The 57,671-nt window shown below is 74.2% G+C and carries 43 protein-coding genes and 1 riboswitch (2 of these 44 running past the window's edge); of the genes, 18 read left to right on the forward strand and 25 right to left on the reverse strand.

The genetic code is table 11. From position 1 onward, the window contains the following. From ACGFI2_RS05790 to ACGFI2_RS05860, 15 genes are all read right to left on the reverse strand, one after another. Positions 1-1,534 carry the 5' portion of a heavy metal translocating P-type ATPase gene (locus ACGFI2_RS05790; RefSeq protein ID WP_393511220.1) on the reverse strand. It extends 593 nt beyond the left edge of the window, so the window shows 1,534 of its 2,127 coding nt (coding positions 1-1,534); the start codon lies at positions 1,532-1,534; its stop codon lies off the left edge, out of view. A gap of 32 nt (positions 1,535-1,566) precedes the next feature. Continuing rightward, on the reverse strand, positions 1,567-1,929 hold the full coding sequence (locus ACGFI2_RS05795; RefSeq protein ID WP_393511223.1) for a DUF1622 domain-containing protein: 363 nt from the start codon (positions 1,927-1,929) through the stop codon (positions 1,567-1,569). A gap of 70 nt (positions 1,930-1,999) precedes the next feature. After that, a complete protein-coding gene (locus ACGFI2_RS05800) occupies positions 2,000-2,665 on the reverse strand; it encodes a TcmI family type II polyketide cyclase (protein WP_393511226.1) in 666 nt (221 codons plus the stop codon). Between the two features lie 27 nt (positions 2,666-2,692). Continuing rightward, positions 2,693-3,919 carry a cytochrome P450 gene (locus tag ACGFI2_RS05805; protein ID WP_393511229.1) on the reverse strand — a complete coding sequence of 409 codons (1,227 nt, stop codon included), beginning with the start codon at positions 3,917-3,919 and terminating at the stop codon, positions 2,693-2,695. Beyond that, positions 3,916-4,227, reverse strand: coding sequence for a putative quinol monooxygenase (locus ACGFI2_RS05810; RefSeq protein WP_393511232.1), 312 nt, complete (start codon positions 4,225-4,227; stop codon positions 3,916-3,918). Before ACGFI2_RS05810 ends, ACGFI2_RS05805 begins: the two co-directional genes overlap by 4 nt. Positions 4,228-4,232: 5 nt before the next feature. Further along, on the reverse strand, positions 4,233-6,500 hold the full coding sequence (locus ACGFI2_RS05815; protein WP_393511235.1) for an FAD-dependent oxidoreductase: 2,268 nt from the start codon (positions 6,498-6,500) through the stop codon (positions 4,233-4,235). 209 nt (positions 6,501-6,709) lie between these two features. Next, the gene (locus ACGFI2_RS05820) at positions 6,710-9,397 is read right to left on the reverse strand and encodes a LuxR C-terminal-related transcriptional regulator (protein ID WP_393511238.1); all 2,688 of its coding nucleotides are present in this window, start codon (positions 9,395-9,397) and stop codon (positions 6,710-6,712) included. 119 nt (positions 9,398-9,516) lie between these two features. Next, entirely contained in the window at positions 9,517-10,410 is an 894-nt protein-coding gene (locus ACGFI2_RS05825) for an alpha/beta hydrolase family protein (protein ID WP_393511241.1), read from the reverse strand. 111 nt (positions 10,411-10,521) lie between these two features. Beyond that, positions 10,522-11,664, reverse strand: a complete 1,143-nt coding sequence (locus ACGFI2_RS05830) for a glycoside hydrolase family 26 protein (protein WP_393511244.1) — start codon at positions 11,662-11,664, stop codon at positions 10,522-10,524. Continuing rightward, a complete protein-coding gene (locus ACGFI2_RS05835) occupies positions 11,658-13,517 on the reverse strand; it encodes a glycosyltransferase family 2 protein (protein ID WP_393511247.1) in 1,860 nt (619 codons plus the stop codon). The genes ACGFI2_RS05830 and ACGFI2_RS05835 overlap by 7 nt, the downstream gene beginning before the upstream one ends. Positions 13,518-13,594: 77 nt before the next feature. Continuing rightward, on the reverse strand, positions 13,595-15,079 hold the full coding sequence (locus ACGFI2_RS05840) for a glycosyltransferase family 39 protein (protein WP_393511250.1): 1,485 nt from the start codon (positions 15,077-15,079) through the stop codon (positions 13,595-13,597). 221 nt (positions 15,080-15,300) lie between these two features. Further along, positions 15,301-17,625, reverse strand: coding sequence for a glycoside hydrolase family 3 N-terminal domain-containing protein (locus ACGFI2_RS05845; protein WP_393511253.1), 2,325 nt, complete (start codon positions 17,623-17,625; stop codon positions 15,301-15,303). Between the two features lie 39 nt (positions 17,626-17,664). Next, positions 17,665-18,531, reverse strand: coding sequence for a carbohydrate ABC transporter permease (locus ACGFI2_RS05850; RefSeq protein WP_393511636.1), 867 nt, complete (start codon positions 18,529-18,531; stop codon positions 17,665-17,667). Next, the gene (locus ACGFI2_RS05855; RefSeq protein WP_393511256.1) at positions 18,528-19,526 is read right to left on the reverse strand and encodes a carbohydrate ABC transporter permease; all 999 of its coding nucleotides are present in this window, start codon (positions 19,524-19,526) and stop codon (positions 18,528-18,530) included. Before ACGFI2_RS05855 ends, ACGFI2_RS05850 begins: the two co-directional genes overlap by 4 nt. Continuing rightward, complete coding sequence (locus ACGFI2_RS05860) at positions 19,523-20,833, reverse strand: ABC transporter substrate-binding protein (RefSeq protein ID WP_393511259.1); 1,311 nt, start codon at positions 20,831-20,833, stop codon at positions 19,523-19,525. The genes ACGFI2_RS05855 and ACGFI2_RS05860 overlap by 4 nt, the downstream gene beginning before the upstream one ends. Positions 20,834-20,968: 135 nt before the next feature. On the opposite strand from ACGFI2_RS05860, the gene ACGFI2_RS05865 reads away from it, so the two are divergent. Further along, positions 20,969-21,973, forward strand: a complete 1,005-nt coding sequence (locus tag ACGFI2_RS05865; protein ID WP_393511262.1) for a LacI family DNA-binding transcriptional regulator — start codon at positions 20,969-20,971, stop codon at positions 21,971-21,973. Between the two features lie 7 nt (positions 21,974-21,980). Here the strand turns inward: ACGFI2_RS05865 and ACGFI2_RS05870 are convergent, their stop codons facing one another. Further along, positions 21,981-23,465 carry an RICIN domain-containing protein gene (locus tag ACGFI2_RS05870; protein ID WP_393511265.1) on the reverse strand — a complete coding sequence of 495 codons (1,485 nt, stop codon included), beginning with the start codon at positions 23,463-23,465 and terminating at the stop codon, positions 21,981-21,983. 174 nt (positions 23,466-23,639) lie between these two features. Between ACGFI2_RS05870 and ACGFI2_RS05875 the strand changes: the two genes are divergently transcribed. Continuing rightward, positions 23,640-24,833: an endo-1,4-beta-xylanase gene (locus tag ACGFI2_RS05875; protein WP_393511268.1), complete on the forward strand. Its 1,194-nt coding sequence runs from the start codon at positions 23,640-23,642 to the stop codon at positions 24,831-24,833. Positions 24,834-24,840: 7 nt separating this feature from the next. Here ACGFI2_RS05875 and ACGFI2_RS05880 read toward each other — a convergent pair whose 3' ends face one another. The 4 genes from ACGFI2_RS05880 to ACGFI2_RS05895 form a co-directional block, all read right to left on the reverse strand. Next, entirely contained in the window at positions 24,841-25,398 is a 558-nt protein-coding gene (locus ACGFI2_RS05880; protein WP_393511271.1) for a hypothetical protein, read from the reverse strand. A gap of 39 nt (positions 25,399-25,437) precedes the next feature. Beyond that, positions 25,438-26,013 (reverse strand): hypothetical protein, encoded by a 576-nt coding sequence (locus ACGFI2_RS05885; RefSeq protein ID WP_393511639.1) that lies wholly within the window; start codon positions 26,011-26,013, stop codon positions 25,438-25,440. 87 nt (positions 26,014-26,100) lie between these two features. After that, a complete protein-coding gene (locus tag ACGFI2_RS05890) occupies positions 26,101-26,814 on the reverse strand; it encodes a hypothetical protein (protein WP_393511274.1) in 714 nt (237 codons plus the stop codon). Then, a complete protein-coding gene (locus ACGFI2_RS05895; RefSeq protein WP_393511277.1) occupies positions 26,807-27,394 on the reverse strand; it encodes an RNA polymerase sigma factor in 588 nt (195 codons plus the stop codon). The genes ACGFI2_RS05890 and ACGFI2_RS05895 overlap by 8 nt, the downstream gene beginning before the upstream one ends. A 62-nt stretch (positions 27,395-27,456) precedes the next feature. Between ACGFI2_RS05895 and ACGFI2_RS05900 the strand changes: the two genes are divergently transcribed. Beyond that, positions 27,457-29,031 carry a glutamate synthase-related protein gene (locus ACGFI2_RS05900; RefSeq protein WP_393511280.1) on the forward strand — a complete coding sequence of 525 codons (1,575 nt, stop codon included), beginning with the start codon at positions 27,457-27,459 and terminating at the stop codon, positions 29,029-29,031. 195 nt (positions 29,032-29,226) lie between these two features. Then, entirely contained in the window at positions 29,227-30,426 is a 1,200-nt protein-coding gene (locus ACGFI2_RS05905; RefSeq protein WP_393511283.1) for a sugar efflux transporter, read from the forward strand. A 6-nt stretch (positions 30,427-30,432) separates the two neighbouring features. Here the strand turns inward: ACGFI2_RS05905 and ACGFI2_RS05910 are convergent, their stop codons facing one another. Continuing rightward, positions 30,433-31,092, reverse strand: coding sequence for a class I SAM-dependent methyltransferase (locus ACGFI2_RS05910; protein WP_393511286.1), 660 nt, complete (start codon positions 31,090-31,092; stop codon positions 30,433-30,435). A 219-nt stretch (positions 31,093-31,311) separates the two neighbouring features. Between ACGFI2_RS05910 and ACGFI2_RS05915 the strand changes: the two genes are divergently transcribed. The 3 genes from ACGFI2_RS05915 (at position 31,312) to ACGFI2_RS05925 (ending at position 38,603) form a co-directional block, all read left to right on the forward strand. Beyond that, on the forward strand, positions 31,312-31,542 hold the full coding sequence (locus ACGFI2_RS05915) for a DUF2188 domain-containing protein (protein ID WP_089154306.1): 231 nt from the start codon (positions 31,312-31,314) through the stop codon (positions 31,540-31,542). A gap of 218 nt (positions 31,543-31,760) precedes the next feature. Continuing rightward, positions 31,761-37,223 (forward strand): carboxyl transferase domain-containing protein, encoded by a 5,463-nt coding sequence (locus tag ACGFI2_RS05920; protein ID WP_393511289.1) that lies wholly within the window; start codon positions 31,761-31,763, stop codon positions 37,221-37,223. A 156-nt stretch (positions 37,224-37,379) separates the two neighbouring features. Then, a complete protein-coding gene (locus ACGFI2_RS05925) occupies positions 37,380-38,603 on the forward strand; it encodes a cytochrome P450 (RefSeq protein WP_393511292.1) in 1,224 nt (407 codons plus the stop codon). Between the two features lie 19 nt (positions 38,604-38,622). Here the strand turns inward: ACGFI2_RS05925 and ACGFI2_RS05930 are convergent, their stop codons facing one another. Beyond that, on the reverse strand, positions 38,623-39,426 hold the full coding sequence (locus tag ACGFI2_RS05930; RefSeq protein ID WP_393511295.1) for a PrsW family glutamic-type intramembrane protease: 804 nt from the start codon (positions 39,424-39,426) through the stop codon (positions 38,623-38,625). 106 nt (positions 39,427-39,532) lie between these two features. Then, positions 39,533-39,745: riboswitch (cobalamin riboswitch) on the forward strand. Between the two features lie 120 nt (positions 39,746-39,865). On the opposite strand from ACGFI2_RS05930, the gene ACGFI2_RS05935 reads away from it, so the two are divergent. Together ACGFI2_RS05935 and ACGFI2_RS05940 are read left to right on the forward strand one after the other, a co-directional pair. Continuing rightward, positions 39,866-42,238 carry a ribonucleoside-diphosphate reductase subunit alpha gene (locus ACGFI2_RS05935; RefSeq protein ID WP_393511298.1) on the forward strand — a complete coding sequence of 791 codons (2,373 nt, stop codon included), beginning with the start codon at positions 39,866-39,868 and terminating at the stop codon, positions 42,236-42,238. 23 nt (positions 42,239-42,261) lie between these two features. Then, positions 42,262-43,257, forward strand: a complete 996-nt coding sequence (locus ACGFI2_RS05940) for a ribonucleotide-diphosphate reductase subunit beta (RefSeq protein WP_393511642.1) — start codon at positions 42,262-42,264, stop codon at positions 43,255-43,257. A 46-nt stretch (positions 43,258-43,303) separates the two neighbouring features. Here ACGFI2_RS05940 and ACGFI2_RS05945 read toward each other — a convergent pair whose 3' ends face one another. From ACGFI2_RS05945 to ACGFI2_RS05955, 3 genes are read right to left on the reverse strand one after another with little or no spacing between them, the layout of a single operon-like run. Continuing rightward, the gene (locus tag ACGFI2_RS05945; protein WP_393511301.1) at positions 43,304-44,530 is read right to left on the reverse strand and encodes an MFS transporter; all 1,227 of its coding nucleotides are present in this window, start codon (positions 44,528-44,530) and stop codon (positions 43,304-43,306) included. A 39-nt stretch (positions 44,531-44,569) separates the two neighbouring features. Continuing rightward, positions 44,570-46,009, reverse strand: coding sequence for a condensation domain-containing protein (locus ACGFI2_RS05950; RefSeq protein ID WP_393511304.1), 1,440 nt, complete (start codon positions 46,007-46,009; stop codon positions 44,570-44,572). A 10-nt stretch (positions 46,010-46,019) separates the two neighbouring features. Then, positions 46,020-47,135 carry a glycosyltransferase gene (locus tag ACGFI2_RS05955; RefSeq protein ID WP_393511307.1) on the reverse strand — a complete coding sequence of 372 codons (1,116 nt, stop codon included), beginning with the start codon at positions 47,133-47,135 and terminating at the stop codon, positions 46,020-46,022. 105 nt (positions 47,136-47,240) lie between these two features. Here ACGFI2_RS05955 and ACGFI2_RS05960 point away from each other — a divergent pair, with 105 nt between their 5' ends. The 9 genes from ACGFI2_RS05960 to ACGFI2_RS06000 form a co-directional block, all read left to right on the forward strand. Next, a complete protein-coding gene (locus ACGFI2_RS05960; protein WP_393511310.1) occupies positions 47,241-48,515 on the forward strand; it encodes a DegT/DnrJ/EryC1/StrS family aminotransferase in 1,275 nt (424 codons plus the stop codon). A 41-nt stretch (positions 48,516-48,556) separates the two neighbouring features. Next, complete coding sequence (locus tag ACGFI2_RS05965) at positions 48,557-49,771, forward strand: inositol-3-phosphate synthase (protein ID WP_393511313.1); 1,215 nt, start codon at positions 48,557-48,559, stop codon at positions 49,769-49,771. A 76-nt stretch (positions 49,772-49,847) separates the two neighbouring features. Then, the gene (locus ACGFI2_RS05970; RefSeq protein ID WP_393511316.1) at positions 49,848-51,071 is read left to right on the forward strand and encodes an acyl carrier protein; all 1,224 of its coding nucleotides are present in this window, start codon (positions 49,848-49,850) and stop codon (positions 51,069-51,071) included. Then, a complete protein-coding gene (locus ACGFI2_RS05975) occupies positions 51,068-52,567 on the forward strand; it encodes a class I adenylate-forming enzyme family protein (protein ID WP_393511319.1) in 1,500 nt (499 codons plus the stop codon). The genes ACGFI2_RS05970 and ACGFI2_RS05975 overlap by 4 nt, the downstream gene beginning before the upstream one ends. Beyond that, entirely contained in the window at positions 52,560-53,807 is a 1,248-nt protein-coding gene (locus tag ACGFI2_RS05980) for an alanine racemase (protein WP_393511321.1), read from the forward strand. Before ACGFI2_RS05975 ends, ACGFI2_RS05980 begins: the two co-directional genes overlap by 8 nt. Positions 53,808-53,811: 4 nt before the next feature. Then, positions 53,812-54,066 (forward strand): phosphopantetheine-binding protein, encoded by a 255-nt coding sequence (locus tag ACGFI2_RS05985; protein WP_393511324.1) that lies wholly within the window; start codon positions 53,812-53,814, stop codon positions 54,064-54,066. After that, positions 54,063-55,223, forward strand: coding sequence for an acyl-CoA dehydrogenase family protein (locus tag ACGFI2_RS05990; RefSeq protein WP_393511327.1), 1,161 nt, complete (start codon positions 54,063-54,065; stop codon positions 55,221-55,223). Before ACGFI2_RS05985 ends, ACGFI2_RS05990 begins: the two co-directional genes overlap by 4 nt. Then, entirely contained in the window at positions 55,216-56,358 is a 1,143-nt protein-coding gene (locus ACGFI2_RS05995; RefSeq protein WP_393511330.1) for an acyl-CoA dehydrogenase family protein, read from the forward strand. Before ACGFI2_RS05990 ends, ACGFI2_RS05995 begins: the two co-directional genes overlap by 8 nt. Positions 56,359-56,389: 31 nt before the next feature. After that, positions 56,390-57,671: the 5' portion of an amino acid adenylation domain-containing protein gene (locus ACGFI2_RS06000; RefSeq protein ID WP_393511333.1), read on the forward strand. 218 nt of this gene lie beyond the right edge of the window; only the first 1,282 of its 1,500 coding nucleotides appear in the window; its start codon is at positions 56,390-56,392; its stop codon lies off the right edge, out of view.

Here is a 57,671-nt window from a genome sequence, read left to right on the forward strand (position 1 = left end):
CGGCCGTCACCTCGGTGCCGCGCTCGTCCCGCAGCCGGATCAGGTGCAGCACCGCGGCGCCCCGGCGGGACCAGTCCTCGGCGGCCCGGGCCAGCTCGTCCGGGACCACGGCCTGCAGCTCACGCAGCAGGGCCGGCCCGCCCACCGCCCAGTCGACGCCGTCCACGGTGGCCCGCACGCCCCGGCCGGTCAGCGAACGGAAGCCGTGCGCGGTGGGACGCGTCGGGCCCGCGCCGCGCGCCGTCGCGTCGGCGTCGGCGTCGGTCGGCCGGGTCGGGTCGGCGTCGGCCGGCCGGGTCGACCGCGTCGGGTCGGCGTCGGCCTCGCTCGGACCCGCGTCGGCGGCGGCGACCAGCGCGCGGGCGAGCGGGTGCTCGCTGTCGGCCTCCACGGCGGCGGCCAGGCGCAGCGCCGTCTCGTCGGCGAGCCCGCCGGTGGCGGCCACGCCGGTGACCGCGTGCCGCCCGCTGGTGAGGGTGCCGGTCTTGTCGAACAGGACCGTGTCGACGGTGCGCATCCGCTCCAGCGCGAGCCGGTCCTTCACCAGGATGCCGGCCCGGGCGGAGAGCGCCGTGGAGAGCGCCACCACCAGCGGGATGGCCAGGCCCAGGGCGTGCGGGCAGGCGATCACCAGCACGGTCACGGTGCGCACCACGGCCTGGTCGGTGTCGCCGAGCAGGAGCCAGACCACGAACGTGGCCAGGCCGGCGGACGCCGCCAGGTAGAACAGCAGCGCCGCGAACCGGTCGGCGAGCGCCTGCGCGCGCCCGCCGGAGGACTGCGCCTCGGCGACCAGCCGCCCGATGCCGGCCAGCGCGGTGTCCGCGCCGACGGCCTCGACGCGTACCCGCAGGGCGGAGTCGGTGGCGACGGTGCCGGCGACCACCCGGTCGCCGGCGGCGCGTGACACCGGCCGGGACTCCCCGGTGATCATCGACTCGTCCAGTTCGGCCGCGCCCTCGACGATCCGCCCGTCGGCCGGCACCCGGCCGCCGGAGCGGACCAGCACCAGGTCACCCACCCGGAGTTCGGCCACCGGGACCGGCTGCGGCCGCCCGGCGTCGTCGAGGCGCTCGGCGTCGTCGGGCAGCAGGGCGGCCAGCGCGCCGAGCGCGCCGCGCGCCTGGCCGACCGCGCGCATCTCCTGCCAGTGGCCGAGCAGCATGATGGTGACCAGCGCGGCCAGCTCCCACCAGAAGTCCAGGTCGAACGCGCCGAGGCTGGTGGCGGCGGAGGCGAGGTAGGCGACCACGATCGCCATCGAGATCAGCAGCATCATCCCGGGGGCGCGGTCGCGCAGCTCGCGCAGCCCGCCGGCCAGGAACGGCCAGCCGCCGTACGCGAAGACGACCGTGCCGAGCACCGGCCCGCCCCAGCGCACGCCCGGGACGTCGAGCGTGTAGCCGAACCACTCCATCACCATGTGGCTGGTGAGCACGATCGGCACGGTCAGCGCCAGGCTCAGCCAGAACCGGCGGCGGAACTGCTCCGGGTCGTGCCCGGCGTGATGTCCGGCGTGGTGTGCGTGGTCCATCGGGCGTCACCTCCGGTCGCCAGCCTATACCCTTACCCCCCAGGGGTACCGGCTGGCTTGCCCTGCCAGGGCCAGCGGCCGTCCAGTTCCACCTCGAGGGAGAAGCTGAGGAACGTCCGGACCAGCACGATCAACGCCAGCACGCCCACGCTGGTGAACGTGGGCGACACCGCGACCGTCCGGATGATGTCGCCGCCGACCAGGAACTCCAGGCCGAGCAGGATGGCCCGGCCCACCCCCTGCCGGTACGCCCGGTAGTGCGCCACCACCTGCCGGGTCCGGCCGCAACGCACCGCGTACACCACCGTGGCGACCGCGACACCCACCGCGATGACCAGTACCCCGGCCACGTCCAGCAACGCCCCGACGTGCTGGATGATCTGCTTCGTCGGCACCGACACCCCCGTACGCCTCGGGTTCAGCCTGGCGTACGGGGGTGCGACGGGGAGTGGTTTCGGCGCGGGCTCAGTCCTGCGCGCGCCAGCGGTAGAAGACGGTGGCCACCTGGTCCTGCGGCCCGCGGCAGAGGTCCGGCCGGTACGGCTCGACGTACGGGCCGAGGTCCTGCATCACCTTGCCGAAGGCCGGCTTCTCGGCGTGCTGGTCCCGGGTGGCCTCGGCGGCCGACGACTCCTGCTCCAGCAGGTGCACGTAGACGTCGTCGATCGAGTAGAGCCAGCGTCCGGTGACGCCCAGGTCGGTCGGGAGCGAACCGGCGTCGGACTCGCCGAACACCCGGGCCACGTCCGGCTCGGCGCCCGGCTTGATCCGCCCCACGATCACGGTGAGCGTGGTGTCCTCGGACGGCTTGCCCTCCGGCGCCCAGTGGTAGAACTCCTTGGCCACCGAGTCCGACGGGTTCTTCCAGTAGCGCGGGTACGGCGTCACGTACGGGCCGATCTCCTCGGCGATCTTCTGAAAGGCGGGCAGCCCGCGGGTCTGCCCGGAGATCCTCGGGTCCTGCTCCCGCTCGATCACGTGCAGGTAGAGGTCATGGTGCGACAGCAGGTACCGGCCGACGACCCCGAGGTCCTGGGGTCGGGTGGCCCGGTCGTAGTGACCGAAGACGTTGCCGACGATCTCGTCGCTGCCGGGGACCATGTGGCAGACGATCACGTTCCGGAAGACCATGACGTGCTCCTTGGCTGGGTGGACGGGCTAGAGGGTGAAGGTGACCGGCAGTTCCAGCAGGCCGCGGAAGGGCGAGGCGGCGGGCAGCCGGCGCACCTCGGCGAGCGGGACGGCGAGCCGGAGCCCGGGCAGCCGGCGCAGCAACGCGGAGAGCGCGAGCAGCGCCTCCATCCGGGCCAGCGAGACGCCCAGGCAGTAGTGCACGCCGTGGCCGAAGCCGAGGTGCGGACCCCGGACCCGGCGCAGGTCGAGCCGGTCGGGGTCGGCGAAGTGGGCGGGGTCGTGGTTCGCCGCGTTGATCGCCACCCCGACGATCGCGCCGCGCGGGATGCGTACCCCCTGGTAGTCGACGTCCTCGGTGGCGATGCGCGGGCTGGCCACCGGCAGCGGGCCGTCGAACCGCAGCAGCTCCTCGATCGCCGTCGGCAGCAGGCGCGGCGTGGTCCGCAGCAGCTCCAACTGCTCCGGATGGGTGAGCAGGGCCAGCACCGCGTTGCCGAGGAAGTCGGCGGTGGTCTGGTGCCCGGCGAACAGCAGCAGGAACGTGGTGGTGACCAACTCCGCCTCGGACAGCGTCCGGTCCCGGTCGACCGCGTCCACCAGCGCGCCGATGATGTCGTCGGCCGGGTCGTCCCGCTTGGCCCGGACCAGGTCGGCCAGGTAGTGGTGCAGCCGCAACTGGGCCTCCTGCACCGCCGCCCGCTCCTCGGCCGGGGGTCGGCTGGTCGAGCCGGAGGTGCGGATCACCTGGGTCCAGTCGAGCACCTGGTCGTGGTCGGCCGGCGGCACGCCGAGCAGCTCGCAGATGACCGTCATCGGCAGCGGGATGGCGAAGTCCCGCATCAGGTCCGCCTCCCCCTGCGGAACGATCTTGTCGATGAGACGGTCGACGATCGCGGCCACCCGGGGACGCAGCGCCTCGATCCGGCGCGGCGCGAACGCCTGCGACACGACCCGACGCAGTCGGGTGTGCTCGGGCGGGTCGGAGTTGAGCATGTTGCGGTTCAGGCCCTCCGAGTTCGGGCCGAAGATCCGCAGGTAGTGCTGGTCCGGCCCGTAGAGGTCCTTGGACAGCCGCGGGTCGGTCAGCGCCGTGCGCGCGTCGTCGAGGCGGGTGATCAGCCACGAGTCGAACCGCGGCGAGCCCACCGGGCAGACCGGCCGCTGCGCGCGCAGCCGGGCGAGGGTGGGATAGGGATCGGCCGCGAACGCGTCCGTGTACAGCTCGCTCGCCGGCACCACGTCGTCGGTCATCGGGCCTCCCCCGGCTCGCCGGTCACACTGTGCAGCACCTGGTAGGTGTGTCGTTCGGCGGACTCGCGCAGCTCCCGGATCACCCGCAGCAGCCGGTCCCGGTGCGCGCTGCGACCGAAGGCGTCCAGCCGTTCCCGGTCCGCCCAGTCGCTGATGACCAGATAGCTGCGCGGGTCGTCGGCGTCGCGGACCAGGTCCTGGTGCAGGCAGCCGTCCAGGGTGCGGATCTCCTCGGCGGCGGCGCGCCACTCCGCCTCGAAACGCTGCTCGCACCCCTGCCGGGTACGCATCGTCAGGACCGTGCGCACCCGGTTCACCGCGCGCCGCCGAAGACCAGGTGCAGGTGCTTGCGCAGCGCGTCGGCGTCGACCGGGGCGCCGCGGAACCCGACGTGCCCGTCCGGGCGGATCAGGTAGAGCCCGGTGCCGGCCAGGCCGTACCCGGCGCGGAATCCGCGGTCGCCGTCGCGCAGCACCGGCGGGTCGGCCAGGCGTGGCTCGGCGACGTCCGGGTCGAGCAGCAGGTACGCGTCGAGTTCCCCGCCGGCCTGCCGCCGGGCGTCGGCGCAGAGGTCGGCGAACCCGGCCAGCTCCGCCGCGCCGGCCGTGGCGTCGGCGTAGAGCAGCAGCGTGTGCCGGGTGCCCCGGGTCAGGTCCCGCAGCCGCAGCGGATGCCCGACGCCGCGCCGGCGCAGACCCTCGACGTCCGGCGCGCGGTCGCCGGGACGGGGTGCGTCACCGAGCGCGGCCGGGTCGGCGACGGTCTCACCGACCAGCGGGCTGCCGGCGTAGCTGAGCAGCAGGGACATCTCCTGGAGGAACTGTCGTTCCAGGTCGGCCCGGTCCAGCTCCTCGGTGCCGGCCATCCGCACCGCGCGACCGACGATCTCCTCGCCCTCCGGGCGCCGCTCGGCCTCGTAGCTGTCCAGCAGACCGGGGGCGGCCCGCCCGCGTACCGCCAGGGCCAGCTTCCAGGCCAGGTTCCAGGCGTCCTGGATGCCGGTGTTCATGCCCTGGCCGCCGGCCGGCGGGTGCAGGTGGGCGGCGTCGCCGGCGACGAAGACCCGGCCGTGACGGTAGCGGTCGACGATGCCGTGGCTGATCCGGAACACCGACGACCAGCGCAGGTTCGTCGCCCGGGTGCCGGGCGGGGCGAGGCGGTCGAGGGCGGCCTGCACGTCGTCGAGGGTCGGCTCGCCGAGTTCCTCGCTGAACCCGGGCGGGGCGTCCTGCCCGCCGGTCCGGGCGAAGAACCGGGGTGGCGCCAGCGTCGCGATCCGGTACCGGTGCTCGCCGCGCAGCGGCACGCAGACCAGCATCCCGTCCATCTGCCCGTCGGTGGTGTGCAGGAAGCGCAGCAGGTGCCCGTCGGGCATGGCCCAGTCCACGTCCACGTCGACGAGCATGAACAGCTGCGGGAAGCGGCCCAGCCCGCCGGTGAAGGTGAGGCCGAGCCGGTCCCGGACCCGGCTGTGCGCGCCGTCGCAGCCGACCAGGTACGCCGCCCGTACCGTCTCGGTGGCGCCGTCGGCGGTGCGCACGGTGGCGGTCACGCCGTCCGCGTCCTGGGTGAAGTCGACCAGCTCGGCCCCGAGCCGCGGGCGCACCCCGAGCGTGGCCAGCCGGGCGGTGAGGATGCGTTCGGTCTCGTACTGGGGCAGGCCGAGGTGGGCGTAGGGCAGGCCGGGCAGGTCCCAGCTCATCCGGTGGGTCTGCTCGCCGTTGACGAAGACCATGTTGCCGGTGAGCCAGATGCCGGCGTCCATCGCCTCCCGGACGACGCCCTGCTCCTCCCAGATCTCCATGGTGCGGCAGTGCACGCCGATCGCCTTGTCCGCCTGCCCGGCCGGGGTCGCCCGCTTGTCGATCACCCGGCAGTCGATGCCGCGCCGGGCCAGCTCGACGGCGGCGGTCAGCCCGGTGGGGCCCGCCCCGACGACCAGTACGTCCGTTGTCCTCTGCACGTCGGCCTCCCTGCCGGTGGTGTGGAGTCGCCGGCCGTCCCCGCCGGGCACGACGTGGAACAGGCGGCGGCGGATGTCGAGAAGGAACGGCGCGATCGGCCCGGCCTGCGCCGAGGCGTGCGCCGGGTCGGCGATCCAGGCGAGGAACGGCGCGGCGCTGTCCCACTCCGCGAAGATGTGGTGCGTGTCGGAGCCGGGTTCGCGGAGCAACTGCTCGCGCCGGTAGCCGGGTATCGCCGCCATCCGCCGCACCACCTCGGGGTAGCCCCGGTGGAACTCGGCGAGCCGGTCCCGCGGCACGGTCAGCTCCACGTCCACGTAGACCGGGCCGTCGCCGTCGCCGTCCTCCCGCATGGGCGGGTAGTCGGGCGGGTCGGCCGGGTCGGTCAGGGACCGGAGCAGGTCGGCCAGGCGTGCCGCCACCGGCCCGTCCCGGTACGCGCGCAGCGCCGCCTCGTCGGTCCACTCGGTGACGGCGACGAACCCGTACGGGTCCAGCGCGTCGCGCAGCAGCTCGTGCCGCAGCCCGCCGGGCAGCGCGCTGAGCTGCCCGGCGATCATCTCCCAGGCCGGTCCCACCGCGGGCTCGCATCCCGGACGCGCACGCAGCCGGAGCATCGTCCTGATCATGTCGCCCCCTCACGCCGAGCCGTCCTCGTGCCGCGACCCTGCCGGAGCCCGCGTCACCCGGTCGTCACCGGCGCACCGGGCGGTGTCGCCAGGTGGTGACGCCACCGCGACGCCACCCCGTCCCGGCTTGTCGGCACGACATCGGCAACACGCCGCGACGCGCGGCGCGGTGGCCGGCTCCGCCGGGAGCGCCTCTCTCAGGCGAGCAGGCGGGCCAGCTCGGTGCGGGAGCGCACGCCGAGCCGGTGGAAGACGTTGCGCAGGTGGTGGTCGACGGTCCGGGTGGACAACGACATCCGGGCGGCGATCTCCCGGTTGGTCGCCCCCTCGGCGACCAGTCGGGCGATGTGCAGTTGCTGCCCGGTCAACAGCAGCTCCGGTGGCCGCCGCACCGGCCCGACCGACTCCCCCGCCGCGCGCAGTTCCTCGCCCGCCCGCTCGCCCCAGACCGTGGCGCCGAGCAGGAGGAATGCCTCCCGGGCCCGGTGCAGGTGCGCCCGGGCGTCCCGCGGCCGGCGGTTCCGCCGCAGCTCGCAGCCGAACAGCAACTCGGTGCGGGCCCGCTCGAACCGGTCGGTGTCGGCCGGGTGCAGCCGCAGCGCGGTGCGGAACTCCCGTTCGGCCTCGGCGCCGCCCCGGGGCGCGAGCAGGGCGCGGCAGCGGGCGGCGAGCGCCCGGCGGGACGGGCTGGCGGTGCTGCTGGCCCAGTGGTCGAAGACCGCCAGCGCGGCAGTGGGCCGCCCACCGTCGTGGGCGGCGGCCTCCACCAGGTACGGGGTGGCCATGACCTGTACCAGCACCTGCCCCCGGCCGGTGCCGACGCGGGCGAGCGCGGCCAGCCGGGCGGCGGCGTCGGCGTGCCGCCCGTCGACCAGGTCGAGTACCCCGAGCGCCCAGCGCGCGTAGGCGTCCGGCCGGCTGCCGGGGGCGGCACGGTCACCGATCTCGGCGATCCGTGCGAGCGCGACGGCCCGGTCCGCCCGCACGGCGGCCAGCACCGCGAGGATCCCCAGGTGCACCTGGGCGGAGGCGTCCTGCCCGGTGGACCGGGCCACCCGGAGCCCTTCGCGGGCGGTCTCCGCCGCGACCTCGTGTCGACCCGACCAGTACTCCGCGACCGCCCGCAGCTCCAATGCCCGGGGCAGCAGCGACAGCTCACCGCGCGCCCGCGCCGCCGCCACGGCCCGCCCGGCGAGGTGGTGGGCGGCACCGTCCACCGCCACCAGCAGTCCGGCCGCGGCGGCGCACACCAGCGCGGCCGGGCTGGGCGCCGGCCCGGTGAGCCGGCCGCCGAGAACCACGACCCGCCGCAGGGCGGGACCGCCCCAGGCGTGGTCGCCGCGCAACGTCGCCCCGACGCCCGTCGCGAACGTGGCCAGCAGTTCGACGTCCGGCGGGTCCCCGGCGCCGCGCAGCGCCTCCGCCCGGCGTGCCACCTCGGCATAGCGGTAGTGGTCGCCGGTGACGCAGATGGCCTCCCCGGCGCGGACCAACGCGAGCAGGGCCTGCCGCCGGTCGGTCGGGGCGAGCACGTCCGCGGCGGCCAGCAGGGTGGCCACCGCGACGCCCGGGGCCTCGCAGCGCAGCTGGATGTCGCCGCGGAGCAGGTCGGCCGGGCCGCTCGCGGCGGCGGACGGCAGCCGGCGCAGCAGGTCCCGCGCCTGCGCCGGGTCGCCCGCGGTCCAGGCGTGGCGGGCGGCCGCCACCATCCGTTCCGCCGCGCACGCCGGCTCGGCGGTCAGCTTCGCGGCGCGTCGCAGCGCGGCGATCGCGCCGGCCCGATCGGTGGTCTCGTCGGCGGCCGCCTCCAGCTCCGCGGCGAGCGCCGGGTCCGGGCCGTCGGCGACGGCGGCGCGGTGCAGGGTGCGACGCAGCCGCCCCATGCCCTGCGCCCCGGCCAGCAGCAGGTGGACCGCGCGCAGCTCGGCCAGCGGCGCGACCGCCTCGATCATGGTCCGGGCCAGCGGGTGCGGGAACGTCACGCCCGCCGGGCCGGTACGCAGCAGGCCGGCGGCCTCGGCCGGGGCGAGCGCCTCGACGGTCAGGCCGGCCGCCCGCGCGGCGTGGACCAGGGTGTGCGGATCGTCGTCGGTGTCGAGCGCGGCCAGCAGCACCATCCGGCGCGTCGGCGCCGGCAGCCGGTCGAGGCGGGCGCGGTACGCGGCGCCGAGCGCGCCGTCCGCCGGCGGCGCGTCGGGCAGCGGCTCCTCGCCCTGCCACTGGGCCGGCGTGAGCGCCTCGGCCAGGTCGGTCAGCGCCTGCGGGTTGCCATCGCCGAGCGCGGCGAGGGCGGCGGCCACCCGGGCCGGCGGAGGTGGGTCCCGGCGGTCGGCGAGCAACGCCCGGCACTGGTGCGGGTCGAGTGGGCGCAGCCGGTGGGCCGGGATGCCGTCGACCGGCGCCGGCACGCCGGCGGTGAGCAGCAGGGTCACCGGCAGCCGGCGCAGCCGGCGCGCCACCACCGCGAGCGTCCAGGCGGTCTGCCGGTCGCCGAGGTCGACGTCGTCCACGGTGCACAGCAGGGGGCGGTCGCGTGCCGCGGTGGCGAGCACGGAGCGTACCGCCGCGGCGAGGGCCAGCCGCTGGTCGGGCGGGCACTCCCCGCCGGTGAGCGTGCGACGCAGCAGCCGCCGCTGCCGGGTCGGCAGCGCCCGGGCCGCGTCGAGCACCGGGTCGAGCAGGCGGTGCAGCCCGGCGTAGGGCAGGGCCGCCTCGTCGACGAGGCCGGCGCCGGTGAGCACCGCGCGGTCGCCGCTCTCCCGCCGGGCGTACGCCAGCAGCGCGCTGCGCCCCGAGCCGGGCGGGCCGTGGCAGAGCAGCGCGCCGCCGTCGGCCTGGTCGAGGAGGCGCCGGATCGCGGCGCACTCGTCGTCCCGACCCCGCAAGGCTATTTGCACTGTCGATGCAGTAACCATGCGTCCAGTGTCACCCATCGGCAACATGTCGGAAAAGATGCGCGCACGACCCGGGGGCGGCCGCCGTGCGGCCGCCCCCGGAGCCGGCGTCAGGAGCTGGGGCAGGTGTTGCGGTACTCGTCGACCGCGCTGCCGCTCGGACCGGGGCAGAGGAACTGCTCGTAGCGGGTGTCGTCGTCGACGAAACGCTTCAACCAGGCCACCGTCTGCCTGGCCGTCGGCGTGTTCACGGTCTGCGGGAAGAAGTGGCTGGCGCCGTTCAACTCCAGGTACGCCTTCTCCGACGAGGCCGGGATGCTGGTGTAGAACGGGACGGCGTGGGTGGCGACCGGCGCGATCGAGTCGCTCTCGCCGCCCACGATGAGCGTCGGCACCCGTACCCCCGACCAGGTCTTGTCCAGGTTCCACGGTGCGAGCGGGACGGCGGCCTGCAGCGACGGCCGTGCCGCGGCGGCCTCCAGGCTGCCTCCACCGCCCATCGAGTGCCCGGCCACGGCGAGCCGGCCGGCGTCGATCCGACCGCGCACCGAGCTGCGCTGCACCAGGTAGTCCAACGCGGCCAGGAGCTGGCGACCCCGGCTGTCCGGCTGGTCCAGCAGGGTGTTGGTCTCGATGCCGATCACCACGAAGCCGTGCGAGGCGATCCGCGGGCCCAACCAGCTCAGGCTGGACCAGGTGGCGGTGTAGCCGGGCGAGATGGCGACCGCCCCGAAGGTGCCCTCGGCGGTGCTGGTCGGGTAGTAGACGACGCCACCGCCGAAACCGGTGACGCTCAACGCGGAGACGCTGTAGGACGAGGTGGCGAACGGCCCGCGGCTGGCCTCGAGGACGGCGACGGTCGGCGCCGGGCCGCGCTGGTAGGGGTTGTCGGCGGCCGCCGCCGACGGGACGGCCAGCGCGCCGCCGGTGGCGAGCACGGCCGCCACGGCGAGCCGGACCAGGGCACGGACGGGGGTACGGGGGTGGGTCGCGGTGGTGGGCACGTCGGTCACTCCTTGGCGGGCCGGGGGAACATCGACATGCGTCAGCATCGATGCCCGGCCCGCCGACCGCATCGGCGAAATCGCCGGTCGTCGGCGAGGAGACCGCCGGGTCTACCCGTCCGGACCGGCGCGCGGCGTCATCGCCGGCGACCAGGTGAGGTCGTAGCGGTCGGCGGCCACCGACTCGGCGAACGCCTCCGCCGCCGGCGGCGAGTCGGCGATGCGCCAGTCCTGTTCCTTGTCCACCTCGAACCAGATCAGCCCGATCAGGTTCCGGTAGCGCGGCAGCGAGTCGAACGTCTCCCGGATCCAGCGGGCCTTACGCGCCGCCACGGCGGAGGCGCCGGTCTCGGTCACGACAAGCGGCTTCCCGGTGACGGTGCGGATCTCGGCGATGGTCGGGCCGAAGATCTGGTCGAACGACCAGTAGGTCTTGGTGAACGCGCCGGTGCCGTAGTAGCCGGTGACGCCGACCCAGTCGACGTAGTCGTCGCCCGGGTAGAGCCCGCCCAGCCCGGCGGTCGTCTTGTCCCACCGCGCGTTCGGGCTCCACACCCAGGTGACGTTTGTGGCGCCGGCGGCGGCGAAGACGTCGTGCACGTGCCGCCAGGCCCGCACGTAGTCACCGCGCCGGTTGCCGTTGGCCCGCTCGCACCAGGGGTACCAGTCGCCGTTCATCTCGTGCGCGAACCGGATGGCCACCGGGTAGCCCAGCGACCGCACCCCGTCCGCCCAGGAGCGCAGGTAGCCGTCGAAGTCGCCGGCGACGATGCGGTCCAGCCGGAAGTCCGGCTGGGTGGCCCGGATCCGGTCCACCCGGCGGGCCGGCAGCCCGGTCCGCCGGGCGGCCTCGTCCACGGTGTGGTCCCACGGCTCCCAGCCCAGCATCGGCATCATGCCCCGCTCGGCGATCCGGTCGAACAGGCTCCGGTCGAACGTGGCCGACGCCCAGCTCGCGCCGAAGAGCATCACCTGCGGCGCGCGCCGGGCGGCGGCGGTGAACCGGTCGGTGTCGGTGAGGTCGTAGGGACCCTTGTCGGTCATCACCCCGAAGAACGCCCGCCCGGCCGGCGGGAAGACGCCGGCGGCGGGGGCGGCCGTGGTCGCCGCCGGGACGTCGGCGGGGACGGACGTGGTCGCCGCCGGGGTGTCGGCGGTCGCGCGCCACGCGCCGGGCGCCACCACGAAGGCGTACGCCAGCAGCAGCGCGGCGGCCAGCGCGAGGCCGATCCGGGGCACGGTCAGCCTCAGCACGGCACGCCCCCGCCGGCCGGCGCCGGCCGCTCGGGCGCCGGCTCGGGCTCGTCCCGGCGGGCGCGGGCGTTCTCCACCCAGGCGATCAGCGGTGGCGCGAGCCCGGTGAGCAGGGTCAGTGTCGGCCAGACCCGCAGCAGCGGGTGGTCGTGGTCCAGCGCGAAGCTGGCCGCGAGCAGGCCGGCCGCGGCTCCCGCCCAGCACAGGTGCAGTCGGAAGGTACGCGGCGACTCGGCGGTGCGCAGCGTCCCCTTGGCGGTGACCACGAAGCCGAGCCGACGGCGCAGCAACGCGCCGGCCGCGGCGGCCAGGTAGACCGGGCCGGCGAACAGCGCGAGCGCCATGCCGACCATGCCGATCTCCTCCCGCTCGTGCGGGGCGATGTTGAACCGGCGCAGCCAGAGCCACAGCAGGAACCAGGTGCCGATCGTGGCGCCCCACAGCGTCGCCCACACCTGCGGGTCGAGCCGGCCCGCGGCGACGCCGGTGAGCAGGTACAGCGCGGTGGCGGCGTTGCCCAGCAGCAGGCTGACCGCGACGCTCGGGTAGTAGAACTGGAGCAGGCGGTACTGCCAGCGGCGGCGGGACGGCAGCTCACGTGGCGCGCGCAGCTCACGCCGGAGCAGGATCTCGCAGATGCCGGCCGCCCAGCGCTTCTGCTGGTTGAAGTAGTCGGCCCAGGAGGTCGGCCCCTCCCCCAGCGCCACCACGTCCGGGGTGTAGACGCCCTTCCACCGCCGGCCGGTGGCCGGGTTGACGGCGGCGTGGATCCGGATGCTGGTGAGGTGGTCCTCGATGATCGAGTCCTGGTAGCCGCCGATGGTCCGCCAGGCCGCCGGGCGGTAGAGGTGGCCGGTGCCGGTGAGCAGCGGCGCGTCCAGACCGTTGCCGCCGCGCGCGATCAGCCCGTTGTAGAGGTACTGCTGCACGGAGGCGCCGTGGGCGACGAAGTTCTGGTGCATGTTGCCGTACACCTGGGGGGTCACCACGAACGCCACGTCGGGGTCGCGGAAGTAGCCGAGCGTGCGTTCCAGGAAGTTCGGCAGCGGCACGTGGTCCGGGTCGACGTTCGCCACCACGTCGTAACGGTCCTCGTGCTCGGCCCGCCAGGCGTTGTGGTTGCCGGACTTGGTGCGGGCCCGGAACTCGCCGTGTGGTTGGTTGTACTCCGGCCGGCCCCTGCGGGTGAAGTGGCGCACGCCCAACCGCGCCGCCATCGCCCGCACCGCCGGGTCGTCGCCCTCGTCGAGGATCCACACGTCGACCCGTCCGCAGTAGACGATCTCCCGCAGCCGGCGCAGGGTGCGCTCCGCGACGTCGAGCGGCTCCTTGCTCGGCACGATGGTGGTGAGCAGCGCCACTCGCAGGCCGACCGGCGGATCGACCGGTACCGGGTCCTTGGCGTGGAAGGCGAACACCCACACCACCGCGTTCTGTGCCAGCCGGATCAGCTCGATGCCGACGACCACGCAGAACGCGAGCCGGGCGGCGACCGTCTGCCAGCCGCCCAACCCGACGACGCCCGGGCCGGGCACGTGCTGCGGCAGCAGCAGCCAGCCGACGAAGAGCAGGCCGGCCGCGCTGTTGACCAGCACCAGCAGGGTCAGCACCAGCCGCGCGGCGACCGAGGCGGCGGGGCGGAGTTCGACCGCCGCGTCGGGGCGGCGGGGCGGACGCAGCGGCCCGGCGGTGGCGCCGCAGCGGGCGTACGCCAGACGGGCCCGGATGTTGCGCTGCCGGCGGTCCGGCTCCGGGTCGGCGGGCCGCCCGGGTGGCGCGGCCGGCGGCGGGCAGTCGCCCGGAGTTCCCGGCCGGGTGGCGCGGGACAGGCGTGTATCAGCGGCGACGGCCACGTTTCCCCCATGGTCTGCATCGGGCTCGCCCGAACCCGACCGATCCTAAGCCGACAATCAACCCTAAAGGGCACGAATCAGGCGGATTGCTGGCGCTCGGCCAGCAGCAGGACCACCGTGTAACCGGTCGGCCACCAGACCTGCGCCGGCTGGTAGCCGGCCCGGAGCGCCCGCTGCACCGGCGCGTCGCCGGACGACCGCGACACGGCGTGGTGACCGGGCTGGATCAGCCACAGCCGGCGCGGGCCACCCGGGCACCCGGCACAGCCCTGTCCCGCCGGCGCGACGAGCACGTCGAGCGGCCGGTGGCCGGCCGGAACGTAGCGCGCCACCAGCGCCCGCGCGGCCGGATCGCCGTAGAGCACACCGTCCCCGCGCTGCCCCGACCCGTCGATGATCGCCGCGACCCGGCGCGGGTCCTGGCCGTGCCCGTCGGACGCCCGCACGGTCGCCTGGGCCGGCACGCCGACCAGGGCGATCGCCGCCAGCCCGGCCACCGCCCAGCCGGGGCGGAGCCGGGACAGCGCGACCGCGCCGAGCACCGCCCAGGCCGGCACCGTGAAGAACAGGCCCGCCGGCGACCAGACCGGGACGGCCCACGCGACGAGCAGCATCGCCAGCGCCGGCACGAGCGCCCACGCCGTGCAGATCGCGGCCGCGTGGCGCAGCGGGAGGCTGAACAGGGCCAGGCCGGCCAGCGCCACGCCGAGCGCGGCGACGCCGAACAACTCCCGGGGCGCCGCCACCAGGGCGGCCGGATCGGGCCGGACCCCGGGCGGGAGGAACCCGCCGCCACGCCCACCGAACCAGAGCAACGCGGCCAGGAGCAGCACCCCGGGCGTCACGGCGGCCAACCAGCGGCCGGCCGCCCGGCGCCGGAAGGCCAGCACGATCCAACCGTGGCCGACGAGCAGCAGCAGCGCACCGGGCTGGCACAGGCCGAGCAGGACCACCGTCCCGGCGTACGACGCGAGCCGGCGCGCGGTCGGCCGATCGAGGACCGGCGGCAGCAGCCAGGTGGCGAGCACGGCGGCGAACAGCGCCACCGCGTGCGGTTGGGCCTCCTGCGCGTACCGGGTGGTGGTCGGCAGCACCGCGAGAATCGCACCGGCCAGCACGCCCGTGCCCGGCACGAACAACCGGGCGGCCAGCCCACCGACGAGCGCCACGGCCGCGGTCACCGCCAGCAACGAGGGCAGGCGCAGGGCGACGTCGGAGGCACCGAACAGCTCCGCCCACCCCCGCACCAGCAGGTGGTACGGCGCCGCCTCGCCGCCGGTCAGCGCGTCGCGCCAGGGGGACGTGGCGGCGCGCCAGGTCGCCAGTTCCTCGGTCCGCAGCCCCGGCGTCCCCAGCCCGGCGCCGCCGAGGCCGCCCGCCAGCAGCGCCGGCAGCAGCCACGGGGCCACCCGCCACCGGCCGACCCCGGCCGCGGCGCGCGCGGCGGACCGGCTCCGGCGCGGCGGCCGGTCCTCGCCCCACGGGTCCTCGACGCCGGCCTCGGCCGGCCCGAGCCGGGGCAGGACCATGGTGTCCGCGTCCATCATCGTCGACTCACGCATCCCTGTCGGGCCGGCACCGGAAGCCCTCGTTCGGGGCTGGATGACATCCGGAGCCTACGGAGCCGGAGCCGGCGATAAGCCCCATATGGGGTTAAATCACTTCCATCCCGGCAGTGTGGTGCGGAGGCGTGTCGCGGGCGGTCGGCGTGTCGACGGGCGCGGGAAGGCATACGCCGGTCCGCCGGCCGTCCCCGTGGACGACCGGCGGACCGGACCTCGGCTCAGCTCAGCTCGGTGGTCGTCCAGCGGGCGGACGCGTTGGTGACCGGGACGGTGTCACCGACCAGCGTGGTCGACGCCTCGGCGTCCCGCCGCGCGCTCGTGCCGACCCACAGCTCGACCTCACCGGGCTCCACGACCCGGGTGAGCGTGCGGTCGGAGAAGGCCAGCCGGGTCGTGGGGACCGTCAGCCCGACGGTCACCGACTCCCCCGCCTCCAGGCGTACCCGCCGGTAGCCGAGCAACTGCGCCACCGGCCGGGTCACCGGGGCCACCACGTCGTGGCCGTAGAGCTGGACCACCTCGTCGCCGGCGACCGCGCCGGTGTTGGTGACCCGCACCGTCACGGACAGCGCGCCGTCGGTCGGCACGGTGGCCGGCACGGTCAGGCCGTCGTACGCGAACGTCGTGTACGACAGGCCGTGGCCGAACGGCGCCGCCGGCGTCGCCGGCAGGTTGGTGCCGTTGTTCCCCGCGCCGAGCGTCGGGTGCAGATACGAGTACGGCTGCGCGCCGGCCGAACCGGGCAGGCTGACCGGCAGCCGACCCGACGGGTTGACCCGCCCGGAGAGCACGCCCGCGATCGCGCCGGCGCCCTCCTCGCCGGGGAAGAACGACTGCACCACGGCCGCGCACCGGGACAGCGCCCAGTCGAGCGCGTACGGGCGGCCGGTGAGCAGCACCAGGACGACCGGGGTGCCGGTCGCCAGCACCGCCTCGACCAGTTCCCGCTGGACGCCGGGCAGCTCCAGGTCGTCCCGGTCGCAGCCCTCGCCGACCGTGCCCCGGCCGAAGAGGCCGGCGTGGTCACCGACGACCAGGACGGCGACGTCGGCGGCGGACGCCATGGCCACCGCCTCGTCGAAGCCGGACCGGTCCTCGCCGTCCACGTCGCAGCCACCGGCCGCGGTGACGAGATCGCCGCCGAACTCGGCACGCAGCGCGTCCAGGACGGTCGGCACCTCGAACCCGGCCTCCACGCCGGGGTGCTGGACCAGCACGTGGTTGAGGAAGGAGTAGCAGCCGAAGAGCGCGCCCGGCCGGTCCGCGTTCGGGCCGACGACCGCCACCCGCCGGCCCGCCGGCAGCGGAAGGACGCCCTGGTTCGCGACCAGGACGATGGACTCCTCGGCGAGGCGGCGGGCGATCGCCCGGTGCTCCGGCGGGTCCAGGTCGATCGCCCGGGGCGGCTCGTCGGCGAACGTGGCGTCGAGCAGTCCCAGTTCCTGCTTCTGGCGCAGGACCCGCAGCACCGCCCGGTCCACCAGCGCCTCGTCGACGGTGCCGGCCCGGACCGACTCGGCCAGGGTCAGGTAGGCGTCGCCGGTCGGCAGCTCGATGTCGAGGCCCGCGGCCAGCGCCTGCGCGGCGGCGTCCGCGTTGTCGGCCGCGACGTGGTGCAGCAGGTTCAGGAAGGCGACCCCGTAGTAGTCGGCCACCACCGTGCCGTCGAAGCCCCACCGGTCCCGCAGCACGCCGGTCAGCATCGCCGCGTCGGCGGCCACCGGCACCCCGTCGATCTCGGCGTACGAGTGCATGACGCTGCGGGCGTCACCGTCGAGGATCGCCATCTCGAACGGCAGGAACAGCACGTCCGCGAGTTCCCGGGGGCCGGCGTGCACCGGGCCGAAGTTGCGCCCGGCACGCGAGGCGGAGTAGCCCGCGAAGTGTTTCAACGTCGCGAGCACCCCCTGCGACTGCAGGCCGCGCACGTACGACGTGCCGATGGTGCCGACCAGGTAGGGGTCCTCGGCGACGCACTCGTCGACCCGACCCCAACGCGGGTCCCGGATCACGTCGAGCACCGGGGCGAGCCCCTGGTGGATGCCGAGCGCCCGCATCGACGACCCGATCGCCGCGGCCATCTCGGTCACCAGGTCGGGGTCGAACGCGGCGCCCCAGGCCAGCGGCGTGGGGAAGGTGGCCGCCTTCCACGCCGACAGGCCGGTCAGGCACTCCTCGTGGACGATCGCCGGGATGCCCAGCCGGGTGCCGGTGACCAGGTTCCGCTGGAACGACCACAGCCAGGCCGCACGCGCGGCGGCGTCGACCGGGCGGGTGCCGTAGGCGCGGGTGAGGTGACCCAGCCCGTGCCGGACGAAGTCCTCGAGCCGGACGGCGTCGGTGAACTCGCCCTGCAGGGGCGCGACCGCCTCGCCGTCCTCCTTCTCCCAGAACCCGACGAGCTGCGCGATCTTCTCGTCGAGCGTCATCCGGCCGAGCAGCTCCCGTACCCGTGCCTCGCCGGTGTGTCCGTCGGGCCGGTCGTGGTCCGGAGCTGCCTGGGCCGGCGCCGGCCCGCCCACCACCGCGTGGACCTCTGTCATGGTGTGCCTTTCCCTTGGTTGTGCTCGTACCGCTGCCGCTCAGCCCTTGACGGCGCCTTGCAGGCCTCCGACGATCTGCTTCTCGGCGAGCGTGAAGAAGAGCAACGCCGGCAGCATCGCCAGCGAGGTGAAGGCGAGAACGCCCGCGGTGTCGGTGGTGTACTGGCTGGAGAAGTTCTGCACGCCCAGCGGCAGGGTGTGCAGGTTGACGTCGCCGAGGACCAGCAGCGGCAGCAGGAACGCGTTCCAGCTCGCCACGAACGCGAGGATCCCGACGGTGACCAGCGCGGGTCGCGACAGCGGCAGCACGATGCGCCAGAGGAATCCGAGCCGGTCCGCGCCGTCGATCGCGGCGGCGTCCTCCAACTCCCGGGGGATGGCGGACAGGAACGGCCGCAGGATGACGATCGTGATCGGTAGTGAGAAGGCGACCTGCGGCAGGATCACCGCGTAGTAGGAGTTGATCAGGTTCAGGTCGCGCAGCATCAGGTAGAGCGGCAGGATGGCCGCGCCGGCCGGGAAGAGCAGGCCGAGCGTGAAGAAGGTGTGCAACGCCTCCCGCCCACGGAAGGTGTAGCGGGCGATCACGAACGCGGCGCAGAGGCCGAGCACCACGACGCCGAGGGTGGTGCCGAGCGCGATCACCGCGCTGTTGAACGCCTGCCGCCAGAAGTCGCTCTGGGTCAGCACCCGGGCGTAGTTGTCCCAGACCCACGGATCGGGCAGCCCGGCCGGGTCCGCGACGATCTGCGGGGTGGTGCGGAAGCCGCCGACGATCACGTAGACGATCGGGGCGATCGACACGGCCGCGACGGCGAGCGCGAGCGCGTAGGTCAGCGGCGTGCCCCAGGACATCGGCCGGCGGCCGGCGGACCGGGAGAGGACGGAATTCGCGGTCACGGTCAGTTCGCCCTTCTCGTGATGGCGCCCTCGATGTCCCGGCGGAGCAGGAACCGCTGGAACAGCAGCGCCGCGACGAAGGAGATGACGAACAGGATCACGGCAATCGCGTTGCCGTAGCCCCAGAGCCGGGCGAAGAACCCGTTGTCCACCATGTACGTCGCCATGGTGGCCGACGCGCCGAGGGACCGCACCGCGGGCACCGAGGTCACCCAGACCACGTCGAAGACCTGCAACGAACCGATCATGGACAGGAACATCCAGATCCGGATCGTCGGGCCCAGCAACGGCAGGGTGATGTGGCGCTGGATCTGCCACCAACTCGCGCCGTCGATGGCGGCGGCCTCGGTCAGCTCGTCCGGCACGTTGGACAGGCCGGCGAGCAGCAGGATGATGGCGAAGCCGACGTACTTCCAGGTGACGACGAACAGCAGGGTCCAGATGACCACGTCGAGGTCGGCGAGCCACGCCTGCACGAGGCCGCCCAGGCCGACCGCGCGCAGCAGCACGTCCATGGTGCCGTCGCCGGTCAGGATCAGCTTCCACATGATGCCGACGGTGACCTCGGCGAGCACGTACGGCACGAAGGCCAGCAGGCGGAACGTGGAGCGCCCGCGGAAGCGGCGGTTGAGCAGCAGCGCGACGCCCAGCGCGATCGGGCCCTGGATCAGCAGCGACCCGAACACGATGATGGCGTTGTTGCGCAGCGCGTCGAGGAAGATCGGGTCCTGGAAGGCGAGGACGTAGTTCTTGAAGCCGACGTACTCGGTGGGCGGGCCCACGCCGCGCCACCGGAACAGGCTGTAGTAGAACGCGAAGCCCATCGGCACCAGCACGAAGGTCACGTAGACGACGAGCGCCGGCGTGGTGAGCCCGACGATCTCGTACCACTTGCGACGGGTCTGCGACCGACGAGCGGACGGGCGTGCGGTGGGCCGGAGGCCCGCCGGCGGCGCGGAGACGCCGCCGGCGGGGAACCGGGTCTGGTCGGTGGAGGTCACTTGCTCGCGGCCGCCTTCATGGCCGCGACGACCTTCTCCGGACTGCCGTTGCCGGCGAAGATGGCGACGATGGCGTCGTTCATCGCGGTGCCGACCGTGCTGCCGTAGGCGGTGTCCAGCCAGAGCTGCACGTAGGTGGCCTCGGACGTGGCCGTCAGGATGGACTTCAGGGCGGGGTCGCTCACGCCGTCCGCGGCGCCCTTGGCGACCGGAAGGCCGGTGCCGGTGGCGGCGTAGCCCTTCTGCACCTCGGGGCTGACCAGGTACTTGAGGAACTCGACGCACTCCGCCGGGGCCTGCTTGGCGCAGGCGAACCCGTCGCCGCCGCCGAGGGCCGCCTTCGGGTCACCCGCGGAACCGGAGATCGCCGGCACCGGGAACCAGCCGAGGAACTTGGCCAGCTTCGCCTTGTCGGTGGCGACCGTGTCCAGCGTGCCCCGGTTCCAGTCGCCCATCAGCTCCATCGCGGCCTTGCCGTTGGCCAGCATGCCGTTCGCGCTGGTCGGGTCGTTCTGGCCGGGCGTGGCGATGAAGTTCTTCTGGAACGGCTTGGTGTCGATGAAGGCCTTGAGGTCCTGGCCGGCCTTCACGAAGCACGGGTCGTCGAAGTTCCGGTCCGTGGTCGCCTTCTTCAGCGTGTCGACCGAGCAGGCCCGCAGCGCGAAGTTGTACCACCAGTGGGCGGCCGGCCACTTGTCCCCCGCGCCCAGGGCGATCGGGACGACGTTGATCGCCTTGAGCTTGGTGACCGCCGCGTTGAGTTCCTCGAACGTGGTCGGCGGCGCCGCGATGCCCGCCTGGGCGAACATGTCCTTGTTGTACCAGACGCCCTCGATGCCCATCCGGAACGGCAGTCCGTACTGCTTGCCGCTGACCTGCCAGATCTCCGAGGCGCTGCCGATGTCGGCGACCTCACCCTTGACCTGGTCGGTGACGTCCTTGAGGTAGTCGGCCTCCACCTGCTCGCGCATCTCGCCGCCGCCCCACGCCTGGAAGATGTCCGGCGGGTCGTTGCTCAGGAGCGCGGCGGGGAGCCGGGTGCGCTGGAGCTGGTTTGTCTCGATCGCCTCGATCTCGATCTTGACGGTCGGGTGGGCCGTGGAGAAGTCCTTGGCGACCTTCTCCCAGTACGTCTTGCCGGGGCCGTCCTGGGAGGCGTTGTGCCACCAGGTCAACGTCACCGGGTTCTTGTACAGCTCACTTCCCGTGTCTGCTTCGTCCTCGCCACCGCCGCTGCATCCGGCGGCGACGAGGGCGCTTGTCATCAACAGTGCCAGGACGGCACCGGCGCGGCGCTTCATCGCCATGAAATGTCTCCTCGACCGCTCAGTCGGGTTACCTGTCGGGGAGTGTTACAGGCACGTAACTCGATGTCAATCGGTATCGATAACGTTTTCGAAACCGTCGCGACGCCGCCCCTCGCGCCCTCTATCATCGTCGGCGTGGCCTTCCCGCAGCGCGTCAAGATGTCCGACGTGGCACGTACCGCCGGCGTCTCGGTGGCGACCGTATCTAAGGTCGTCAATGGTAGGTACGGCGTCGCCCAGGCCACCGTCGAGCGCGTGCGGCAGGTCATCCACGAGCTCGGGTACGAAGCCGACCTGGGCGCGCAGAGCCTGCGCAGCCACCGCACGAACGTGCTGGGCATCCTGGTCGCCGAGTTCGAGCCGTTCTCGACCGAGCTGCTGAAGGGCGCCTCCCGGGAGGTCGCCGGCAGCGGCTACCAACTGCTGGCCTACTCCAGCGGCGACGGCGAGGGCGCCGCCATCGGCTGGGAGCGGCGATCCCTGGCCCGGCTCTCCGGGACGCTCATCGACGGCGCCGTGATCGTGACGCCGACCGTGGTCGAGACCAAGCACGGCTTCCACGTGGTGGCCGTCGACCCGCACACCGGCCCGTCCGGCCTGCCCACCGTCGACTCGGACAACTTCGCCGGCGCGGTCCTCGCGACCAACTACCTGCTCTCCCTCGGCCACCGCCGGATCGGGCACCTCAGCGGTCGACCCGACCTCGAGTCGGCGCGCCTGCGTGAGGCCGGCTTCCGGCAGGCCATGGCCGACGCGGGGGTGGCGGTGGACGAGCGGCTCGTCCGCGTCGGCGGCTTCCGGATCGAGGGCGCCGCCGGCACCGCGGCGGAACTGCTGGCGCTCCCCGACCGGCCGACCGCCATCTTCGCGGGAAACGACCTGTCCGCGATCTCCACGCTCGACGTCGCCCGGACCATGGGCATCCCGGTGCCGGACGAGCTGTCGGTGATCGGCTTCGACAACGTCCCGGAGTCGGCGCTGGTCGACCCGCCGCTGACCACGATCCGGCAACCGCTGCAACGGATGGGCGCCGAGTCGCTGCGCCTGCTGATGGACCTGATCGCCGGCGTGGACCGCGACGCGCACATCCGGCTCCCCACCGAGCTGGTGGTGCGGGCCTCCTGCCGGCCGCACGGCTAGACGACCGTCAGGCGGCCGCACGCGACCACTGCTGGTTGGCGCCGGTGTTGCACGGATACTGCTTGAGGACCACGCCGTCCGCGGTCGACGCGGCCGGCACGTCCACGCACTTGCCGCTGTGTCGTGCCCGGAGCTGGAACCAGCTGCCGTTGGCGACCATCTGGAACTGCTGGTTGCTGCCGCTGCCGCAGGTGTACTGGATCAGCTCGGCGCCGTCGGCGGTCGAGGCGCCCACCACGTCGAGGCACTTCCCGCTGTTGCGGCTGACGAGGCGCCAGTAGCCGCTGCCGGCGTCGGCGAACTGCCACTGCTGCCACGCGTTGCCGCCGTACGTGTACTGGCCGACGCGCGCGCCGTTGTCGGTGTTCGGCGCCTGGACGTCCATCGCCTTGCCGCTGTGGCGCACGGTGACCCGGTAGAACGTCCCGGTCGGCGGCGGAGGCGTGGTGGGCCCGTCGCCGACGGTGTCGCCCCACCCGTAGCGGATCCGGTCCGCGCCGGAGGTGTTGCGGACGGTCAGGTCGAGGTTCGTGCCGCTGCCGCTGAGCGAGTACATCGAGTACCAGTCGTAGCCGATGGTGCCGGGCTTGCCGCCGAGGGCGGGCCAGTAGGTGCCGCCCATCCGGTTGTCGCGCATCACCTGGGCCATGGCGCGGATGTAACGCACGAAGTTGTCGGTGCTGTTCGCGTCGGCGTAGTCGCGGCCGTCGTTCATGGGCGCGCCGAACTCGGTGGCGACGGCCCGGCCGGCGCAGTTGCCGAGGCGGGTCTGGATGTGGCTCCGGAAGGCGTCGTAGGTCATCGCGCCGTAGAAGAAGGCGTAGTAGTGGAACGAGAGCAACGTCGCGTTGAAGCGGGTGTCGTTGCAGATGTCCCGCAGGTCCTGGCTGAACCCGGTGCCGCCGATGAGCACCCGGGCGGGCACGGCCGAGTAGTGGTAGCTGAGCCAGTTGGCCGCGACGTTGCGCCACTCCGTCGAGCTGTAACCGTGCGGCTCGTTCATCGGTTCGAAGTAGACGTTCGGGTTCGCGCCGTACGTGTTGGTCACCGTGGACCACATCGCGTTCCACGCGGTGAGGTTCGTGATCCGGCCGCCGGAGGCGGCGCCGTCCTCCCAGTAGGCGAGGATGACCTTGAACCCGCGGGCGGTGGCGGCGTCGATCGCGCCGCGATACGCCTCCCACCACGCCGTTCCCACCGTGTGGGTGTTGATCGGCAGCCGGACGGTGTTGACCCCCATGCTGGCGGCCATGTCGTCGTAGAGGGCGTTGGCCTTGGCCCGCACCGTCGCGTTGCTGTCGGACGCGCTCAGACCCTGCACGACAAGCGGACCGGTGCTGAAGTTGTCCCCCAGCACGGCCCAGTTCATGCCCCGGAAACCACCGGTGTCGGCGGTGGCCGGCGCCGACGCGACGACGACGCCGCCGACCATCGCGGTAACGGCCGCCACCAGCACGATCAGCGTCCGACGAACCGATCGACCACGTCTCATCACGCCTCCAGTGAACGATGTTTATCTATGTTCACGTTAACACCGCTGCACGTCAAGGCGTCGAGGGGCGCCGCAGGCGATTGACGGGGCCACATCGACCGCCGTAAGGTTCCGGCCGAATTTCGGAAATGTTCCCGGAAGTTTCGGAAGCCGCGCTGGCCGGAAGGAACAACCATGAAACCGAGCCGCTGGATCGCCGCCGGCATCGTCGCCGTCGCGACCGCCGCCGCCCTCAACGTCGTGCCCGCCACCGCCGGGCGCCCCTACGACCCGACCGCGCAGAGCCTGCGCGACCTGGCCAAGCGCCATGGCCTGTACGTGGGCACCGCGGTCGACATGGCCACCCTCGACAACGCCGCCGAGCCGCGCTACCGCGAGCTGGCCGGCTCCGAGTTCTCCACCGTCACCGCCGAGAACGTGATGAAGTGGGAGAGCCTGGAGCCCACCCGGGGCACCTACAACTGGGGTCCGGCCGACGAGCTGGTCGCCTTCGCCCGCCAGCACCAGCAGCGGGTCCGCGGCCACGTGCTGGTCTGGCACAACCAGTTGCCGACCTGGCTGACCAGCGGCGTCGCGGACGGCTCCATCGACGCCACCGAGCTGCGCCGGATCCTGCGCGACCACATCACCGCCGTGGTCCGCCACTTCAAGGGCCAGATCTGGCAGTGGGACGTGGTGAACGAGGCGGTCAGCGACCCCTGGGACACCCCGTCCACCCTGCACTACAAGGGCTTCTGGGCCGAGCACCTCGGCCCCGGCTACATCGCCGACGCGTTCCGCTGGGCCCGCGCCGCCGACCCGAAGGCGCTGCTGTTCTACAACGACTACAACATCGAGGCCTTCGGCTCCGGCAACCCGGCAAACGACAAGACGCAGTTCGTCTACGAGATGGCCCGTGACCTGCGGTCCCGGGGCGTGCCGATCGACGGCGTCGGCAGCCAGGGCCACCTGGGCACCCAGTACGGCAACTACGACACCCTCCAGGTCGTCGCCGCGCTGCGGAAGTTCGCCGGCCTGGGGCTGGCGACCGCGTTCACCGAGGTGGACGTGCGCAGCCAGATGACCGCGGGAGTGCAGGCGGGTGACTCCGCCGAGATCAACCCGCGGTTGCAGGCGTCCGCGGCCAACTTCAGCACGCTGCTGCGCGCCTGCCTGGCCGAGCGGCACTGCCTGTCGTTCACGCTCTGGGGCTTCACCGACAAGCACTCCTGGGTGCCGGGCGCGTTCTCGGACCCGCCGGAGGGCCTGGCCACCGTCTACGACGAGAACTACCAGCCGAAGCGGTCGTACCAGGAGCTGAAGGCCGACCTCATCTACTCCGGCCCGCCGTTCGTGCTGCCCCGCGTACCGCAGCAGCCGCGCCGCTAGACGGCGCTCACGCTGTCCGGCGGCGGAGTTCCGACTCCAGCCGCCGGATCAGCGTGCTGCGGGCCCGGCCGCGGCGCTCCCGGCGCAGCGCCGCGTCGAGCTGACGCTTGTCGAGGTCGCGCACGAGCTTGACCGCCTCGGCCACCGGCAGCTCGGTCACCTGCTCGGCGGCGGTCGCGTCCCGGCGCGCCCGCTTCGCCGGGCCGGTGTTCGGGACGTACTGCCGACCGGAGCGCGACGCACGCCGCTTACGGGTGTCGGTCGCCCGCCGGTCCTTCTCCGACAGCTCCTCCCATGCCTGTTTCGGCAGGTAACGGTCGGTTTCGCCGTCGTGTCGGGCACGCGTGTCACCCGAGCGGGTCTGCCACTGCTCGCCGCCCCAGCGCTGCAACGAGCGCTGCCGCGCGTCCTTCGGACCCTCGAAGCCCCCGCCACGCTTCTTGTACTCGTTGGTCAGCAGCTGCGACTTGCGGGCCGACCACTGCCCCGGCCGGCCACCCTTGTCGGAGGCCCTGATCTCCTCCTTGAGCTGTTCCCGAAGCTCGGGCCTGGTGTACTTCGCCATGACGCAGCGTTACCCGCACCGGGCGCGGCCATGCCCGCCTCAAGCGGCGGCCCGGTAGGCGAGGTCCATCGTGTCGAACCGGCCGGACCAGGCCAGCCGCAGATGCCAGCAGCCAGCCACGGGCAGGTCGACGATGGACGGTCCGGGACCGCCGGCGACCTCCCGGGTGACCCGGGTGCCGGCGCCGTCGAGCGTCGCGGTGATGACAAGCGTGGTCGACGCCGCCGGGTCGGGCGAGCCGGCCGCCGGGCTCCCCACCCAGAGGATCTTGTTGGTCGGGCCCTCGCTCCGGCCGACGGTCAGCGGGTGCCCGAACAGGATCGCGACGATCTCGCCCCGGTCACCGAGCACGTGCGGCATCCGGGTGTCCCCGCTGAACCCGGCGTCCGCCCAGTCCGGCAGCCGGCCGGTCGCCACCCGGGAGTGGCAGCCCGCCGACGCGGCTGTGGACGCCCCGGCTGTGGACGCCCCGGCTGTGGACGCCCCGGCTGTGGACGCCCCGGCTGTGGACGCCCCGGCTGTGGACGCCCCGGCTGTGGACGCCCCGGCCGGCGACGGCCGGGCCGGCGGCCCGGCGCTCGTGCAGCCGGCCAGCAGCAGCACCGACACCAACATGATCCTGCCCGGACGGGACATCCGGCACCCCCGATCGACGACGAAACCCGTCAGCAGGACACCTGCCGGGCCCGGCAGGTTCCACGCTCACTCCAGCGAGCCCGCGACGTCGAGCGCCTCGTCGCGGGTGAGGTCGCCCTCCAGGCGGTAGCTCACTCCCGCGTCCTGCCAGATCAGCGTCGCGGCGGACAGGCGCGCGGTGGCCACCCGCACCGTCCCACGCCGATCGACGTACGCGAGCGCGTGCGGGCCGCCGACCCAGATCGCGAAGTCGCCGTGCACCTGGGTGAACGTCACGTCCGCGCCGGCGGCCTCCTTGTGGAAGGCGATGTCGAGCGAGCCGTCGAACGCGTCCAGGCGCAGCGCACCGCCCCGCCAGAGCAGGCTGGCCACCCGGTGGGCGCCCGCGCCGTCCGGGTCGGCGACCAGCACCCGCTCCGGGGCGCCGAGCCGGGCCGGCACCCGGATCGGGAAGCGGACCTGCCGCTGCGCCTCGACCAGGGCGACCGGACGCTGCCCCGGCAGCGGCGACGGCGTACCGGTGGGTGGCGTCGGGGTGGCCGAGGTGTCGACGACGACGCCGGCGAACCGCAGCAGCCCGGACACCGCGCCGGCGACCGCGGCGCGGCCCGGCGGCAGCGCCGCCACGAGCAGCGCGGCGAGCGCGGCGGCCAGCAGGTGGCGCCACCGCCGTCGCGACGGCGCGGCGAGGCGGGCGTGGACCCGGGCGACCACGTCCGGCGGCGCGGCCGGTTCCAGCCAGGCGGACAGGTCCCGCAGTTCCCGCTCCAGCTCATCCACGGTGCGCCACCTCGCGGTCGAGCAGGCCGCGCAGCTTCGCCAGGGCGCGGTGGGTGCGCGACTTCACCGTGCCCCGGGGCAACCCCAGCACGGTCACGGTCTCCTCCTCGGTGAGGTCGAGCAGGTAACGGCAGGCGATCACCTCGCGGTCCCGGGCGGGCAGCCGACGCAGCGCCCCCACCAGCGCGGCCCGGCGCTCGGCGGCGAGGACCGCGCCGAGCCCGTCGTCCGCGGTGGCCTCCGTCGCCGGGTCCGCGGCCGCGGCCCGCAGCACCAGCCCGTCCCGTCGGCCGCGCGAACGGTGCAGGTTGCGGGTCTCGTTGGCCACGATCGCGAGCAGCCAGGAGCGGAACGACGCGTCGCCCCGGTAGCGGGACAGCTTCCGGTAGGCCTTCACGAACGCCTCCTGGATGACGTCCTCCGCGTCCGACCCGGCCCCGAGCAGCACCGCCGTCCGGTACGCGGACGCGGTGTGCCGGGCGACCAGGAGGTCGTACGCCTCCCGGTCACCGGCGCGTACGCGGGTGACGATCTCCTCGTCGTCCAGGGCTACCTCCGCCTCGGTCCACTTCCCTGACACCGCCCGCGCGGCCCGGGTTCCACCGGAGTTTGACCGACGCCCGCGGCGGAAAGAGTGGCGGGATGAGCTGGGCCAGAAGAGCCGTACCCGCCGCCGTCACCGCCGTCGCCGCCCTCGCGGCCCGGGACCTGCTGCAACGCGACCACGCGCTGCGGCGCAACTTCCCCGTCCTCGGCCGCGCCCGCTACCTGATCGAGGCGATCGGGCCGGAGCTGCGCCAGTACGTCGTGGCGGGCAACGACGAGGAGCGGCCCTTCACCCGCGACCAGCGGCGCTGGGTGTACGCCTCGGCGAAGCAGGAGAACAACTACTTCGGGTTCGGCACCGACAACGACATCGAGCACACCCGCGGCTACCCGATCATCAAGCACCGCACGTTCGGCCGGGCCGTGCCGCCGTCCGCGCCAGGCGCCGGGCACGACGTGGCGCTGCCCTGCGCCAAGGTGCTGGGCGCGGCGCGCGGCCGGGCGCGGGCGTTCCGGCCGGAGTCGGTGGTAAACATCTCCGGGATGAGCTTCGGCTCGCTGTCCGGCAACGCGATCGAGGCGTTGAACCGGGGCGCCGCGCTCGCCGGCTGCCTGCACAACACCGGCGAGGGCGGGCTGTCGCCGTACCACCGCAACGGTGGCGAGCTGGTCCTCCAGCTCGGCACCGCCTACTTCGGCTGCCGGGACGAGCGCGGCCGGTTCAGCCTGGACCGGCTCAAGGAGCTGGTCGCGGGCGCGCCGGTGCGGGCGTTGGAGATCAAGCTGAGTCAGGGCGCCAAGCCGAGCCTCGGCGGCCTGCTGCCGGCGGCGAAGGTCTCCGCCGAGATCGCCGCCACCCGGGGCATCCCGGCGGGGCAGGACTGCGTCAGCCCGTCGCGGCACGCCGAGTTCTCCGACTGTGACAGCCTGCTGGACTGGGTGGAGCTGCTCGCCGCCGAGACCGGACTGCCGGTCGGCATCAAGTCCGCCGTCGGTGACCTCGGTTTCTGGGAGGAGCTGACCACGCTGATGCGCGACACCGGCCGGGGGGTGGACTTCGTGACCGTCGACGGCGGCGAGGGCGGCACCGGGGCCGCCCCGCTGATCTTCAGCGACTCGGTGTCGCTCCCCTTCCAGCAGGGTTTCTCCCGCGTCTACCGGACGTTCGCCGAGCGCGGCCTGCACGAGCAGGTGGTGTTCGTCGGCGCCGGCAAGCTCGGCCTGCCGGACAACGCGGTGGTCGCGTTCGCGCTCGGCGCCGACATGGTCAACGTGGGCCGGGAGGCGATGCTGGCGATCGGCTGCATCCAGGCGCAGAAGTGCCACACCGACACCTGCCCGACCGGGGTCGCCACCCAGAACGCGTGGCTGGCCCGGGGCCTGGAGCCGGCCCGCAAGTCAGTGCGGGCCGCCAACTACATCCGCACCCTCCGTCGCGATCTGGTCAAGGTCGCCGAGGCGTGCGGCGTCGAGCACCCCGGGCTGGTCGGCACCGACTCCGTCGAGATCGCCGACGGCCGGACCGCGTCCACCCCGCTGGACGAGGTGTACGGCTACCGGCCCGAGTGGGGGCTGCCGTCGGCCGCCGACCGGGCGGAGATCGTCCGGCTGATGACGCCGAAGGCGCCGCGCGGCGGAAGCGCGCCCCCCTCCCCCACCGCCGTCGGTTAGGCGTTCCGCCCCCGTGGGACGCCGGGCCGCGGCAGCGCCACGGCCCGGCGTCGCGGCGTCAGCCGCAGTAGCCGGTGGTGCACTGGTGGGAGCGGAGCTTGTACGTGCCCTGGAGGCTGCCCGCCGCCGCCCCGGTCCACTGAGCACGGGTCGGGCGGGACGGCGATGTCAGTGCTGCGGCGTACAGTGCCGCGCATGGCTGTGGACACCAGGCCGACGCTGCGCGCCGGTGGCCGCCGGCTGCTGCCGTTGGCCCTGCTGTTCCTGACCGTCGGCACCTCCTTCGCCGTGGTGATGCCCTTCCTGTCGCTGTTCCTCGACACCGAGGTGCGCGCCGACCCGCTGCGGGTCACCGTGTTCCTGGTCGTCGCGCCGCTGTCCGGGGTGGCCGTCGCCGCGCTGGTCGGGCGCCTGTCGGACCGGCGGCCGATCCGCCGTCGGCTGCTCATCGGCGCGGCGCTGGCCGGGATGCTGGGCGCCGGGCTGACCGCGTTCGTGCGCGACTACTGGATCCTGCTGGGGCTGACCGTGACCCTCACGGCGCTGGCCGGGGCGTTGTTCCCGCAGTCGTTCGCCTACGCCCGCCAACTCCTCGACCGGGACAGCCCGGCGCGGGCCGCGCTCGGCATCAGCGCCGTGCGTACCGTTTTCTCGCTCGCCTGGGTGGGCGGGCCGCCGCTGGCCGCGCTCCTGCTCTCCGTCGGCGGCTTCCGGCTGGTCTACGGCGCGGCCGCCGCCATGTACGCGCTGGCCGCGCTGATCGCCACGCTCCGGCTGGAGGAACTGCCCGTGCCGCCCCGGCCCGCCCCCGACGAGCGGGGCGCCGGCCCACCGGGCGCGTCCCGGTGGCGGCTGGCGCTGACCGTGGCCGCCTTCACCATGATGCAGTGCCCGCTGACGCTCGGCGTGCAGGTGCTGCCGCTGTTCATCGGGCGGGAGCTGCGCGGCGACCCGGCGGACGCGGGCCTGGTGCTGGGTCTCTGCGCGGCGCTGGAGATCCCGGTGATGCTGGGGCTGGGCGCGCTCACCGCGCGGGTCCGGCTGCGGCCGCTGATCCTGCTCGGCGGCGGCTGCGGGGTCGCCTACTACGCGATCGCGGCCGGGGCCCCCAGCGTCGCGGTGCTGCTCGGCGCGCAGCCGGTCAACGCGCTGTTCATCGCCGCCGTGTCCGGCGTCGGCATCGCCTACGTGCAGGACCTGCTGCCGGGCCAGCCCGGCCGGGCCACCACGCTGTTCACCAACACGTTCCCGATCGGCGCCATGCTCGCCGGCCCGTTGCTGGGGCTCGCCACGCAGGTCGGCTTCCGGTGGGCGTACGTCATGAACGTCGCGTTGTGCGCGGCCGGCCTGCTGGTCCTGCTGCTCGCCCGGCCCCGGCCGTCGGTGCCGGCCTGACGGCGGTCAGCGGCGGCGGGCCAGGACCACGTGGTCCAGCAGTTCCCCCGGGTGTCCGTCGGGACCGGTGGCGGTGCGGCGGGCCGGGCCGCACCGCTCGGTCTCCCAGCGGTCCGGGTCGAGGTCGATCGCGGCGAGGATCTCCTCCGGGGTGGCGAAGCGGGGGTCGTCGGCGTCGAGCCCGGACCACGGCGGCGGCGCGCCGTGCTCGACGACGAGCAGCCGGCCGCCGGGCGCGACCGCCTCGGCCGCCGGGGGCAGTACCTTCTCCCGCGGCAGGACGAGCGGGGACTGGAAGAACTGCGCCGACACCAGGTCGAAGCGGCCGGCCGGGAAGCCCTGGGTCAGGTCGTGGCGCACGGCGGTGATCCGGTCCGCGACGCCGGCGCGCGCCGCCTCGACCGCGAGCCGCTCCAGCGCGACGGCGGAGATGTCCACGGCGGTGACCTGCCAGCCCTGCCCGGCCAGCCAGATCGCGTCGCCGCCCTCGCCGCAGCCCAGGTCGAGCACGGTGCCGGGCGGCAGCGCACCGGCCACGTCGGCGAGCACCGGGTTCACCCGGCCGCTCCAGATCCGGTCGGACTGCCCGTAGCGCTCGTCCCAGAAGTGGGCCGGGTCGGTGTCCGCCGGCGGGTTCTGGTGGTGCTGGTGGTGGTGCCCGGTCATGCCTGCCTCCTTCGCCGCCGGACGCCTCGGCGGCGCCGGCCCCGCCATCGTGCGCGACCGCCCAGCCGGCGGCAAGGATCCTTGCCGTTCCGGCAAAAGTCCGCATGATCGGCCCCACCTCGCCGAGCCGGCGGGTCCAGGACGCGGAGGCAGGATTAGTGCAGCGCTCTCGGGGGCAGACATTTGTCATCGACCACGGATCCGAGGGGAGCTGACGGCATGGCCAAGGGTGACATCGACACCTACCAGCAGGACGGGCAGTGGAAGAACCGTCCCGAGGGCAACGAGCGCGCGAGCAGCCGCCACGACACCAAGGCGGAGGCGGAGGCGGCCGGCCGCGAGATGGCGGCCGAGCGCGGCACCGAACACGTGATCAAGAAGCAGGACGGCACGATCGGCGAGAAGAACACGTACCCCCGCAGCCGCGACCCGCGCGAGATCCCGGGCTGAACCGCAGCTCAGCGAGCACCGGACGACGCCGGACCCGACGGGTCCGGCGTCGTCCGCATTTCGGCTAAAAACTTTTGTGGGGTTCCCACAACGGCTCTGGGGCAGGGTTCGGCGGTTACGATATGGCGCCGCTCGCTGGCAGACGGCAGGGTGAGGCGAGCCGGCGGCACCGCCGCCGCTCGGCGCTCCACCCTGGGTCTACCGAAGGGGACGGTCACGTGTTCACCCGTGTCGCCATCGTCAACCGTGGAGAGGCCGCGATGCGGCTCATCCACGCGGTCCGGGAACTGGCCGCGGAGACCGGCAGCCGGATCGAGACCGTCGCGCTCTACACCGACGTCGACCGCACCGCCACCTTCGTCCGCCAGGCGGACGTCGCCTACGACCTGGGGCCGGCCTCCGCCCGCCCGTACCTCGACCTGAAGGTGCTGGAGCGCGCGCTGGTGGAGACCGGCGCGGACGCCGCGTGGGTCGGGTGGGGGTTCGTGGCCGAGGACCCGGCCTTCGCCGAGCTCTGCGAGAAAATCGGCGTCACGTTCGTCGGACCCAGCCCGGACGCCATGCGCAAGCTCGGCGACAAGATCGGCGCGAAGCTGATCGCCGAGGAGGTCGGCGTGCCGGTCGCGCCGTGGAGCCGCGGCGCGGTGGAGAGCCTGGAGGCGGCGGTGGCCGCGGCGGCGCAGATCGGCTACCCGCTGATGCTGAAGGCGACCGCGGGCGGCGGCGGGCGCGGCATCCGGGTGGTCCGCAACGACGCCGACCTGGCCGACGCCTACGAACGCACCAGCCAGGAGGCCGCGCGGGCGTTCGGCAGCGGCGTGGTGTTCCTGGAGCGCCTGGTCACCGGCGCCCGGCACGTCGAGGTCCAGGTCATCGCGGACGGGCAGGGCACCGCGTGGGCGCTCGGCGTACGGGACTGCTCGGTGCAGCGGCGCAACCAGAAGGTGATCGAGGAGTCGGCGTCGCCGGTGCTGAGCCCGGAGCAGACCGCCGAGCTGAAGGCGTCGGCGGAGCGGCTGGCCGTGGCGGTCGGCTACCGGGGCGCGGCGACGGTGGAGTTCCTCTACCACCCCGGCGACCGACTGTTCGCCTTCCTGGAGGTCAACACCCGACTCCAGGTCGAGCACCCGATCACCGAGTCGACCACCGGGTTCGACCTGGTCAAGGCGCAGTTGCACGTCGCCGGCGGCGGGCGGCTCACCGGCGGGCCGCCGGCCGAGCGCGGGCACGCCATCGAGGCGCGGCTCAACGCCGAGGACCCGGACCGCGACTTCGCCCCCTCCCCCGGCCGGATCACCCGGCTGGACCTGCCCGCCGGCCCGGGCATCCGGGTGGACACCGGGGTCAGCGAGGGCGACACCATCCCGGCCGACTTCGACTCCATGATCGCCAAGATCATCGCGTACGGCCGGGACCGGGACGAGGCGCTCGGCCGGCTGCGCCGGGCGATGGCGAACACCACGGTGGTGATCGAGGGCGGCGCGACGAACAAGAGCTTCGTGCTCGACCTGCTCGACCAGCCCGAGGTGATCGACGCCAGCGCGGACACCGGCTGGATCGACCGGGTCCGGGGCGAGGGCCGGCTCGTCACGCACCGGCACTCCGCGGTGGCGCTGGCCGCCGCCGCGATCGAGGCGTACGAGGAGGACGAGACCGCCGAGCGGCAGCGGCTGCTGTCCACCGCGGCCGGCGGCCGTCCGCAGGTGCAGCACCGCAGCGGCCGGCCGCTCGACCTGAAGCTGCGCGGCGTCACCTACCGGATGCGGGTGGCCCGGGTCGGCGCGCACCGGTTCCGGGTCGGCATCGAGGCCGGCGACGACGCCCGGACCGCGGACGTCGAGCTGGACCGCTTCGACCGGCACACCGGACAGATCGCCGTCAACGGCGTCCGCTACCGGCTGCTCACCGGCACCCACGGGCCGGTCCACCTGGTCGAGGTGGACGGCGTCACGCACCGGATCAGCCGCGACGAGGGCGGCGTGGTGCGCTCCCCGATGCCGGCGCTGGTCGTCGCCACGCCGCTGGAGGTCGGCGCGGAGGTCGAGGCCGGCGCGCCGGTGCTGGTGCTGGAGGCGATGAAGATGGAGACGGTGCTGCGGGCGCCGTTCCGGGCCCGCCTGAAGGAATCCGCCGTCGCGGTGGGCACCCAGGTGGAGGCCGGCGCGCCGCTGCTGCGCCTGGAGCCGCTCGCCGACGCCGACGACGAGACCGCCGCCGCCCCGGACGAGCCGGCCGTCGAGCTGGACCTGCCGGTCGCGCCCGGGGACGCGCCGGCGCGGAACCGGGCCGAGCGCGGCCGGGAGGACCTGCGCGGCCTGCTGCTCGGCTTCGACGTCGACCCGCACGACGAGCGCCGGGTCCTCGACGACTACCTCGCCGCGCGGCGGGCCGCCACCGACGCCGGGCACCGGCCGCTGGCCGAGGAACTGGACCTGGTGGACGTCTTCGCCGATCTGGCCGAGCTGAGCCGCAACCGGCCCACCGGGGAGGACGGCCCGGGCGGCCACCTGCACAGCGCCCGCGAGCACTTCCACACCTACCTGCAGAGCCTCGACGTCGAGCGGGCCGGGTCGCCGGAGGCGTTCCGGGCCCGCCTGGCCAAGGCGCTCGGCCACTACGGCGTCACCGAGCTGGACCGCTCCCCCGCGCTCGAGGCCGCGGTGTTCCGGATCTTCCTGGCCCAGCAGCGGGCCGCCGCCGACGCCACCGCGATCGCCGCGCTGCTGCGCTCGTGGCTGCGGGAGCCACCGCCGGACGAGGCGCTGCGCGAGCCCGCCGGCCTCACCCTGGAACGGCTGATCTCGGCCACCCAGGTCCGCTTCCCGGTCGTCGCCGACCTGGCCCGGGGCGTGGTGTTCGCCTGGTTCGCCCAGCCGCTGCTGCGTCGCAACCGGGCCCGGGTGTACGCGCGGGTCCGGGCGCACCTGCGGCACCTCGACACCCACCCGGACGCACCCGACCGCGCCGAGCGGGTCGCCGAGATGGTCCGCAGCACCGAGCCGCTGGTCCGGCTGCTCGGCCAGCGACTGGTCCGGGACAACCTGGACAACGCCACCATGCTGGAGGTGCTGACCCGGCGCTACTACGGCAACAAGGCGCTCACCGGCGTGCGCACCCGCGCGGCCGGTGGCTGCGTGTTCGTGGTGGCCGGCCGCGCCGGGTCGAGCGTGGTCTCCGCCGCCGTCCGGTTCGACGCGCTCGGCGACGCGTTGCGCGGGCTGGCCGAGGTGTCCCAGGGTGAGGACGCGGTCGACGCCGACGTCTACCTGGCCTGGGAGAGCCAGCCGGAGGACCAGGACGCCACCGCCGCCGCGCTGCTCGACGTGATCAACGCACATCCGCTGCCGGACCGGGTCCGCCGGCTCACCACCACCGTGGCGGGGCGCGGCGGCGCGGTGATGCACCACCACTTCACGTTCCGCCCGGACGGGACCGCGATGGTCGAGGAGCGGCTGATCCGTGGCCTGCACCCGTACATCGCGCAGCGGATGCAGCTGGAGCGGCTGCACGAGTTCGACCTGACCCGGCTGCCGTCGCTGGACGAGGAGGTCTACCTCTTCCAGGCGGCCGCCCGCCAGAACCCGTCCGACCAGCGGCTGGTGGCGTTCGCGCAGGTCCGTGACCTGACCGAACTGCGGGAGCAGGACGGTCGGCTGGTCGCGCTGCCGACCACCGAGGACACGGTAGCCACCTGTATCGACTCGATCCGCCGCGCGCAGTCCCGGCGGCCGTCGAAGGTCCGGTTCCCCACCAACCGGATCGTCGTCTACGTCTGGCCGCCGAGCGAGCTGACCCGCGAGGAGATGGAGCTGATCGCCGCCCGGGTGCGCCCGACCACGGTCGGCGCCGACCTGGAGGAGATCCTGTTCATCGGGCGGCAGCGCGATCGCCGCACCGGCGAGTTGACCAAGGTCGGCGTGCGGATCGCCTTCGACGTCACCGGGCACGGCCGGCTCACCGTCGGCGAGCCGCCGACCGAGCCGGTCGAGCCGCTGGACGACTACCGGCTCAAGGTGCTGCGGGCGGCCAGCCGCAACACGGTCTACCCGTACGAGCTGACCGGCCTGCTCGGCGACTTCACCGAGCACGACCTGGACGCCGACCACCGGCTGGTGCCGGTGGACCGGCCGAAGGGACGCAACGGCGCGGCGATCGTGGCCGGCGTGGTGACCACGCCGACGCCCCGGCACCCGCAGGGCGTCACCCGGGTGGTGCTGCTCGGCGACCCGACGAAGTCGCTCGGCGCGCTCTCCGAGCCGGAGTGCCGGCGGGTGATCGCCGCGCTGGACCTGGCGGAACGGATGGGCGTGCCGCTGGAGTGGTACGCGCTCTCCGCCGGCGCCCGTATCTCGATGACCTCGGGCACCGAGAACATGGACTGGGTCGCCGCCGCGCTCAAGCGGATCGTCGAGTTCACCCAGGCCGGCGGTGAGATCAACATCGTGGTGGCGGGCATCAACGTGGGCGCCCAGCCCTACTGGAACGCCGAGGCCACGATGCTCATGCACACCAAGGGCGTGCTGGTCATGACGCCGGACTCGGCCATGGTGCTCACCGGCAAGCAGTCGCTGGACTTCTCCGGCGGCGTGTCCGCCGAGGACAACTTCGGCATCGGCGGCTACGACCGGGTGATGGGCCCGAACGGGCAGGCACAGTACTGGGCGCCGGACCTGCCGGCCGCGCGTGACGTGCTGATGGCGCACTACGACCACACGTACGTGGCGCCGGGCGAGGGCGCGCCGCGGCGGGCCACCACCACCGACCCGGTGGACCGGGACGTCTCCACCTTCCCGCACGCGGTGGCCGGCAGCGACTTCACCACGGTCGGCGAGATCTTCTCCGCCACCGCGAACCCGGACCGGAAGAAGCCGTTCGACATCCGTACGGTGATGCGCGCCCTCGCGGACCAGGACCACCCGGTGCTGGAGCGGTGGGCCGGCATGGCCGACGCGGAGACCGCGGTGGTGCAGGACGTGCACCTCGGCGGCATCCCGGTGTGCCTGCTCGGCATCGAGTCCCGGTCCGTGCCCCGGCACGGTTTCCCGCCCACCGACGGCCCGGACACCTACACCGCCGGCACGCTGTTCCCCCGCTCGTCGCAGAAGGCCGCGCGGGCGATCAACGCGGCCAGCGGCAACCGGCCGCTGGTGGTGCTGGCCAACCTGTCGGGCTTCGACGGCTCGCCGGAGTCGATGCGCAAGCTGCAACTGGAGTACGGCGCCGAGATCGGCCGGGCGATCGTGAACTTCCGCGGCCCGATCGTGTTCTGCGTGATCTCCCGCTACCACGGCGGCGCGTTCGTGGTGTTCTCCAAGGCGCTCAACCCGGCCATGACCGTGCTGGCGATCGAGGGCTCGTACGCCTCGGTGCTCGGTGGCGCGCCGGCCGCCGCCGTGGTCTTCGCCGGCGAGGTCGCCTCGCGCACCGCGGCCGACCCCCGGGTACGCGAGTTGGAGGGTCGGGTCGCGGCCGCCGCCGTCACCGAGCGCGCGACGCTCACCGCGGAACTGGACGAGCTGCGGTCGTCGGTGCGGGCGGAGAAGCTGGGCGAGGTGGCCACGGAGTTCGACCGGGTGCACAGCATCCAGCGCGCCGTCGAGGTCGGCTCGGTCGACGCGGTGGTCCGCGCCGCCGAGCTGCGTCCCCGCGTCATCGAGGCGATCGAGGCGCACCTGGGCTGATCCCGGTCGCACCGCCGGCGGCGGACGGCCCCGAGGGGCCGTCCGCCGCTTCGCGTACCACCGGTCCGCCGGTCCCGGCGGCTGACCGGGCGTGCGGCGGGGAGCACGCTCGGTGAGCGGGCCCCATCGTCGGGCCGGAGCTGGCACTGTGGACGGATGACGGACATCGACGGCCGCCGACCCCACCCCTTCCACCAGGACGCCGACGGCGTCAACCGGCCACCCGGCCCGCGTAAGCACCCGGACTACGCCCGGTTCGCCGCCGGCTCCGGCGTGGTGCCGATCGTGCGTCGGGTCGGCGGTGCGCCGGTCCCGGCGCTGCTGATCTGCCGGTACGCCGACGTCCGGGAAGTGCTGCGCCGGCAGGACGTCTTCTCCCGGGCGGCCGCCGCGCACGCCGACGAGGTCGACGTGGCGGGCACCATGCTCGGCATGGACGGTGACGAGCACGCCCGGGTGCGCGGCACGGTGAAGGACGCGTTCACCCGGCCGGCGGTCGACGAGCTGCGCGACGCGGTGCGGGCCGCGGCCGAGGCGAGGCTGTCGTCGATGGTGGACGCCGGCGCCCCGGCGGACCTGGTCCGGGACTTCGCGGTTCCGTTCGCGCTGGACGTGATCTGCGACCTGCTCGGCCTGCCCGCCGCCGACCGGATGCGTTTCCGCCGCTGGGGCGACATGTTCCTCGGCGCCGGTGACCTGAGCCGCGAGGATGCCGCCCGGGCGGCCGAGGAGATGGGCGGCTACCTGTGGGGCCAACTGGAGCAGCGACGCGGGCGGCCCGGCGGCGACCTGCTCGGCCGGATCGCGACCGCCGCCGCCGGCCAGCCGGCGGACGTTCAGATCAAGCTGCCCATCTCGCTGGTGGTGGGCGGTTGGGAGACCACGGCCAGTTCGATCGCCACGTTCGTCCACGTGCTCCGGACCGAGCCGTACGGGCCGGACGGCACCGGGTGGGCGTACCTGGTCGCGCATCCCGAGCGGCTGGACGCCGCGGTCGCCGAGCTGGAACGGCTGCACTCCACGTCCAACGGCGACGAGATGCCGCGGCGGGTGATGGCGGACGTGACGCTGCCCAGCGGCGTCCGGCTGGCCGAGGGCGACATCGTCGTCCCGTCGCACGACGCGGCGAACCGCGACCCGGACGTGTTCCCGGACCCGGAACGGATGGACTTCGACCGAGCGCCCACCCCGCACCTGTCCTTCGGCCACGGCCCGCACTACTGCATCGGCGCGCATCTGGGCGCGCTGGAGGTCCGCACCGCGCTCGGTCTGCTGCTGCGGGACCTGCCCGGCCTGCGCCTCGCGGTGCCGCCGGACGAGGTCCGGTGGAAGGCGGGGCACGCCATCCTCGGCCCGGTCGCCCTGCCGGTCACCTGGTAGTCGCGGCGGGCGACCGGTGTCAAGCGGGGCCCCCTCCTATACCGTAGGCGTTAACAGGGGGCCCTTCCTTGACCTCGCGGTCGAGGTGCAGGCGCAGCAGGAGCCAGCCCAGCGACACGGCGCCGATGAACAGGTAGGCGGCCTGCGTGCCGACCGTGTCCCAACAGGTGTGCAGCGCGACCGCCGCGGCGAAGGTCAGCAGGAACGCGGCCAGCCGGCGACCACCGGGCGCGGCGGCCAGGGCGAACAACGCGCCGGCGGTCAGGCCCGTCCAGGACAGGTGCGCGGCGGGCGCGGTGAGGCCGCGGATCAGCAACGTCCGCTCGACCGCACCGAGGTTGCCCTGCGACCCGACCAGCGCGGTGAACGCGTAGCCCATCGTCTCCAACGCGGCGAAGCCGGCGCCCGAGGCCACCCCGATCACCAGCCCCTCGCCCGGCGTCCGGTACCGCCGCCACAGCAGCAGGATGCCGACCGGGACGATCAGCTTCACGGTCTCCTCGATCAGGCCGACGAACACCATCGGCAGCACGCCGAGCCCGCGCAGCGTGTCGAACTCCAGCCAGCCGGCGGCGACCACGCCGATCACCCCGCCGAGGAACGCGGCGAGGCCGACGATCGCTCCCGGGACCCGCAACCGGCCCGACCGCCCCTCGGCGAAGGTCAGGAACGTGGCCGGGGCGACGGCGGCGCCGAGCACGATCAGCGCGGGCACGAAGTTGATGTTCCTGGTGCCGATCAGTGTCTCCAGCACCAGCAGGAACAAGCCGACACCGACCAGCAGGACCACGACCCACGCCCAGCGGCGCCCCGGTTTCGCCATGCCGCCGAGTATCGCCGCCGCCGCTCCGCAGCGCCAACCGCGCGCTGAGACGAACCCGACACGCGGACCCGACATCTGGTGTTGCCCGGAGGCCACCACCGCCATATATGGTGTCCCCGCAGCTGGTTCGGCCGCGCCCCACGGGTGCGGTCGAGGCAAGAGGGAACCCGGTGGAAGTCCGGGACTGCCCCGCAGCGGTGAGTGGGAACGACCGCCGTCATCAGCACTGGGCCACCGGCCTGGGAAGCGACGGCCAGTAGGCGACCGAACCCGGTCACGCCCGCGAGTCCGAAGACCTGCCAGCGCGCCGTGCGCTGCCGCGCGCGGCGGTCGAAGGTCGCGCGGGACGACCGACGCCAGCAGCCGGGCCGGCCGCGCGTGCCGTGCCCGTTGGCGTTCTCCCGCCGTCCGAGGCCATCGGTGACAGCGAGGAGAGGTCATGACGGTCGTGCAGGAGAGCCCCCGGTCCGGCGCCGCCGGACCGGAGCAGCGCCGGCTGGCGATGCGGGTCCGCAAGCGGGACGGCGACACCGAGCCGGTCGACGTCAACCGGATCGTCCGGGCGGTCGAACGGTGGTTCGCCGACCTGGACGAGGTGGACCCGCTGCGGGTCGCCACCAGGACGATCAGCGGGCTCTACGACGGGGCCACCACATCGGAGCTGGACCGGTTGTCGATCCAGACGGCGGCGGAGCTGATCGGCGAGGAGCCGCAGTACTCGAAGCTGGCCGCCCGCCTGCTGGCCGCGTACGTGGACGAGGAGGTGCGCGGGCAGGAGGTGGCGAGCTTCAGCCGGTCGATCGCGTACGCGCACGGTCTCGGGCTGATCGGCGACCACACCGCCGCGTTCGTGGCCCGCCACGCCGGCGAGCTGGACGACGCCGTGGACCCGGCCGGTGACCTGCGGTTCGAGTACTTCGGACTGCGCACGGTGGCGGACCGCTACCTGCTGCGGCACCCGGAGTCGCGGCTGGTGGTGGAGACGCCCCAGTACTGGCTGCTGCGGGTGGCCTGCGGCCTCTCGCACACGCCGGCCGAGGCGGTCGACTTCTACCGGCTGATGTCCCACCTGGCCTACCTGCCCAGCTCCCCCACGCTGTTCAACTCGGGCACCCGGCACACCCAGATGTCGTCGTGCTTCCTGGTGGACTCCCCGCGCGACGAGCTGGACTCGATCTACGAGCGCTACCACCAGGTCGCGAAGCTGTCGAAGTTCTCCGGCGGCATCGGGATCTCCTGGTCGCGGGTACGCGGGCGGGGCGCGCTGATCCGGGGCACGAACGGGCGCTCGAACGGCATCGTGCCGTTCCTCAAGACGCTCGACGCGGGCGTCGCGGCGGTCAACCAGGGCGGCCGGCGCAAGGGCGCGGCCTGCGTCTACCTGGAGCCGTGGCACCCGGACGTGGAGGAGTTCCTGGAGCTGCGGGACAACACCGGCGAGGAGTCCCGGCGTACCCACAACCTCAACCTGGCCAACTGGATCCCGGACGAGTTCATGCGCCGGGTCGAGGCCGACGGCGACTGGTCGCTGATCGACCCGTCGGACGCGCCGGAGCTGCCCGACCTGTACGGCGAGGCGTTCGACGCCGCGTACCGGGCGGCGGAGAAGAAGGCGGTCCGCGTGGTCAGGGCCCGGGACCTGTACGGGCGGATGATGCGCACGCTCGCGCAGACCGGCAACGGCTGGATGACGTTCAAGGACGCCGCGAACCGGCTGTCCAACCAGACCGGCGAGCCGGGGAACGTCATCCACCTGTCCAACCTGTGCACCGAGATCCTGGAGGTCAACGACGACGCCGAGACGGCGGTGTGCAACCTCGGCTCGGTGAACCTCGGCGCGCACGTCACCGCCGAGGGGGTCGACTGGGAGAAGCTGCGGGCCACGGTGCGCACCGCGGTGGTCTTCCTCGACCGGGTGATCGACATCAACTACTACCCGGCCGCGCAGGCGGCGGCGTCGAACCCGCGCTGGCGGCCGGTCGGGCTGGGGCTGATGGGCCTGCAGGACGCGTTCTTCACGCTGCGCCTGCCGTTCGACTCGGCGGCGGCGCTGGAGCTGTCCACCCGGGTGCAGGAGGAGATCCTGCTGACCGCGCTGGAGACCTCGGCCGGGCTGGCCGAGCGGTTCGGCCCGCATCCGGCGTACGACCGGACCCGCGCCGCGAAGGGCGACCTGCACCCGGACCTGTGGGGCGCGGAGCCCGCGCAGACCGGTCGGTGGGCCGCGCTGCGGGCGCGGATCGCCGCGCACGGGTTGCGCAACTCGCTGCTGGTGGCGATCGCGCCGACCGCCACCATCGCCTCGATCGCCGGCTGCTACGAGTGCATCGAGCCGCAGGTGTCCAACCTGTTCAAGCGCGAAACCATGTCCGGCGAGTTCCTCCAGGTCAACACGTACCTGGTGCGGGAGCTGAAGGCCCGCGGCCTGTGGACGCCGCAGGTCCGGGACCGGATCCGGCGCGCGGAGGGCTCGGTGCGGGGCATCGGCGAGCTGCCCGCCGAGGTGCGGGAGCTGTTCCGCACCGCGTGGGAGCTGCCGCAGCGGGCGCTGATCGACCTGGCCGCCGCGCGGGCGCCCTTCGTCGACCAGTCGCAGTCGCTGAACCTGTTCCTGAGCGCGCCGACCATCGGCAAGCTCTCCTCGATGTACCGGTACGCCTGGAAGTCCGGCCTGAAGACCACCTACTACCTGCGTTCCCGACCCGCCACCCGGATCCAGCAGGCCACTGTCGCCCCGGTGCTCACCCCGGTCGTCGACGCGGCGACGGCCTGCTCCCTGGAGAACCCCGAGAGCTGCGAGGCCTGCCAGTGACCACGAGCGCCGAGAACCGACAGATGCTGCTCGACCCGGGCATGAACCTCACCCTGCGTCCGATGCGGTACCCGCACTTCTTCGACCGCTACCGCGACGCCATCCGCAACACCTGGACCGTCGAGGAGGTGGACCTGCACGCCGACCTGGCCGACCTGGACCGGCTCTCCCCGGCCGAACGGCACCTGGTGTCCCGCCTGGTGGCGTTCTTCGCCACCGGCGACACCATCGTCGCCAACAACCTGGTGCTCAACCTCTATCAGCACGTCAACTCCCCGGAGGGGCGGCTCTACCTGTCCCGGCAGCTGTTCGAGGAGGCGGTGCACGTCCAGTTCTACCTGAACCTGCTGGACACCTACGTGCCCGACGAGACCGAGCGGTTCGCCGCGTTCGCGGCGGTGGAGAACATCCCGTCGATCGCCCGCAAGGCCGAGTTCTGCTTCCGGTGGATCGACTCCATCTTCGAGCTGCGGGAGCTGCGCACCCGCGACGACCGGCGGGCGTTCCTGCTCAACCTGATCTGCTTCGCCGCGTGCATCGAGGGGCTGTTCTTCTACGGCGCGTTCGCCTACGTCTACTTCCTGCGCTCCCGAGGGCTGCTCAACGGGCTGGCGTCCGGCACCAACTGGGTGTTCCGCGACGAGTCGATGCACATGGCGTTCGCCTTCGACGTGGTGGACACCGTGCGCGCCGAGGAGCCGGAGCTGTTCGACGCCGAGATGGAGCGGCAGGTCCGGGAGATGCTCGCCGACGCGGTGGAGTGCGAGGCGCAGTTCGCCGAGGACCTGCTGGAGCAGGGCGTCTCCGGCATGTCGCCGGCGGACATGCGGCTCTACCTGCAACACGTGGCCGACCGGCGGCTGGCCGCGCTGGGCATGGCGCCGATGTTCGGCAGCGGCAACCCGTTCGCGTTCATGGAGTTGCAGGACGTGCAGGAGCTGTCCAACTTCTTCGAGCGGCGGGTCTCCGCCTACCAGGTCGGCGTGACCGGCCGCGTCACCTTCGACGACGACTTCTGACCGCCGTCGGCGCCCCGGCCGCCGCGAGCGCGGCCGGGGCGTGGGGTCAGGTCGCCCGGCTCTCGCCGGGCAGCGCCCGCGCCTGGACCCGCCCGATCAGCGCCACGACGGCCAGCGCCAGCACCGCCACCACCACGAACGCGGCACGCAGGTTCAGCGCGCCGGCCAGCAGGCCGATCACCGGCGCGGCGAGCAGCGCGCCGGGCCACTGCCCCATCGCCACCACGGAGACGCCCTCGCCGGAGGTCAGGCCGGGCTGCTCGCCGGCGAAGCCGAGCACCGTCGGGGTCACGCAGGCCAGCCCGAAGCCGAGCAGCGCGAACCCGGCCATCACCGCGGCCGGACGGGGGTACGCCACCGGCAGCGCCACGCCGACGGTGGCGACCAGCGCGGACGCCCGGACGAAGCGGATCCGGCCGATCCGGCCGGCCAGCCGGTCACCGAACAGCCGGGCCACGGTGGCGGCCAGCGAGAGACAGGTGTACGTGGCGGCGGCGAGCACCGCCGCGGCGCCGGCCACCTCGGTGGCGTAGAGCGCGCTCCACTGCGCGCCGGCCATCTCGATGAACGAGGCGAGGAACGCGATCACCGCGAGCAGCAGCAGTTGCGGGGTGAACCGCTCGCGCAGCCCTCGCCGGGCCTCGCCGTCCTTCGTCTCCTGTCGGGGCGTGTCCGGCAGCCACCGGTGGGTGCCGATCAGCAGCGCGCCCAGCAGCACGCTGGTCACCGCCATCTGCGCGGACGGGGAGAGCCCGGCCGCGGCGGCGCCGGTGCCGCAGAGGCCGCCGGCCAGCATGCCGATGCTGAAGCCGGCGTGGAAGGTGGACAGGATCGGCCGCCCGTAGCGCTTCTGCACCTCCACCGACTGGGCGTTCATCGGGGTGGCCAGCAGGTTGGCCGCGAAGCCCCAGACCGCGAGCCCGGCGACGAGCGCCACCACGGTGCTGGAGGCGGCCAGCAGCGGCGCGTTGACCAGGATCAGCGCGGCCCCGGCCAGCGCCAGCCGGCGGGTGTTGATCCGGCTGATCAGCACCGCCACCACGACCAGGGAGACCAGCTCCCCCGCGTTGGTGGCGATGTTGGCCAGGCCCCAGCCGGTGTTGCCGACGCCGACCGCGTCGCGGACCTCGGGCACGCGGGCGGACCAGCCGCCGATGGCCAGGCCCATGATGACGAAGAGCAGCACCACCGACCAGCGGGCCCGTACGGCCGACGGGGGCGCCGGCGGCGTGGGCGACTCCGCCGTGTCCTGGTGCGTCGAGGTGTCCGTCATGGTCGTCGTACCTCTCTCGGATCGGTCCCGGTCAGTGTCCTACCCCGTGGCGTGGTCGAGGAAGCACGCACCGTCAGGCAGGCGCAGCCGCGCCGGGGTCAGGCCGGGGTCGGTGACCAGCGCCGAGACCACCGCCACGTAGTCGTCGATCAGGCCCCGGACCAGGTCGTCGCCGAAGACGCCGCGGTTGCGGATGACCACGCCGCCGGCCCGGTCGTCGTCGACCACCACGATCGGCGAGCCCCGCTTCACCCAGACCGGCAGGCAGTCCGGTGGCACGTCGGCGGCGATCACCGGCGGCGGGGTGCCGGGCGCCGGCCGGGCGGTCACGTCGACCGGCTCGACCCGCAGTCCCGGGCCGGACAGCACCGGCGAGGCGGACGCGGCGGACTGGAACCAGGCGTCGAACAGGTGGTTGTCCGGCCACGGGCGCACCCGCGGGAAGTCCGGCCGGACCGCGCGGGCCACCCGGTGGAACGGGGCGGCGTGATCGATCGCCTCGGCCAGCGAGGCGTGCGCGGCGGTCACCACCGCGCGCATCGGCGCGTGCGGGTCGACGGTCGCCGGCAGGTACACGTTGTTGGTGAACTGCCCGATGAGCTGCCGCGACAGCGGACTCTCCCGGCCCAGCGTGGTGGTGCCCAGCACCACCCGCCGCCGTCCGGCCCGGAGGGACAGCAGCACCAGGTAGGCGGCGAGCAGCAGGACGTACGGGCTGGTCCGCTCCGCCCGGGCGGCCGGGCGCAGCCACGCGGTGATCTCCGGCGGGAACGCGAACCGGGTCGCCACCTCCGCGCTGAGCGCGACGTCCGGAGCGGGCGCGGGCGCCGGGAAGAGCTGGTACGGCTCGACCGGCCGCAGCCGCTCGCCCCACCAGCCGGCCCGGGTGGCGGCGTCGATCCCGCCCCCGGCCAGTTCCGCCTCCTGGAGCGCGGCGACCCCGGCGAAGTCCACGCCGAGCGGCGGCTGCGGGTCGACCGCGCCGAGCCGGGCCGCGTAGGCGTGACACAGGTCCTCCACGAACACCCGGCAGGACCAGCCGTCGGAGACCATGTGGAAGAAGCAGAGCGCGAGCACGTGCTCGGTCGCGGAGAGCCGGATCAGCGCGGCCCGCCACAGCGGCGCCCGCCCCGGGTCGAACGCCACGTTGCGGTGCTCGTACGCGACCTGTTCCACGCGGGCCCGCTGCTCCTGCGGCGGGAGGCCGGTCAGGTCGACGTACTCCAGCGGCGACTCGACGTGCGGCAGGATGGTGACGGCCGGGTCGGCGCCGATCCGGTCGAACCGCATCCGCAGCGCGTCGTGCCGGTCCACCACGTCCTGCATGGCCTGCCGCAGGACGTCGACCCGCAGCGTGCCCCGTAACCGGCGGAACTCCACCACCACGAGTCGGGCGTCGCCGGGGTGGGCCGGGTCGAGCGCGGTCATGAACTCCCACATCATCTGCTGGCTGGGCGCCAGCGGCAGCGTCGTCGGCACGGTCGCCTCCTCAGGCCGCGACCGGCTGCGCCGGCGACGGCGTGACCGGTTGGTAGTCGGCCTCGTCCGGTGCCCGGAAGCCGGTGAAGAGCAGGTCGGGCCGGCCCAGCCGGAGCGCGGTGACGAACGCGGCGCCGTCGAAGAGCGTCTCGACCGCCGCGCAGGCCACCGACTCGGCCACCGCCCGTGGTCCGCGGTCGCCGCCGAGCCGGCCGGGTGTCTTCGCGGCGATCACCGCCGCCGCGACGGCCGGCACCGCGAGCAGGCTGCGCCCGCCGCTGCGCCGCGCGGTGAGCAGCCCGGCCAGCGCGGTGACGGCGAGCGTGCTGGCGGTGTTCAGCACGAACCGGCGCCGGTGCGGGTGGGCCAGGCAGAGCCACTGCTCGGAGCGGCCGTACGTGGTGAACCGGTAGGCCACCGCGCGGAACGTGTCGGCCACGCCGGTGTCGTGGGTGACCACCCCGTCCGGCTCGGCGAGCAGCACGTATCCGGCGTCGGTCAGGAGCAGTCCGAGGTGCAGGTCCTCCCCGCCGATCGGCATCGGCGAGTCCTCCGGGAACCCGCCGACCGCGTCGAAGGCGGCGCGCCTGAGCGCGGTGTTCGCCCCGGCGCCCCAGGAGACGCGGGCGAAGTGCAGCGGCCGGGTCAGGTCGCCGAGCAGCAGGTAGGAGCGGCTCATCACGCGGAAGAAGGCGCTGCGGCCGGGCTCCACGAGCACCGGGCCGGTGACGCCGGCGACCTCCTCGCCGCTGGCGCGCAGCCGGGCCGCGTACCGGGTGATCAGGTCGGCCGGCACCCGGCAGTCGGAGTCGGTGAAGAGCAGCAGGTCGTGGCGGGCGTGCCGGACGCCCAGGTTCCGCTTGGCGCCGACGTGGCGGGGCCCGCGCACGTAGCGGGCGCCGTACTCGGCGCAGGCGGCGCGGTGCGCGGCGGCCGCGGCGGGGGCCGAGTCGTCGACCACCACCACCTCCACCGGCTCGGGACAGTTCGGGGCGGCGTCGCGCAGGCTGCGGAGCTGGCGGCGCATCTCCGGCACCCGGTCCTTGACCGGGATGACGACGGAGACGCCGCGCGTGACGGCGCGGGGTTCGGTCGGTTCGCCCACGGGCGATGCGGATCGGCTCATGTATGGAGCAAAGGCCATCGCGATACAACGCCGATACACGGCGGCGGTCGGCCCAGGTATCCGGCATGTACCGCCGATGTATCGACGGGCATCAAGGTCGTAGACATGACGACCTCCACTCCGCTCGACCGGCGGCTCGCCGTCGACGGCGGCCGGCCGGTCCGTCCGCCGGACCGCCCGTGGCCGCGCTGGCCGATCCCCGCACCGGACGCCGCCCGCAACCTCTCCGCCGTGCTGCACGGCGGGCGGTGGGCGATCAGCAGCCCCGCCGTCGGCGACGGCGAGCTGTTCGAACGCCGCTTCGCCGCCGACTTCGCCCGCTACGTCGGCACCCGCCACTGCGTACCCGTCGACCACGGGTCCAGCGCCCTGGTGGTGGCGCTCGAGTCGCTCGGCCTCGGCTACGGCGAGACCGTGCTGGTGCCGGCGCTCACCTGGACCGCCTCCGCCACCGCCGCGCTGCGCGCCGGCCTGGTGCCGGTGCTCGTCGACGTGGACCGCGACACCGGCTGCATCGGACCGGACGACCTCGACCTGTCGGTCGACCCGCGGGCCGTGGTGGCCGTGCACTGGGCCTCGAACATGGCCGACGTGCCGGCGCTCGACGCGGTCACCCGGCCGCGCGGCATCTCCATCGTGGAGGACAGCGCGCAGGCCCACGGCGCCACCTGGCAGGGCCGCCAGGCCGGCTCGTTCGGCCGGCTCGGCTGCTTCAGCTTCCAGCACGGCAAGGTCCTCACCTGCGGGGAGGGCGGGGCCGTGGTCACCGACGACGACCGCCTCGCGCCGGTGCTGCAGGAGCTGCGGGCCGACTCCCGCCGCTACCGGGACGACCGGACGCCCCCGGGCGAGCTGGACCTTCAGGAGAGCGCCGGTGTGCAGGGCGCGAACTTCTGCCTGGGCGAGTTCTCCGCCGCGGTGGCGTGCGCGCAACTGACCACCCTGGACGCGCAGCACGAGGTGCGCAACCACAACTACCGGCTGCTCACCGAGCTGCTGGCCGACGTCGACGGCGTCCGGCTGCTGCAACCGGCGCCGGCGCAGACCCGCATCTCGATCTACGAGGGCACGATCGTCCTCGACGAGCTGCCCACCGGCATGGACAACGCCGGCGTGGCCGCGGCGCTCACCGCCGAGCTGGGCAAGCGGTTCTACTGCACCGACGAGCCGCTGCACCGCAGCCGGCTGCTGCAGCCCTGGACCAAGCCGCTGCTCGCGCCGCTGGCCGAGCGCTTCGCCGCGATCCACGCCGACCGGGCCTACCCGAAGACCGAATGGCTCGCCGCCCACACCGTCCAGACGCACCACAGCACCTTCCTCGGCTCCGAGCAGGACATGCACGACGTCGCTGCCGCCGTCGCCAAGGTGCTCACCCGCTGATCGGCGCCACCGCCGGCGCACTTACCAGAAGGGACCATCCCGTGACCGTCACCCAGCGTGAGACCTCGCACCACCAGACCCCCGAGGCCGACGGACCCGTCGGCATCTGGCTCAACGGCGCCCGCGGCTCGGTCGCCACCACCGCGATCACCGGCCTGCTGGCGCTGCGCGCCGGCATGACCGACTCGACCGGCTGCGTCACCGACACCGGCATGCTGCGCGACGCGCCGCTGGCCGACTGGGCCGACATGGTCGTCGGCGGGCACGACATCGTCGACACGCCGCTGGAGAAGAAGGCCGAGTCGCTCGTCGACTCCGGGGTCATCCCGGCGCCGGTGCTCGCCGCCGTGCGGGGCAGCCTGCCCGCGATCGAGCAGGACCTGCGCACCGGGTACGACGCGCGGACCGAGACCTGCCCGCTGGCCGAGGTGATCGACCGGCTCGCCTGTGACATCGAGGAGTTCCGCAGCCGCCACGGGCTGTCCCGGGTCGTCGTGATCAACGTGTCGTCGACCGAGCCGCCGGTCGAGCACCGTCCGGAGCACGACGACCTGGACGCGCTCACCCGCTGCCTGGCCGACCCGGACGACCGGGTGCTGCCGGCCAGCTCGGTGGTCGCGTACGCGGCGTTCCGCGCCGGGTGCGGCTTCGTCGACTTCACCCCGTCGACCGGCGCCCGGCTGCCCGCGCTGGAGATGATGGCGCAGCGCGAGCGGGTGCCGTTCGCCGGCTCGGACGGCAAGACCGGCGAGACGCTGCTGCGGACCGCGCTGGCGCCGATGTTCACCTGCCGCGCCCTGCACGTGCTCTCCTGGGCCGGGGTCAACCTGCTCGGCGGCGGCGACGGCGCCACGCTGGAGGACCCGCGCAACGCCCGGAGCAAGCTGAGCTCCAAGTCCGGGGTGCTGCCGGCGCTGCTCGGTGAGGACGTCACCGCCCCGCTGCACATCGACAACGTGCCGGACCTCGGCGACCACAAGACCGCCTGGGACCACATCTCGTTCGAGGGGTTCCTCGGCGTCCGGATGTCCATGCAGCTGACCTGGAGCGGTGTCGACTCCACGCTGGCCGCCCCGCTCGTGCTCGACCTGGCCCGGCTGACCGCCGCGGCGCACCGGGCCGGGCACGTGGGCCCGATCGAGGAGCTGGGGTTCTTCTTCAAGGACCCGATCGGCTCCGACGAGCACGCCCTGGCCGAGCAGGCGCAGGCGCTCTCCAGCTGGGCCAGCGGGCTGGACGCGCCCTCCGGCAGCTGACCTTCGTCCCGGCCGCCGGCGCGGACGTCCCGCGCCGGCGGCCCCGCCCCCGTGTATCCGCTTCGAGGAGCCCCCCATGTCACACGTCCCGAACGCACCCGACCCGCCGACCACGGACCCGGTGTGGACGCCGATCCTGACCGGTCTGCGCGCGACCGCGCTGGACTGCCTCCAGACCAGCTTCGCCCTGCTGTCCGACCACGCCAACGGATCCGGCAGCCACCTCGCCCTCGGCGCCCGGTACGGGTTCCGCACCCGGGAGCGGGACGGCCTGGTCACCGTCGAGGCCACCTCGGACGACCGGGCCGCCGAGGCGGTCGACCTGCTGGGCCTGCGGGTCGAAGGCCGGTGGATGCAGCTCGACGGCCCGCAGGTCCGCCGGCTGTGCGGCCCGGGCCAGCCGCTCTACGTCACCGCCGACGCCTACGACCTGCCCTGGTGCCCCTACCACGGGCACGAGCACATGCGGCACAGCTTCCTGGTCACCGACGCCGCCGACGACGTGACCGTGGTCGACGGCTACCACAACGACACCGCCTGGGGCGCCGCGCGGCCGGGCGTGTGGCGGCTGCCCACCGCCGACTTCGACACGGCGCTGGCCGGTGGCGCGCACGCGCTGGCCGTGGCGGCGCACCCGGCGCCGGCGATCGACGTGCCGGCCATGCTCGCCGGCAACGCCGCCCGGGCCCGCCGGGCCCGCCCGCAGATCGCCGACTACCTGGCCCGCACCGGCGCCGCGCTGGGCACGGAGGCGGGCCTGCACCGCTTCGTGCTCGACGTCTGGCTGCTCGGCCGCGCCCGCGACCTGCACGAGCAGTGGCTCGCCGCGGCCCGGCCGGACGCCGCGGCCACGCTTGCCGAACAGGGCCCGCGCTGGCAGCAGCTCTCCGCGCGCAGCTACGTGGCGCTGCGCCGCGCCCAGGCGGGTCGGCCCGCCGCGCCGGAGCTGGCGGACGCGCTCGGCGCGCTGATCGCCGAGCACCTGGACGCGCTGGAGTCGATCGCCGCAGCGCCCGCGCCGGAGGTCGCCGCCGCCGCGCCGGCCGGCGGGGACGGCGTACGCGCGGCCGTGCTCGGCGCGCTCGGCGACACCCTGCACCTGGACGGATCCGCGCTGCGCACCAGCGACGTGCTGCGGGAGCTGCCCGGCTTCGACTCGTTCCGGCTGGTCGACATCATCGACCGGGTCGAGCGACGGCTCGGCGTCGAGGTCCCGGCGACCGCGCTCTCCGCCGCCGACCTGCGCGACGTCGGCTCGCTGTGCGCCATGTTCGGCGCCGCCGCCGGGGGTGCCCGATGAGTACCGAACTGCTGCCCGACCTGCTGGACGCCACCGCCGCCGCGCGCCCCGACGCGCCCGCCGTCGACGACGGGACCACCTGTCACACGTACCGCGAGGTCCGGGACGCCAGTGTGCGCCTGGCCGGCCGGCTGCGTGCCGACGGTGTCCGGCGCGGCGACCGGGTGCTTGTCGCGCTGCCCACCGACGCGGCCCTGCCGGCGCTGCTGTACGCGGTCGCCCGCGCCGGCGCGGTCTTCGTCGTGGTCCGGACGCCGGCCCCGGACGTGGCCCTGGCGCACGTGCTGGACGACGCGGAACCGGCCCTGGTCCTCACCGACGACGCCGCGCTCGGCGACCTGGCCCGCGCCCGGCACGTGCCGGTACGCGGCGCCGCCGACCTGGCCCGCGCGGCGGCGACCGGCGGCGACGGCGACGCGCCGGCCGGGAGCGGCCCGCTCGCGGTCGACCCGGTCTGCCTGATCTACACCTCCGGCAGCACCGGCATGCCGAAGGCGGTGGTCTCCACCCATGCCCAGGTCACCTTCGCGGTCCGGGCGATCCAGTCGGAGCTGCGCTACCGGCCCGACGACGTGGTGCACGACGTGCTGCCCAGCTCGTTCGACTACGGCCTCTACCAGATCTTCCTGAGCACCGTGGCGGGCGCCCGGCTGCACCTGGGCGACCCCGCCGAGACCGGCGGCCGGCTGCTGGTGAGCCTGGTCGAGTCCGGCGCGACCGTGCTGCCCTGCGTGCCGTCGCTGGCCATCAACCTGTTGCGGCTGCTCGGCCGGCCCACCGCGCCGCGCCCGCCGCTGCGCCTGCTCACCAACACCGGTGCGGCCATGCCGCCGGAGGTGCTGGCCGGCCTGCGCCGGCTGCTGCCCGACCTGACCGTCCAGTTGATGTTCGGCCTCACCGAGTGCAAGCGCGCGGCGATCATGCCGCCGGACGAGGACCTGCGCCGGCCGGGCGCCTGCGGCCGGGCGCTGCCCGGCACCGAGATCTTCACCGTGGACGCCGACGGCCGGCGTCAGCCGGCCGGGGTCACCGGCGAGCTGGTGGTCCGCGGGCCGCACGTGATGGCCGGCTACTGGCGGCGCCCCGAGCTGACCGACAAGCGCTTCCGGCGCGCGCACGGGCTCTTCCCGCAGCTGCACACCGGTGACCACGGCCTGGTCGACGCCGACGGCTACGTCCACTTCGGCGGCCGGCGCGACGACGTCTACAAGGAGAAGGGCACCCGGGTCAGCGCCACCGAGGTGGAGGCCGCCGCGTACCGGGTCGACGGCGTGGACGCGGCGGGCGTGCTGCCGCCGGTCGACGGCCACGACGGCGCGACGCTGTTCGTGGTGGCCGCGCTGACGCCCGGCGACGTCCTGCGCCGGCTGCGCGGCCAGTTGGAGGAGATGAAGGTGCCGGCGCGCTGCGTCGTGCTGCCGGACCTCCCGCTGACCGGCAACGGCAAGGTGGATCGGCGGGCGCTGGCCCGGCTGGCGGGTGAGCGTCGTGGCTGACCTGCCCTTCGACACCCCGGCCTACCGCTACGACCTGGCCGAGGTACGCGCCAACCACGCCACGCTGCGCGCGGCGCTGCCCACCCCGCACCGGCTCTACTACTCGCTGAAGGCCAACCCGCACCCCGCCGTGGTGGCCGCGCTGCACCAGGCCGGCTGCGACGCCGAGATCTGCTCCCCCGGGGAGCTGGCCGCGGCGCTGCGGGCCGGTGTGCCCGGCGACCGGATGCTCTACACCGGGCCCGGCAAGCGCGACGCCGAGGTGGCCGGCGCGATCCGCGCCGGGGTCCGCTGGTTCTCCGTCGACTCGCCGGTCGGGCTGGACCAGGCCGACCGGATCGCCGCCGCCCACGGCGTCGATCTGCGGTGCCTGCTGCGGGTCAACGACCGGATGCCGAACCCCGGCCAGGGGCTGACCATGACCGGTGTCGCGTCGCAGTTCGGCGCGGACGTCGACTGGATCGAGCGTGAGCCGGAGCGGTTCGCGTCCCGACCGTCGGCCCCGGTGCGCGGGTTCCACCTCTACACCGGCAGCAACGTCGACTCGGTGGACGCGCTCGTCGCGCAGTTCACCACCGCCGCGACCACCGCCCGCCGGCTGCGCGACCTGCTCGGCGTCGAACTGGACGTGCTCGACCTGGGCGGCGGCTTCGGCGCGCCGTTCGCCCGGCCCGGCGGCAACGCCGACCTGTCCGGGCTCGCCGACCGCGTCGGCACGGCGCTGGACGGGCTCTTCCCCGACTGGCGCGACGGCGCGCCGACCGTGGCGTTCGAGTCGGGGCGGTTCCTCACCGCCACCGCCGGCACCCTGCTGACCCGGGTGCTGGACGTCAAGCGGTCGCAGGGCACGCCGGTGGTGGTGCTGGAGTCCGGCATCAACCACCTGGGCGGGATGTCCGGCCTGCGCCGGCTGCCGCCGCTCGTGCCCGCCCTGCACCCGGCCGACGGTCGCGACGGCGAGCCGCTGAGCGCCGCCATCGTGGCCGGACCGCTCTGCACGCCGCTGGACACCTGGGCCCGCGCCGCGAACCTGCCCGACGTACGCCCCGGGGACGTGCTGGCCGTGCCGAACGTCGGCGCGTACGGGCTCTCCGCGAGCCTGCTGGCCTTCCTCGGCCACCCGGCCCCGGTCGAGGTGATCTGCGACGGCGACCGGGTCGTCGAGACGTCCCGGCTGACCCTGACCCGGCTCCCGGCCGACCTGCCGGACGCCGACGAAGAACCACGAGATGAGAGGTGACGTCATGAACGCCGAATTCACCGAGCTGCTCCGGCCGTTCCTCAAGTTCGTCGGCGCCGACGAGATCACCGAGGAGTCGCGCCTGCGCGACCTCGGCCTGGACTCGATGCGCGAGATCGAGCTGCTCTTCGCCATCGAGGAGACGTTCGGAGTGGCCGTGCCCGACGACAAGCTGGTGGACTCCACGTTCGCCACCGCCGGCGGGCTGTGGGGCGTGGTCGAGGACCTGCGCACCCCGGTCGGCGGTGGTCCCCGATGACCGCCGGCGCCGGGTACGCCCCGGCCGTCGAGACCGTGGCCGAGGTGGCGGCGACGCACGCCCGCCAGGCCGACGAGACCGCCACCTTCCCCACCGAGGCGCTTGCCGCGATGCGGCGCACCGGGCTGCTGGGGCTGCTCGTCCCGGCCGCCGAGGGCGGCGCCGACGGCACGCTTACCGATCTGGTCGACGTCACGCTGGCGCTGGGCCGGGTGGACATGTCGGTGGCGATGGTCTTCGCCATGCACTGCCAGCAGGTCGCCGCGATCACCTCGCACGGCGGGGAGAAGCTGCGGGCCGAGGTGCTGCCGGCGGTGGCCCGGGGTGAGCGGTATCTCGGCTCGGTCACCACCGAGGCCGGCAAGGGCGGGCACCTGCTGACCGCCGAGTCGGCGCTGACGCACGACGGCGAGATGCTCGGCATCGACCGGGCCGCGCCGATCGTCACCGGCGGCCCGTACGCGGACGCGTTCCTCATCACCACCCGGGCCCCGGACGCCGGGTCGGCGACGCAGGTGGACCTGGTCTACGCCGACCGGGACCAGTTGGAGGTCGAGGTGACCGGCGGGTGGCGTCCGCTCGGCATGCGGGCCACCCACAGCGTGCCGATGCGGCTGCGCGGCGCGGTGCCGCAGTGGCAGGTCGTCGGCGAGCACGGCGCGTTCCGGGAGATCGCCACCACGGTCTTCGCGCCGCTGGCGCACATCGGCTGGGCGGCCGCCTGGCTCGGCGCGGCGGCCGGGGCGTACGGGCGGGTGCTGCGGCACGCGCGCAGCGAGGCGGGACGGCGACAGTTCGCCCCGTCGTCGGAGCTGGTGCTGTTGCGGCTGGCCGGGATCCGTACCCGGCTGGACGCGGCGCACGCGCTGCTGCGACACACCGTCTCGGTGGTCGACGACGCGCCGGACATGTCCGCGACGCCGGTGCAGTTGCTGCTCAACACGCTGAAGATTCGGGCGGCGGAGGAGTCGTTCGCCGCCGCGCACGAGCTGGTCGAGCTGGCCGGCCTGCGCCACGGCTACCTGACCGACTCGCCGCTGGCGCTGGAGCGCACCTTCCGGGACCTGCGCTCGGCGTCGCTGAACTACGCCAACGACCGGCTGCGACTGGCGAACGGGGCGCTGTCGCTGCGCGACCCGGGGGTGCGTCTTGCCTGAGTCGACGCCGCCGCCGACGCCCACGCCGGCGGCGCCGGAGGACGGCACCGCGCCGGGCGGGGACCGCGCCGAGGTGCGTGCGGCCCTGTCCGGTGTGGACCCCACCGACCCGCGTGCCGTGTGGCGCGCGCTGGGCGCCGGCGGCGTCACCGCGGCCCTCTACCCGAACGGCGACCAGCCGGACCCGGGCCGGCTGTCGGCGCTGCTCACCGAACTGGACGCCCGCTGCCCGCTGGGCGTGACGCTGTCGGTCTGCGTGCAGGTCGCCACCGTGCTGCCGCTGCTGGCCGGCGCGGGCGGGCCGGCGGAACGCGCGCGTCACGGCATGCTGCGCGGCGAGACGGTGGTGGCGCTGGCCGTCACCGACGCGGCCGGGTCCGGCTCGGACCTGCTCGACGCCACCACCCGGGTGAAGCTGGGCGAGGGCACGGCCACCCTGGACGGCGCGAAGACCTGGATCACCAACGCGACGACCTGCGACGCGGCGTTGGTGCTGGCCCGGCACCGCGAGGCCCGGCACTTCACCAGCTTCTGCTGGCTGCTCGCGCCGGCGACCGCGCCGGGCGTGACGGCCGCCTCCGCCGGCCGGGCCTTCACCGGCTCCGGCGTGGGGCACCTGCGCTTCGACGGCGTCGCGCTCGACCCGGACGCCGTGGTGGGCCGCCCCGGCCGGGCGCTGGCCGGGTTCGCCCGGCAGGCCGGCGTCGAGCGGCTGGCCGGCGCGTTGTGGGCGCGGGCGATGTGCCACCGGCTGCTGGCCGGCCTGCGCGACTGGCTGCGGCGGCGACCGGCCGCCGAGGGCACGCTGTGGGACCGTCCGGCGATCCGGGAACGGTACGCCCGCTGCCTGGTGGCCGTACGCCAGCTCGACGCGCTGTGCGCGCCGCTGCTGGCCTCGACGGACCCGGTTCCGTCCACGGTCGCCGGCATGGTGCTCAAGGTCGCCGCCGCCGAGACGGTGGACCGGGTCGCCGCCGAGGCGGTACGCCTGCGCGGCGCGGACGCGTTCCGCGACGGCGGTGAGGCGCACCTGCGCAGCGAGGCCGCCATGTTCGGCATCGCCGGCGGCGCCACCGGCGCGATGCTGGCCGGCATCGCCGACCACGCCGACGAACTGGTCGGCGACGGGATCTGACCGCACGAACAGCAGGGAAGGGAGCAACGTCGTGAGTCTCTACCAGTGGTTCCAGCGAAGCGTGGAGCGTGTGCCCGACGCGGTCGCGCTGGAGGTCGGCGGGGAGTCGGTGACCTACCGCCGGCTGCACGAGATCGCCGGCCGTCTCGCCGGGCGGATGCACGCCGAGGTGGGCCGGCGCCCGCGGGCCGTCGGTCTGCTCGCCGCCCGCAGCCTGCCGGCGTACGCCGGTTATCTCGCCGCGCTGCGGGCCGGCGCGGTCGTGGTGCCGCTCAACCCGGCCTTCCCGGCGGCCCGCAACGCCCGGCTGTGCCGCGACGCCGGGGTGGACGCCCTGGTCGTCGACGCCGCCGGCGCGGCGGTGGCCGCCGACGTCGCGGGCGACGCCGCCACGGTACGGCTCGACGGACCGCCGGACGCCGCGGCGCCGGAGCCGGCGGTGCGCCCGGACGACGTGGCGTACCTGCTCTTCACGTCCGGGTCGACCGGCCGGCCCAAGGGCGTGCCGATCCGGCACCGCAACGTCGACGCCTATCTGGCGCACTGCCTCTCCGGCTACCGGGTCGGCCCGGGAGACCGCCTGTCGCAGACCTTCGACCTGACCTTCGACCCGTCGGTGTTCGACATGTTCGTCGCCTGGGGCGGCGGCGCCACGCTCGTGGTGCCGCAGCCGGACGAGGTGCTCACGCCGGTGCGGTTCGTCAACGAGCGGCGGATCACCCACTGGTTCTCGGTGCCCTCGGTGGTGTCGCTGGCCCGGCGGATGCGGATGCTCTCCCCCGGCGCCATGCCCGGCCTGCGGCACAGCCTCTTCGCCGGCGAGCAGCTCACCTTCGAGCAGGCGCGGGCGTGGGCGGCGGCGGCGCCGGGCAGCGTGGTGGAGAACCTCTACGGCCCCACCGAGCTGACCGTGACCTGCACCGCGCACCGGCTGCCGGCGACGCCGGCGGACTGGCCGGCGACCTCGAACGGCACGGTGCCGATCGGCGACGTGCACGACGACCTGGACGCGATCGTGCGTGGCGAGGACGGCGCCACCGGCGGCGACGACGGCGAGCTGTGCGTACGGGGACCGCAGTGCTTCGCCGGCTACCTCGACCCGGCCGACGACGAGGGCCGGTTCGTCATGCACGACGGCCGGCGCTACTACCGCACCGGCGACCGGGTCCGCCGCGAGCACGGCACGCTGGTGCACCACGGCCGCCTCGACGACCAGGTGAAGCTGCGCGGCTACCGGATCGAGCTGGGCGAGGTCGAGATGGTGCTGCGCGGGCACCCCGGCGTGCAGGACGCGGTGGTGCTGGCGCTCGGCG

Origin of the sequence: Micromonospora sp. NPDC049282, from assembly GCF_043197045.1 — a bacterium.
Lineage (GTDB): Bacteria > Actinomycetota > Actinomycetes > Mycobacteriales > Micromonosporaceae > Micromonospora.

Coding starts and splice junctions, on each gene's coding strand:
- ACGFI2_RS05800 (WP_393511226.1), bottom strand. CDS start 2,665: ATGGTCTTCCGGAACGTGATCGTCTGCCACATGGTCCCCGGCAGCGAC.
- ACGFI2_RS05805 (WP_393511229.1), bottom strand. CDS start 3,919: ATGACCGACGACGTGGTGCCGGCGAGCGAGCTGTACACGGACGCGTTC.
- ACGFI2_RS05815 (WP_393511235.1), bottom strand. CDS start 6,500: ATGCTCCGGCTGCGTGCGCGTCCGGGATGCGAGCCCGCGGTGGGACCG.
- ACGFI2_RS05840 (WP_393511250.1), bottom strand. CDS start 15,079: ATGCGTGAGTCGACGATGATGGACGCGGACACCATGGTCCTGCCCCGG.
- ACGFI2_RS05845 (WP_393511253.1), bottom strand. CDS start 17,625: ATGACAGAGGTCCACGCGGTGGTGGGCGGGCCGGCGCCGGCCCAGGCA.
- ACGFI2_RS05860 (WP_393511259.1), bottom strand. CDS start 20,833: ATGGCGATGAAGCGCCGCGCCGGTGCCGTCCTGGCACTGTTGATGACA.
- ACGFI2_RS05870 (WP_393511265.1), bottom strand. CDS start 23,465: ATGAGACGTGGTCGATCGGTTCGTCGGACGCTGATCGTGCTGGTGGCG.
- ACGFI2_RS05875 (WP_393511268.1), top strand. CDS start 23,640: ATGAAACCGAGCCGCTGGATCGCCGCCGGCATCGTCGCCGTCGCGACC.
- ACGFI2_RS05880 (WP_393511271.1), bottom strand. CDS start 25,398: ATGGCGAAGTACACCAGGCCCGAGCTTCGGGAACAGCTCAAGGAGGAG.
- ACGFI2_RS05885 (WP_393511639.1), bottom strand. CDS start 26,013: ATGTTGGTGTCGGTGCTGCTGCTGGCCGGCTGCACGAGCGCCGGGCCG.
- ACGFI2_RS05900 (WP_393511280.1), top strand. CDS start 27,457: ATGAGCTGGGCCAGAAGAGCCGTACCCGCCGCCGTCACCGCCGTCGCC.
- ACGFI2_RS05905 (WP_393511283.1), top strand. CDS start 29,227: ATGGCTGTGGACACCAGGCCGACGCTGCGCGCCGGTGGCCGCCGGCTG.
- ACGFI2_RS05910 (WP_393511286.1), bottom strand. CDS start 31,092: ATGACCGGGCACCACCACCAGCACCACCAGAACCCGCCGGCGGACACC.
- ACGFI2_RS05915 (WP_089154306.1), top strand. CDS start 31,312: ATGGCCAAGGGTGACATCGACACCTACCAGCAGGACGGGCAGTGGAAG.
- ACGFI2_RS05925 (WP_393511292.1), top strand. CDS start 37,380: ATGACGGACATCGACGGCCGCCGACCCCACCCCTTCCACCAGGACGCC.
- ACGFI2_RS05930 (WP_393511295.1), bottom strand. CDS start 39,426: ATGGCGAAACCGGGGCGCCGCTGGGCGTGGGTCGTGGTCCTGCTGGTC.
- ACGFI2_RS05935 (WP_393511298.1), top strand. CDS start 39,866: ATGACGGTCGTGCAGGAGAGCCCCCGGTCCGGCGCCGCCGGACCGGAG.
- ACGFI2_RS05940 (WP_393511642.1), top strand. CDS start 42,262: ATGCTGCTCGACCCGGGCATGAACCTCACCCTGCGTCCGATGCGGTAC.
- ACGFI2_RS05945 (WP_393511301.1), bottom strand. CDS start 44,530: ATGACGGACACCTCGACGCACCAGGACACGGCGGAGTCGCCCACGCCG.
- ACGFI2_RS05955 (WP_393511307.1), bottom strand. CDS start 47,135: ATGAGCCGATCCGCATCGCCCGTGGGCGAACCGACCGAACCCCGCGCC.
- ACGFI2_RS05960 (WP_393511310.1), top strand. CDS start 47,241: ATGACGACCTCCACTCCGCTCGACCGGCGGCTCGCCGTCGACGGCGGC.
- ACGFI2_RS05970 (WP_393511316.1), top strand. CDS start 49,848: ATGTCACACGTCCCGAACGCACCCGACCCGCCGACCACGGACCCGGTG.
- ACGFI2_RS05975 (WP_393511319.1), top strand. CDS start 51,068: ATGAGTACCGAACTGCTGCCCGACCTGCTGGACGCCACCGCCGCCGCG.
- ACGFI2_RS05985 (WP_393511324.1), top strand. CDS start 53,812: ATGAACGCCGAATTCACCGAGCTGCTCCGGCCGTTCCTCAAGTTCGTC.
- ACGFI2_RS05990 (WP_393511327.1), top strand. CDS start 54,063: ATGACCGCCGGCGCCGGGTACGCCCCGGCCGTCGAGACCGTGGCCGAG.